The following is a 57,671-nucleotide window of genomic DNA, read 5'->3' as shown; positions in this document are numbered from 1 at the left end:
GACCGCGTCGTCGTCGGCGCTCGAGGTCGGCGCCTACCGCTGTTCGCTCGAATTCGCCCTGGATATGCGGACCCACGGCGTCGCCTACACCGACGGCTTCCGGCTCATCGGCACCCACACCTGGGCCTACTGGGAGCAGGACCTGCCAGCCGCCTGGAACACGGTGTCGCGCGGGCTGTACTACTGAGTCCAGCCCTCACGCGGCGGCTGTCACCAAGGGTGACTCGGCTGCGATCGCGCGTCCGGCCTGATGCCGACGACGTCGACGCCCCCGATGTCGTCAGCGGCCCTTGCGGATCCAGCCCTCGGCGAAGGTCAGGAAACGGTCGTTCTCCTCGACATGGGTGACCGTCACCCGCACTCCGTCGCCGGCGAAGGGGCGCACGACCACACCGCCACCGACGGCGTCGGTCGCGAAGTCGATGGCGCGTTCGCCGAGGTCGAGCCAGACGAAATTCGCCTGCGAATCCGGCACCCGATAGCCCGCGGCGCGAAGCCGGCCGGTCACCCGGGCCCGTTCGGCGACGACGTCGTCGGTGCGGGCGAGCAGTTCGTCACCGGCCTGTAGACACGCGATCGCGGCCGCCTGGGCGACGCTGTTCACCGAGAACGGGACATGTGCCTTGCCCAGCGCGGTGATCACCGCGGGGTCGGCCACGGCGTAGCCGACGCGCAGGCCGGCCAGGCCGTAAGCCTTCGAAAAGGTGCGCAGCACAACCAGATTGGTGAACTCGCGACGCAACTCAAGGGCGTCGTACCGGTGCTCGGCGTCCAGGCGCATGTATTCGAAGTAGGCCTCGTCGAGGGCGACGATCACGTCGTCGGGCACCGAGCGCAGGAACGTGCGCAGGTCGTCGGCGGTGACGACGGTGCCCGTCGGGTTGTTGGGATTGCACACGAAGATCAGCCGGGTGCGGTCGGTGATCGCGCGGGACATCGCGGCCAGGTCGTAGACGTCGTCGCCGGTCAGTGGCACCTGCACCGGTGTGGCGCCGACGAGGCGGGTGGCCAGCGGATAGGTCTCGAAGGACCGCCACCCGAACACCACCTCGTCACCCGGCCGGCACGTCACCAGGATGAGGTTCTGGCACAGGATGACCGACCCGCAGCCGACCTGGATCTCCTCGGGGCTCACGTCGAGCTTCTTCGACAGGGCCTCGGTGAGATCGACCATCGCGTTGTCGGGATAGCGGTTCGCATTCGACGCGGCGGTGGTGATCGCGTCGAGGACCGATGGGAGCGGTCCCTGGGTGACCTCGTTGCTGGCGAGTTTGACCGCGTCCGGAAACGTCTTGCCGGGAACGTAGACCGGCAGGTCGTCGAGGTCTTCTCGGATGCGCAGGCTCACCGCTCCACTGTAGGTGTCCGACGGTGCGTGACCGCGTTCGGGGCGCGCGGGCCCCTCGGGCCGGAAACGGTGCCCGCAGCCCGCTGACCGCGCGGTTTGCTTCTGTGGGCAACCGGTGTGTAATCTTTCGATCCGGCAGTTCGAAAGGACTCCGTCAGGAGGCGTGCCAGAGCGGCCGAATGGGACTCACTGCTAATGAGTTGTCTCGCTAAAACGGGACCGGAGGTTCAAATCCTCTCGCCTCCGCCGACCGCAGTCGCGCCGACCGCGGTGACAGTCTCTCGTAGACTGTGACAACTGAATAGCTACGCGCCCGTAGCTCAACGGATAGAGCATCTGACTACGGATCAGAAGGTTTGGGGTTCGAATCCCTACGGGCGCACCACGGAAACACCCCGCTACCTGCGTGAACAGGTGCGGGGTGTTTCTACTTCACGGAGTTGAGCGGGCTCAAGTCGCCGAATAGGCGCCGTTTGGTCACGGTGTCGACCTCTGCCGCAGCTTGCGGACGTCAACCCGCCTGCGCCCCGCCGACTTGCCGATCAACTCAGTGGCGATGCTCGGTTCGTCGGTACTCGTCCGCCAGGTGTGTCATCCATTCGGTCCGAGGAGGCATTGCGGGTTGTCGCAGTCGCCGTCACCGACGGGTGCGTCGGTATCGATGAGTCCGTTGCCGTCGCGGTCCCACTCGGACGGGATGCCACTGTTTAGGTCAGCGCCTTCGCCTGGCACCGTCCCAGTGGGGTAGGTGGTTTCGGAGGCGGTTGTGGTAGCAGGCTGTTCCTGGGTGGTGGTTTCCGATTCTGCAGTCTCAGCCGCGGTTGACTGGACGGCTGCCGAGAGACCACCTGGCAGTTTCCACTCGACGCGTTGGTCGACTCCTCCGGCCTCAAGGTGGTAGCCGATCGTGGTGCTGTTATTGGGGATCGCGAGGGTTGGTGACCCGTCGGCAATCGAGTTCGGGGGTGTTTTGATGAGCAGGACCGACTCGGTGCACGGGAACCACAGATCCGCTTTCTGGGTGACGTCGATGTTCTCGACGACTTTCCCCGTTGGGTCGACGTAGTAGAAGTCCGATTCCCACAGCCATTGGTCGGTCTCCACGTTGCCGGTCTTGATAGTGGCGACGAACTTCGCCTGCGTCACTTCGCCGGTTGCCGGGGCGCAGCCGCTGGTGTCGAGCCGGGTGCCGGTGACGTTGAGCACGAGGTTTCCGGCGCTGTCGGTGACAGTCACGGGCTGGCCGAGGTCGACCTCGATCGCACCGCGCGAGTTGGTTCCCGCCGTCGTGGCCGCGGTACTCGAAGTCGCGGAGGTTGTGTCGCTGGCCGAGCAAGCCGCAAGCATCGGTACGACGGTGAGCAGGACGGCTGCGGTTGTGCGGATCTTCATGGCTGGGCTGAGCCTTTCCATGCATGGGGCCGAAACGACGGAATCGTATCGCGGTCCTCCGACAATCCGGTGTCTTTCCTGCGAGTTCGTCTCAAAGCGGCCACGACTTGCTACTAGTGACTTTGTTTACGTTGTGCTGCAATTCGATTCGCGATCTGCATCCATTGCAGTCGCGCGACACAGATGGCTGCCGTTTGGCCTGCTGCACGCAGGCACCGACACCGTTATGGATCGTCGGGATGCTGCGGATGGTCAATCGTGTGACCGGCCGCATGAATTTCGTCGACGAGGTCTCCGCCGGGTCTCGTGACGGTCACCGTTCGGCCGCAAAGGTAGACCTTACTCGGTGAGTGCTGTCCACTTGTGGTGCTACTGATGCTGATGTTTCTGATGTGACCACCACCATTCTCGTCCGCCTGCACTGAGAGGTCGCCCATGATTCCCGCTCCCATCACCAAATACCTCGCCGAACTATTCGGCACGTTCTGGCTCGTCTTCGGCGGTTGCGGCACCGCGATCTACGCCGCCAAACAGGTCGCCGAGGGCGACGACAAGGGCACGCTCATCCAGGTCGGCGTCGGCTACCTCGGTGTCGCCACAGCCTTCGGTTTGACGGTCGTGACCATGGCGTATGCGCTCGCCCACATTTCCGGAGCGCACTTCAACCCGGCCATCTCCCTCGGCGCGGCGGTCAGCGGCCGGCTGGCCTGGAAGGATCTGCCGGGCTACTGGATCGCGCAGGTCGCCGGTGGTCTGCTCGCCGGGCTCATGCTGTTCGTCATCGCCTCGGGTCAACCGGGCTGGACGGCGACCGGGAGCATGGCGGCGAACGGGTACGGCGACCACAGTCCCGGCCATTACACCCTCGCCTCGGTCATCATCGCCGAGATCCTGCTGACCGCCTTCTTCCTGATCGTGGTGCTCGGTGCCACCGATGGTCGCGCACCCGGCGGGTTCGGACCCCTGGCCATCGGTTTCACTCTGATCCTGATCCACCTGATCTCGATCCCGATCAGCAACACCTCGGTGAATCCGGCACGCTCGACCGGTGTCGCCTTCTTCAACGGCGACGGAGCCCCGGGTCAGCTGTGGGTGTTCTGGCTGGCACCACTGATCGGTGGGGCGATCGGCGGCCTGATCTATCCGCTGCTCTTCGAGGACGGAAAGTTCAAGTACGGATCGTCGTCTGCCGCCGACGAGACCGCTGCGGCCTGACTCCTGCGTCCCTGAACCGACCGGTCGCCCGGACCCCGCGTGGTCGCCGGCGGCCGGTCGTCGCGTCACCACAACCGGCGGAATCGGACATCTACCGGCAGAATCTCTGCCCATGGAACTGCTGATCCTGGTGCTCGTCGGTGCCGTCATCATCACCGCGGTCGCCGACCGTCGCGGAATGCAGCCGGCGCTGATTATCGTCGTGGTCGCGCTGGCCGTGTCGTTCATCCCGGGCATGCCGCACGTCGAACTCGAATCCGAGGTCCTGCTCACCGTCGTGCTGCCGCCGCTGCTGTACTCCGCGGCGCTGGGCTTCTCGGTGCCGAGCTTCGTCCGCAACATCAAGCCGATCCTCGGCCTCGGCGTCGCGATGGTCGTCGTCACCGCCTTTGCGGTGGGAGCCGTTGCCTCTCTGCTCATTCCCGAGTTCACGTTCATCCTCGCGTTGCTCCTCGGTGCCATCGTCGCCCCGCCGGACGCGGTGACGGCGGTTGCCATCGGCCGTAAACTCGGACTGCCCAAACGGCTGATGGCGATCCTGACGGGCGAGAGCCTCGTCAACGACGCGGCCGCGCTGTCGCTCTTCGCGATCGCCATCTCCCAGATCGCGAGCACCCACGCATTCATCGAGAATCCGTTGCTGCTCTTCGGATACAACGCGGTCCTCGGCCCCATCGTCGGCGCCGTCCTCGGATATGTGACGCTCTGGATTCGCCGGCACCTGCGCAACCCGGCGCTGGAGACCGTGCAGGGGTTCGTGGTGCCGTTCGCCGCCTTCCTGGCCGCCGAACACCTGCACGCCTCCGGTGTTCTCGCCGTGGTGATCGCCGGATTCGTGGTGGGCTCCGGGTCGGTGCATGCCGGCTACCAGACACGGCTGCAGGAACGCTACGTGTGGAACTCGGTCGACGTGCTCCTCGAGGCGTTCGTCTTCGCCTACATCGGTCTGCAGATGCGCTGGATCGTCGAAGACCTGCGGGAGGCGCGGGAATCGCTGCTGCAGATCGCCATCGCCTCGATCCTGGTGCTGGCGGTCGTCCTGGTGATCCGCCCGCTGTGCGTGTTCGCCATGTTCGGTCGCGGTGTCGTCTCGCGGAGACTCGAGAGCGCGGCCGACGTCCAGGTGCCGTCCAATCCGCGTCGTGCAGCAGCGGGAAAGGTGAAGCGGGACAACGACTCCGCCCTGCAACGATTCCGCCGCCGCATCGACAACCGCCCGCTCACCTGGCAGGAGTCGACGGTGGTGGCCTGGACCGGGATGCGCGGGGTGGTCACCCTGGCGGCGGCCTCCGGTATCCCGCTGACCATTGCCGACGGTGGGGAGTTCCCGGAGCGCTCGGCGATCCAGGCGATCGCCTTCGTCGTCGCGGTCGGCACCATCCTCATCCAGGGGCCGACGCTGCCATGGCTGATCAACCGTGTGCACCTGCGCAACGACGACGAGGAACGCTACGACATCGAGCAGACCGCACGCGCCGAGGCGATCGTGCACGCCGCCGCCGACGGGGTCATCGCGGACTTCGTCACCAATCCGCCGCCCGGCCTCGACGCCGCGACGGTGGCCTTCATCGAGGAGACCGTCGCCCGCCAGTCCCGCGACGCCGAGGAGATGCCCGACCCCGAGGCCCACACCGCGCGCACCGACGCCTTCGCCGCGCTCTACCGCACGGTGCTGGCCGCCCAGCGCGATGCCCTGGTCGCCGATCGCGATCGCGGTCTGGTGGAGGACGAGGCCGTGCGCGCCATGCTCGAGCGCCTCGACCTGCAGGAGGCCGGTCTCACCGCACGTCTGGAGAGCCGCCTCTGACGCGGAAGGTGATGGCACCGTCGGCCACCTGTCCGTGGGGCGCCGTAAGGTCGAGGGCATAGGTCACGGCGCAGCGACGCCGGGCGCGACGACACACCGGGTGGAGAAACACCGGGCGGACACTTCGGGCGGAGGAGTCATGGGATCACCGGGCGGACCACGAGCCGACGGTGACGCCGCGGTCCCGGAGGCGCCCCGCCCCGATGGACCCCGAGACGACTACCGCACCCCCTTGCTGCCCGGCAATTACCCGCCGCTGGGCTATTCGGCGAACGGGATGCCCCGCTACACCCCCGCCGACCTGCACCCGACCGCGGCCGATGCCCGTCGATCCGGCATCGGCGGTGTCGGGCTGGCCACGGCACCGCAGACCGCATCGTCGACCACCGCATCGTCGACCACCGCGCCGATGGGCACGACGGCGGCCGGCTACGGCGGCCGGGCTTCGGTCGGGGCGCCCGACGCCGCGTCGGCACCCCCCGCGGGTGGCACGCCGGGCAGGCCCCGACGAATCCTGGGAATGGAACCCGGCGTGGGCATCACCGTCGGAGCCGTGGTGGTCGTCGGCATCGTGATCATCGGCCTGGTCATCGTGGGTATCGGATCGTTGCGTCAGCCCACACCCACGGTCACGCTCCCGCCGGCGACCATCACCGACGACCAGACCATCCCCACCCTGCCCACCGAACCGTCGCTTCCGGGGACCGCCGAGCCGAGCGTTCCGCGGGGCGGCGGGACCGTACCCGTCGGTGCTGCGGTCACCTACACCGTGACCATCGACGGCTCGGGAACGATCCTCTACGTCGACGACGTCGGTGTGCGGACCGAGTTCGCGCCGCCGCCGACGTGGACCGTGAGCTTCGAGGCAGGCCGTAATCCGCTGCGGCTGCTGGTGGTGGCCGTGCGTGGGTCGTCGGCACAATGCTCGATCACCGTCGACGGTGAGCAGGTGGTGACCGACAGCGTCGACGCCCAGTCGACGAGACGAACAGCGTCCTGTCTCGCCTGACCGGCGGGTCAGTTTCCGGTACTCGACGTGTGGGCGCGTCCGCGGGTCGCTACCGTAGACCTGTGAGTTCTTCGCAAGCAGCCCCTGGCCAGGCACCCTCGGACACCGAGGTCGCCGAGTTCAAGACGATGATCACGTGGCGCGGTGTCGACACGAATCGTCTGGAGCAGGTCCGCGTCAACGTCCACGGTTCGCGCATCAAGGCCTACGGCAGGATCATTGCCGCGGCGACCGACGAGCACGACGCGTTCTCCGCGTCGTACGAGCTGGTCACCAACGATGCGGGTGTCACCAAACGCCTGTCGATCCACCTCGTCCAGGTGGGTGGCGAAACCCAGATCGGTATCTCCCGCGACGAGGAGAACAAGTGGCTGATCCACTCCGGCGGCGACACCGTCCGCGGTGACTTCGACGGTGCCCAGGATGTCGATCTGGCCCTGTCACCGATGTTCAACGCCCTGCCGATCCGCCGACTGGGTCTGACGTCGACCACGGGTGTGGTCGATGTGCCGGTGGTGTACGTGTATCTGCCGACCGGGGTGGTGGAAGCCGCGACCCTGCAGTATTCGTCCACCTCGGACGGTATCGCCGTGGTGTCGCCGGTCGCCCAGTCGACGCTCAGCGTCGACGACAACGGGTTCGTCATCGACTATCCGGGCCTCGCGACCCGGGTCTGAGGGCGGCCCGCTCAGTGCGTCAGACCTGCTCAGCGGCCCAACGGTAGCCACGACGGCCACCACAGGGGCACCCCACCCGGGCAGTGGGCATTGTCGATCGGATCGTGGGTCCACACGACCGCGACGTAGGCGACCACCACTGCGACGATCAGACTCACGGCGACCGCAAGCACCACACCCCGGCTGCCGACGAGGGCCGAGATCGCCCCGTAGGTGGTGGTGACCACCACGAATGCGGCCACCGTGATGACCGGGCCCAAGAACAGCAGGACGTAGGCGCCCTCGAACGGCGCGCCGCTGTCCCCGGGATCGCAGGCCACGATGAGTTTTCGCCGCCACACCAGCGCGGCGAACGCCGTGGTGACCGCCAGCAGTGGACACCACACCAGGCCGAACATCACCGACCCGAACCTGATCAGTCGCCCCGCGGTGTGCCGAGGCGTTTCCGTCGAGATGGTCAGCCCAACCAGACGTGACCACGGTGGGCCGCGCCACGCATCGCCTTCTGCCAGCCCGGCGCACCCACCTCGACATCGGTGATGGCGACGCGCGGTCGATCGTTCATCGCTTCGTACGCCATCCGTGCGCGGTGTCCGTCGTCGACGAGGACGGCGGTGGTGCCGTGGTCGCGCAGTTCGTCGCGGGCGGCGATGAGCCGGTCGATGGTCTCGCTGAGCACGTTGAGCACGGCCACCGCATTCGCCTCGATCATCGCCCGCTGCAATTGCGGGGCGGACCCGGCCACCCGCGTCCCGTCGCGGAAACTCCCGGCCGCCAGGCGCAGCGCGAGGTCGCTCTCACCCGCACCCACGGCCGCCGTGGCCGCCGCGGTGAGATGCGGCAGATGCGAGATGGCGGCGACCGCGCGATCGTGAGCGTCGGCGGCCGCCGGGACCACCGCGGCGCCGAGGGACAGGGCGAGGTCGGCGACGACGGTCCAGTCGGCGGCGTCGGTGTCGTCCTCGGTGGTCACCATCCACATCGCGTCACCGAACAGGTCCGGGTCGGCCGCCTCCCAGCCGGACCGGCTCGTCCCGGCCATCGGGTGTCCGCCAACGTACCGGGCCTGCGGAAACACCCGGCGCAGGATCTCGGCGACGGGCTGTTTGACGCTGATGACGTCGGTCAGCAGACACGCAGGCGCATGCTCGGCGATCGCGGCGACGATGGGTTCGATCGTCGTCACCGGCGTGGCCAGCACGATCACCGCGTCCTCGGTGGCCGCGCGGCGCAGCGTGGCATCCAGATCGGTGGATGCGTCGTGTCCGGACGTGGTGGCGGCGTCGACACCGGTGGCGGATCGGTTGTAGCCGAACGTCGCGCGGCCCGACGCGGCCAGCGCCCGCATCATCGATCCGCCGATCAGTCCGAGTCCGAGAATGCACACCGGTCGATTGCCGCGCTCAGTCACGACTCCAGATTTGCACATCGCCGGTGGGCGAGGACACGGAGATCGACGAGGAGAACAGAATCTGCGATGTGGGTCATTCGGGACTTGGGGTGGGCGGCACCTTCGGGCTACCGTGACCTGCATGGCAGGTGCCGGAGCGGACGTATCGGGTTCCAACAGCAAGGATGCCGTCGACGGAGTCGAGGGTTTCGCGGTCGCGGTCGTACGCGAGGACGCCGCTTGGCGGGTCACACCACTCAAGTCGACGGCCCTGACCGACATCGAGTCCGCCGAACGTCAGCTGCGTGACCTGCGGGTGGCGGGCGCGGTGTTCGGTCTGCTCGACATCGACGAGGAGTTCTTCATCGTGATCCGCCCGGCTCCCGGCGGGGCCCGGTTGCTGCTCTCCGATGCGACCGCGGGCGTCGACTACGACATCGCCGCCGACGTCCTCGACGCGCTGAACATCGATGTCCCCGACATCGACCCCGACGACCTCGACGACGTGGATCCGTGGGAGGAAGGCGATCTCGGAATCCTCGCCGACCTCGGGCTCCCCGACGCGGTGATGGGCGTCATCGTCGGCGACACCGATCTCTACGCCGACGAACAGATCGGCATGATCGCCGCCCGCCTCGGGTTCGCCGACGAACTCTCGCGCGTTCTGGATTCCCTGGGGCATTGACCGTCTCGGGCGCAACGCAACTCGCCGCGTGGGAGGCGATGATGCGGTCCGCGCTGTCGGCGGCCGGCGAGTCCGGTGCCGACGACATCCCGATCGGCGCCGTCGTCTTCGACCCCGACGGGGTGGAGCTCGCCCGCGCCGCCAACCGGCGAGAGGTCGACGCCGATCCGACGGCCCACGCCGAGATCCTGGCACTGCGCGCTGCGGCCGCCGCCTTCGGTGACGGTTGGCGGCTACCCGGGTGCACCATCGCCGTCACCGTCGAACCCTGCACCATGTGCGCGGGCGCCATCACCCTGTCCCGGATCGACGCCCTGGTGTTCGGCGCCTGGGAACCGAAAACCGGTGCGGTGGGCTCACTGTGGGATGTCGTCCGGGACCCACGGTTGACGCATCGCCCGCAGGTCCGCGGCGGGATTCTCGAGGACGAGTGCCGCGATCTGATGGTGGGATTCTTCGCATCGCGACGCGATTCCTGACGCGTCGGTGCGGTTGTCGGCGGACATCCGTGCAGGCCGGGGTGATACCACTCGGACCGGCTCGCGCTGTGGCACATTGGACGAACAGCAGGCCAGCACCACTCACCGTCACCCACCGAGCAGGAGAACTTCCATGTCAGACGCAGCAGACAAGGTCAACGAGGTCATCGGCACCGCCAAGGACAAGATCACCGAGGTCGCGGGCAGCGAGAAGGTCCAGGGCGCGATCGGCACCGCGAAGGAGAAGCTCACCGAGGTCGTCGAGAACGAGAAGGTGCAGGACGCCGTCGGTACCGCGAAGGACAAGATCACCGAGTTCGCCGGCAGCGAGAAGGTGCAGGGTGCGATCGGTACCGCGAAGGGAAAGTTCGACGAGTTGAAGGGCAAGTTCGGCAGCTGAGTATCGGCGCCCGACGTCGTCGGCCTACCGTCGGTACGGTGGAGACGGGGAACATCCCCCGCGTACGCACCACGCGTGACGTACGCGCCATCGATGCGGGGGTCGAGACGCGGCCCACCTGCATCTTCCCGCCGAGGCGGAACGCATCCGCGCGTGACGCCCAGGTACAGGAGGCACCACATGGCACTTTCCGATGATGCGAAGAACAAGGCCGAAGACCTCAAGGGTCGTGGCAAGGAAGCCGCCGGGAGTCTGACCGGCGACGAGGACCTCAAAGCCGAAGGTCAGGGCGATCAGGCCGTCGCCGAGGGCAAGCAGAAGATCAGCGACGTCGCCGATGCCGTCAAGGGCAAGGTGGACGACGTCAAGGACAAGCTGACCGGTCACTGACAGCGCGTTTACGGGCCTGACCAGCAGATTTAAGGTTGGACGGGCTCCTGCGGTACAGTCTTCGGCGGTGGCGTGTCCGAGCGGCCGAAGGTGCAGCACTCGAAATGCTGTGTACGGTAACCCCGTACCGAGGGTTCAAATCCCTCCGCCACCGCCAGAAATGGCCTCCCATCTGTGCAGGTGGGGGGCCATTTTGGGGTTTCGGGCGCGAGTGCGGGGGAGTTTCGTCGGCGAAAAGTGGGGGAAGAACGTTCCTCCCCCAGAAACCGCGTCGTCGGCGAGGAGTTTCCACGGGACGAGGCGATTTCCGGGGGAAGAGTTTTCCTCCCCCACTTTCCGCAGCTCCTGAGGACGCGGGTGTCCACCAATTGAGCGAACTCGGTGGACCGACCACCGGTGATGGCTGATCATCGTAGGGGTGAGCTCTCCACAGAACCCGGACGACGACGCGGCGACCTCGGGCCCGCTCGATGGCCCCACCACGCAGTACCGGGTGCCGACGCCGCCCGGCGCGCCCCCGAGCACCGCTCCGACGTCGCCCCCACCGCCGAGCGCACCGACGCCCGGACCGTCCGCGCAGACCACCCAGTACCTGCGTCCGCCGACGCCGTCGCCGACCGCGGCACCGACGAGGGTGCACACCCGCACATCACCACCGTCCGGACCGCCACCGCAGACCCCCGGGCAGGCCGGCTATCCGCCACCGGGGCAGCGTTCGCGTCAAGCGCCGCCGCCCGTCCAGTCGATTCCCACGGCCACGCCCCGTCATCAGGCACCCGACGCCGGCGGACCGGGGCAGGCGCCGACGATGGGGCAGCAAGGCGGGCAGGCTCCTGCCGGTTACGGACCGCCACCTCAGGCCGCCCCGTTTACTCCGCCCGGTGCACCATCGGGATCGGTCCCGGGCGCCCCGGCGCCGTTCGGTCCTCCACCGGGGCAGGTCAATCCTGCTGCCGCGCAATCACAGTCGGCTCCATCGCCGGCGATGACGGGGTCCTCGGCGCTCGGCCAGCCCGGTACGGCGCCGGTGGCCGACGGTCAACAGATGAAGCGGCGCAACACGATTGCGGTGTGGCTCGGACTGCCGATCATCACCCTCGGTATCTACACATTCGTCTGGTACTACAAGATCCACAAGGAGATGGCCGCCTTCGACCGCCGCAAGGAGATCCCGGTCGCCAGCCCGATGCTGGTCATCCTGTTCCTCGGCTGGACCGTCATCGCACCGATCATCAGCTTCAACAACGCGGGCAAGCGGATTCGCGACGCGCAACGCAGCGCCGGCCTGGCCGAGACATGTAATCCATTGCTGTGCTGGTTGTTGATGTTCGCCTTCGGACTGCACACCTGGTACATGCAGAGCGAACTCAACAAGGTGATCGACCGTTACGGCGCCGAACCCGGCACCACTGTGCCGCTGTTCGCCTAGAGAAAGTTACCCGCCGCCCCCACCAGATCCAGCAGGGGCTGCGGGAAGAATCCCAGCAGGATCGTGACGGCGGTGCACAACGCGATCGGCACCGTCGTCAAGGGACTGGGCCGCACCACATGTGGCGCGTCGACGGGGACGTCGGCGAAGAACATGGCGACGATGATCCGGATGTAGAAGTACGCGGCGATGGCGCTGCTGATCACGCCGATCACCACCAGGACCGCGCCGCCACTGCCCGCGACCGCGGCGAACACATCGAACTTGGCGATGAAACCACTCGTCAGCGGGATCCCGGCGAACGTCAGCAGGAACATCGAAAACATCGCTCCGACAAGCGGATAGCGGCGTCCCAGGCCCGCCCACTGATCCAGTCCGGTGGCCTCCCGGCCGGACAGATGGGGACCGGATGCATCGGCGCGTGATGAACCGAAGGTGGCCGGTTCGCGCACCACCGCCACCGTGGCGAAGGCTCCGAACGTCGAGAATGCATAGGCCGCAAGGTAGAACAATGTCGCACTGAGGCCCGCCTCGTCGTAGGCGATCAGGCCGAGCAGGATGAAACCGGTGTGCGTCACCGCCGAATATGCCAGCAGCCGTTTGACATCGGACTGTGTCACCGCCATCACCGCGCCGCTGAGCATGGTGAGGATGGCGATCACCCACAGCACCGGTTTCCAGTCGTCGGCAACCCCGCCGAAGCCGACATAGAACACGCGCAGCAGCGCACCGAACGCGGCGATCTTGGTGGCCGCGGCCATGAATGCGGTGACCGGCGTGGGCGCACCCTGATAGACGTCGGGCACCCAGGAGTGAAATGGCATGGCCCCCACCTTGAACAGCAGCCCCACCGAGAGCAGTGCCAGCCCGATCAGAGGCAGGCCGGCGGCGCCGTTGTTCGCGGCATCGGTGACGGCCAACCCGATGGCATCGAGGTGCAGGGAGCCGGTGCCGCCGTAGACGAAGGCCGCGCCGAACAGGAAGAACGCCGACGAGAATGCCCCCAGCAGAAAATATTTCAGCGACGCCTCCTGCGAGAGCAGGCGTCTTCGGCGAGCCAGCGCACACAGCAGATACAGCGGCAGGGAGAACACCTCGAGCGCGATGAACATGGTCAGCAGGTCACCGCAGGCGACGAAGAGCATCATCCCGCCGACCGCGAGCAAGGTCAGCGGGAACACCTCGGTGGTGACCCCGCCCGCGCGGGTGGCGTCGGACTCGTCGTCGGAGTTGGGTTCGCTCGCCCCCGACGGGGTGAACATGTCGGCGTTGGCACCGTCGAGGGTCGCCTGCGCGGCCGCCCCCGGTCCGTCACTGAATCGTGCTCGTATCGAGGAACTTCGACCCGCCGGCGTCGCTCGACGTGTCGACGGTGTGACGACCCGTTCGAGTCCGCGTTCGGCCATGAACGCCACCGCCAGGATCGACACCACCACCAGCAGGCCCTGCAGGAACAGTGCCGGGCGATCGATGATCACCGCACCCGACATCGCCGACCGGCCGATACCGCCGTCACGGGTGACCCCGATCGCCACCGCGATCACCGCGATCAGGGCGGCGCCCAAGGCCGTCAACGACAGCACGAGCTGCAGCCGCCACCGCCCCGACCGCGGTGCGAAGGCCTCCACGATGACCCCGATCACGCCGAAGCCGAACACGATGAGCATCGGTGACAGCAGCGAGTATTCGACGTCGGGTGGGGTGATCGCCGCCAGCGTTGCGGTGGTCATCGGGCACCTCCCGGGGGGATCGCGGGTGCGGGGTTCTCGGTACCGGAGGTCGACACGGTGTGCGCCACCGTCGGATTGATCAGGGTCAGCAGTGGTTGCGGGAAGAAGCCGAAGACCAGGAGCAGGGCGAGCAGCGGGGCGACGACGAGGCGTTCCCGCCCGCCGAGGTCGGGCATCGTCCGGCGCGCCGCACCCGGACCCTCGATGGGTTTCGGCGGCCCACCCATCATCCGTTGATAGGTCCAGAGTATGTAGATCGCCGACAGCACCAGCGCGCCGGTCGCGGCGACCGCGGCCACCGGATAACGGGTGAAAGTGCCGATGAGGACCAGGAACTCACTGATGAACGGTGACAACCCGGGTAGCGACAGGGTGGCCAGGCCGGCGACGAGGAAGGTGCCGGCGAGCACCGGGGCGATCTTCGCGACGCCACCGTAATCGGCGATCAGCCGACTGCCGCGCCGCGACACCAGGAAACCGGCGATGAGAAACAGTGCCGCCGTCGATATTCCGTGATTGACCATGTACAGCGTTGCGCCGCTCTGTGATTGGGTGGTCAACGCGAACACGCCCAGGATGATGAAGCCGAAGTGGGAGATCGACGTGTAGGAGATCAGCCGCATCACGTCGGTCTGGGCGATCGCCAGGATCGCGCCGTAGACGATACCGATCACGGCGAGTGCCGCGATCAGCGGCGCGAAGGTCCGCGACGCCTCCGGGAACAGTTGCAGACAGAACCGCAGCATCGCGAAGGTGCCGACCTTGTCGACCACCGCCATCATGAGCACCGCCGACGCGGGTGTCGCGGCGACCGCGGAATCGGGCAGCCAGGAATGGAAGGGCCACAGGGGTGCCTTGATCGCGAACGCGATCATGAAGCCGCCGAACAGCAATGACATCACGCCCGTGCTCGCACCGAGGTCGCCCCGAGCGACCGCCTCGGTGATGGCGGGTAGGCTGAACGTACCGCCGCCGCCCACGCCGAGATCGGCCCGGGCGGTCACCACATACAGCCCGATCACCGCGGCGAGCATCAGCAGCCCACCGAAGAGGTTGTACAGCAGGAACTTCACTGCCGCCGCCGCCCGATGATCGCCGGTGCCGAATCCGCCGATCAGGAAGTACATCGGGATGAGCATGGCCTCGAACACGATGTAGAACAGCAGCACGTCGGTCGCGACGAAACTCATCAACACCATCGCCTGCACCGACAGCATCAACGCGACGTAGGTGTGCGGGCCCTTCTGTCGTCGTCCGCCCGAATCGTCCAGGGAGCCGGAATGATCGGCGTCGTGCCAGCCCGCGGCGATCAGCAGCGGCATGAGCACGGCGGTCAACAGGATCAGCACCAGCCCGATGCCGTCGAGCCCGAGTTCGTAGCGGGCACCGAACGACGGAATCCAGCTCACGTCGGAAACGAACTGGTAGCGTGCCCCATTCGGGTCGTAGCCGACCGCGAGGCCGATCGCGCAGGCCAGCACCACCAGGGTCGCACCCAGACCCAGCCACTTCGCGATGTCCGGCCGCCCGGCCGGCACGGTGAGGACGGCGACCGCGGCGACGGCGGGCACCAGCCACAGGATCGTCAACCAGCTCATGGTCACCACGCCCTCATCATCATCACCGCGGCGACGATGATCGTCGCACCGGCCAACATCGACAGGGCGTAGGAGCGGACAAAACCGCTCTGCCAGTGCCGGATTCGCGTCGACGACGCGGTGACCACGGTGCCGATGCCCACCCCGGCGCCGTCGATGCCGTCGGATTCGACGGCATCCAATGCGCGGGTGAGGGTTTGTCCCGGTCGCATCAGGACCCGCTCGTTGAAAGCGTCGCCGTAGAGGTCACGTCGCGCCGCGACGGTGAGTGCGGTGACATCGTCGGGTGCGGTGAGCGGAATGGGGGTGCGTGCGTACCCGCGCCACCCGAGTGCCACCCCGATTCCGACGACCGCGAGAATCCCGACCGTCAACACCCATGTCGGAACGGCCAATTCGCTGTGCTGTTCCCCGACCACCGGTTCCAGCCAGTCGACGAGCGCATGCCCGGCGACGAGCAGCGCCCCGGAGGCCGCGGACCCGATCGCGATCAGGATCATCGGTGCGGTCATCACCGGCGGCGATTCATGGGGATGCGCCTCCGGGGCCCAACGGCGCTCCCCGAAGAACGTCATCACCATCATGCGCGTCATGTAAAACGCGGTGATCCCGGCACCGAGGACGGCCACGCTGCCCAGGATCGCGCCGCGGGCGCCGCCCGCCCCGAAGGCCGCCTCGATGATGAGGTCCTTGGAGAAGAAACCGGCGAACGGCGGGATGCCGATCAGGGCCAGGTATCCGATCCCGAAGGTGACGAAGGTGATCGGCATGACGCTGCGCAACCCGCCGTAGCGACGCATGTCGGTCTCGTCGTTCATCGCGTGCATCACCGACCCGGCGCCGAGAAACAGGCCGGCCTTGAAGAATCCGTGCGTCAGCAGATGCATGATGGCGAACGCGTAACCGGCGGGTCCGAGTCCGGCGGCCAGCACCATGTACCCGATCTGACTCATCGTCGACGCGGCCAGGGCCTTCTTGATGTCGTCCTTGGCGCAACCGATGATCGCCCCGAACAGCAGGGTGACCGCACCGACCACCGCGACGGCCAGGCGTGCGTCGGGGGCCAGATCGAAGATCGGGTTGGACCGCGCGATGAGATACACGCCGGCGGTCACCATCGTCGCGGCATGGATCAGCGCCGACACCGGCGTCGGACCCTCCATCGCATCACCGAGCCACGACTGCAACGGCACCTGCGCCGATTTCCCGCACGCGGCCAGCAGAAGCAGCAGACCCATCGCGGTGAGCACGCCCTGACCGGCCTGCTCGGCGCCGGCGAACACCGTGGAGAACGACACCGATCCGAAGGTCGCGAACATCACCATCAGCGCCACCGCCAGACCGATGTCACCGACGCGATTGACGACGAACGCCTTCTTCGCGGCGGTGGCCGCCGACGGCCGGTCCTGCCAGAAGCCGATCAGCAGGTAGGACGCGAGACCGACACCCTCCCACCCGAGATAGAGCCCCAGGTACGTGTCGGCGAGCACCAGGATCAGCATCGCGGCGAGAAACAGGTTGAGGTAGGCGAAGAATCGGCGTCGGTCCGGATCGTCGGCCATGTAGCCGATCGAGTAGATGTGGATCAGGCTGCCCACCCCGGTGATCAGCAGCAGGAAACACATGGACAACTGATCGAGGTAGAGTCCCATGCTCACCGACAGGCCACCGCTGCCGGAGTCGGCGGGCCCGACGTCGAGCCAGGTGTAGAGGACCTGATGCACCGGCCGGTCCGCGGCCGGACGGCCGACCATGCCGAGCATGAGAGCGGCACTGACGCAGAATGATCCGACCGCCAGGACGCACGCCAGCAGATGTCCCCAGCGATCGGTGCGGCGGCCGGCGAGCAGCAGGAACGCCGCACCCGCCGCCGGTAACGCCGGGACCAGCCAGAGCAGGTGCGCAGAGGCGTCGGTACTCACGTCATCTCCTCAGCAGTGCCGCATCGTCGACCGAGGCACTACGCCGCGACCGGAAGATCATCATGATGATGGCCAGTCCCACAACCACTTCCGCTGCGGCCACCACCATGGTGAAGAAGGCGATGACCTGACCGTCGAGATTGTTCTGGATGCGGGCGAAACTGACGAAGGCGAGGTTCGCGGCATTGAGCATCAACTCGACGCACATGAAGACGACGATCGCGTTGCGCCGCAACAACACCCCGGCCGCGCCGATCGCGAACAGCAGTGCCGCGAGGTACAGGTAGTTCTCCGGGTTCATCGTCGACCCCGATCCGTCTCGGCGGCCTCGCCGGCCGGGGAGTCGCCGGGTGACCGGGGCGTCAGGGTCGCACTCACCGACAACGCCGACGCGCTGCCGTCGGGAAGGCGGGCGGGGATGTCGACGGCGTTGTGCCGGGCATAGACCCCGGGACTGGGTAGCGGGGTCTGGTCGATGCCCTTCTTGAACCGGTCGATCGACATCTGCCGCTGGGATCGCTTGGGGCCGAAACGCTCCCGATGCGCCAGGACCATCGCGCCCAGGGTCGCGGTGATCAGCAGCGCCCCGGTGAGTTCGAACGCCCAGAGATAGCGGATGAAGATCAGCTCGCCGATCGCGGCCACCGCATTGTTGCCGGTGGGCAGCGGCGTCGGGGAGGTCGCCGCGACGGTGGCGGTGCCGATGCCGCCACACAGCAACGCGCCGAAACCGATTCCGAGGAGGACCGCCGCGATGCGTTGCCCGCGCAGCGTTTCCACCAGCGAGTCCGACGAGTCCACCCCGATCAGCATCAGCACGAAGAGGAACAGCATCATCACCGCGCCGGTGTAGACCACCACCTGCACAACACCGAGAAACAGTGCGCCCTGGGCGATGTAGAAGACGGCGAGCACGATCATCGTGGTCGCGAGGAACAGGGCCGAGTACACCGCCTTGGTGGCGAAGACGACGCCGAGCGCACCGGCCACCGCGACGACGGCCAGCACCCAGAACTGCACCGCCTCACCGGTGGAGGTGCGCGACGCGTCGGCGAGGACGGTGGCGAGCACCACACCGGACGGAGTCACCGGGTGGCCTCGGCGTCGGCGGGGATCACGTGCCCGGCGCGATCCACGCGTCCCTGGTAGTAGTCGGCCTCGGTGGGTGCCGTTCCGTCCGCCACTGCGGCGGTCGTATCGTGCGGCGCCGGTTCGGTTCCCGGCGCCAGCGGCGCGAGCAGCTGATGCTTCTCGTAGATGAGGTCGGCCCGGTTGTCGTCGGCGAGTTCGTACTCGTTGGTCATGGTGAGTGCGCGGGTGGGGCAGGCCTCGATGCACAGTCCGCAGCCGATGCAGCGCAGATAGTTGATCTGATAGACCCGGCCGTAGCGTTCGCCGGGCGAGAATCGTTGCGCGTCGGTGTTGTCGGCACCTTCGACGAAGATCGCATCGGCCGGACACGCCCACGCGCACAGTTCACATCCGACGCACTTCTCCAGGCCGTCGGGATGCCGATTGAGTTGGTGGCGACCGTGATAGCGCGGCGCGGTGGGCCGTCTCTCCTCGGGATACTGTTCGGTGACCGTCGGCGCGAACATCCCGGAGAACGTCACACCCATGCCGCTCAGCGGCTTCAGGAGGTCGGGGGGCTTCCGCGAGTCAGGCATCGGTGGTCTCCTTGGCGGTCGTCCCGGTGGCGGGGGTTTCAGTGGCGGTGGCTGTGCGGACTTGCCCGGGCAGCGGCGGGACGGGGAATCCGCCGGCCATGGCGTCGAACGGTGGCGGTTTCGAGGTGGCCGCGGCGCGTTCCGGTACCGCTGGTCCGGCCGCGGTGGTGCGGGGCCGGATCACCTGGCGCACCGCCCAGAACAACGCGACGGTCAGGACGAACCCGACGGCCGCCGAGGTCAGTGCGCGTGGGACCGTTGCGTTGACGGGGAACGACGCGCGGATCAGCGCCACCACCATCACCCAGGTCAGCGACACCGGGATCAGGACCTTCCAGCCCAGGTTCATGAACTGGTCGTAACGCAGGCGCGGCAGGCTGGTGCGCAGCCAGATGAACACGAACATGAACACCCAGACCTTGAGGGTGAACCAGAGGATCGGCCACCAGCCGGAATTGGCGCCGTCCCAGAGGCTCAGCGGCCACGGCGCCTGCCAGCCGCCGAGGAACAGGGTGGTGGCCAACGCCGACACGGTGACCATGTTGATGTACTCGGCGAGCATGAACATCGCGAACTTCAGCGACGAGTACTCGGTGTGGAAGCCGCCGACGAGTTCACCCTCGGCCTCGGGCAGATCGAAAGGGGCGCGGTTGGTTTCGCCGACCATCGACACCGCATAGATCACGAAGGACGGCAACAGGACCAGTCCGTACCAGTAGTTGTGCTGTCCGGCAACGATTCCCGACGTCGACATGGTGCCGGAGTCGAGGAACACCGCGGCAAACGTCAGGCCCATCGCGATCTCGTAGGAGATGACCTGCGCCGTCGACCGGAGCCCACCGAGCAGCGGGTAGGTGGAGCCGGAGGACCAGCCGGCCAACACGATCCCGTACACCCCGATCGACGCCATCGCCAGGATGAACAGCACCGCGACCGGGAGATCGGTGAGCTGCAGTGGCGTCTGATGCCCGGCGACCGACACCATCGGGCCGAAGGGGATCACCGCGAAGGCCAGGATCGCCGGGACGACGGCGATGATCGGCGCGAGGAAGTAGATGACCTTGTCGACGCCGAACGGGGTGATGCCCTCCTTCAGGGCCAGTTTGACGCCGTCGGCGGCGCTTTGCAGCAGGCCGCGTGGCCCCACCCGGTTCGGGCCGATGCGGGCCTGCATGCGGGCCATGATCTTGCGTTCGGCGAGGATCGCGACGAGCGGATTGGCCACCAGAAAGCCGAACACCGCGACGGCTTTGATGAGCACCAACCACCACGGGTCGTGCCCGAAGTCGGCGAGGGTCGGGTAGTCGGTGGCTGCGGTGATCATGCGTCACCTCCGGTGGCGATACCGATGTGAACGACCGCTCCCGCGCTCACCCCGAGTGTCGAGGGCACCTGCGAGCCCTCCGAGTTGGTCGGAACCCACACCACGTCGTCGACCATCTCGACGATGTGCAGCGGGAGGATGATGACGCCGCGGTCGGTGCCGATCGTGACCCGGTCACCGTCGCGGGCGTTGATGGATGCCGCGGTGGCCGCCGACATCCGGGCCAGTGGCGGATGCGCGGTCCCGGCGAGATGGGGTTCGCCGTCCTGCAGTCGGCCGCGGTCGAGGAGCTGATGCCAGGTGGCGAGTACGGCCTCGCCGGTGGTGGTGGCCGGGCGTGACGGAGCCGACACCGGTGAGGGCTCCGGTCGTGGTCCGGTCCACGGTCCCAACCGCGCCAATTGTGCTCGGATGTCGGCGATCTCGCGGCATCCGAGGTCGACGCCGGCGGACTGGGCCAGGGCGTCGAGAACGCGATGATCGGGGAGGCGGCCGGTGTCGGCGAGTGCGGCGGGGAAGGCACGGGCCCGTCCCTCCCAGTCGAGGAACATCCCGGCCTTCTCCGGGGCCGCCGCGACGGGCAGCACGACGTCGGCGCGTTCGGTGATCGTCGAGTGCGCGATCTCCAGGCTCACCACGAATCCTGCTGCGTCGATGGCACTTTCGGCCGAGTGAGGGTCGGGGAGATCGGCGGGGTCGACGCCGCCGATCAGGAGGGCATCGATGTCGCCGGAGGTGGCGGACGCGAGGATCTCACCGACGTCGCGCCCGGGTGTCTCGGGGACCGGATGCTCCCACAGATCGCAGAGATGCCGGCGAGCAATGGGATCGGTCACCGGGCGGCCACCCGGCAGCAGGGTGGGCAGTGCACCGACCTCGACGGCGCCGCGGTCACCGGCGCGCCGCGGAATCCACGCCAGGCGGGCGCCGGTGCGTTCGGCCAACCGCACGGCCGCCGACAGGGCCCCCGGCGACTGCGCCGTGCGCTCACCGACCAGGATCACCGACGCCGGATCACTCAGCAACGCAGCGGTATCGGGGGAGTCGAGCACCTCGGTCTCGCCGCCCGGCAGGGTGGGGATCAGCGTCCCGCCGAGCTTGGCGACACCGGGGGAACGCCACGCCGCCACGGCATACACCCGTTGCCGCGACTCACGGACCGCGCGTCGCAACCGCAGGAAGACGATGGGGGACTCCTCCTCCGGTTCGAATCCGACGAGCAACACCGCGGGGGCGGCGTCGAGGTCGCGATAGGTGACGTCGCCGGCTCGTGAGGCGATGTGGGTGGTGAGGAAGGCGGTCTCCTCGGCGCTGTGCGGACGGGAGCGGAAGTCGATGTCGTTGGTGTCCAGCACGGTTCGGGCGAACCGTGAATAGGCGTACGCGTCCTCGGCCGTCAGGCGTCCGCCGGTCAGGACACCGGCCCGGCCGCGGGCGGCACGCAGACCGTCGGCGGCGATGCGCAGGGCCTGCGCCCATGGCACCTCGCGGAGGTCACCGTGCCGGTCGCGGGCCAGCGGCGCCGTCAACCGGTCCCGGGTGGCGGTGTAGGCGAATGCCCAGCGGCCCTTGTCGCAGTTCCACTCCTCGTTGACCTCGGGATCGTCGGCGGCCAGGCGCCGCAACACCTTTCCGCGACGATGATCGACGCGCTGCGCGCATCCGCTCGCGCAGTGTTCACACGCGCTCGGCGTCGACACGAGATCGAAGGGGCGGGCCCGGAACCGGTAGGCGGTGCCGGTCAACGCGCCGACCGGGCAGATCTGCACGGTGTTGCCGGAGAAGTACGAATCGAAGGCGACGCCGGAACCGGCATCCTCACCGTCTGTGTTGACGACGCTGACCTGTTGCAGCGCACCACGATCGGCCAGTGCGATCAGCGGGTCCCCGGCGATCTGATCGGCGAAGCGGGTGCAGCGCGCGCACAGGACGCAGCGTTCCCGGTCCAGCAGGATGGCCGACGACAGCGGGAGCGGTTTGACGTAGGTGCGTTTGGTCCCGGTGAAACGGGACTGCGCCCGACCGGCGGTCATCGCCTGGTTCTGCAGCGGGCATTCGCCGCCCTTGTCACAGATCGGGCAGTCCAGGGGATGATTGATGAGCAGCAGTTCCATCACACCGCGTTGGGCGCGGGCGGCGTCGTCGGACCCGTACTGGGTGCGGATCTCCATACCGTCGGTGACGGTGGTGGTACACGACGCGAGGGGTTTGCGTTGGCCTTCGACCTCGACGAGGCATTGGCGGCAGGCGCCGACCGGGGCGAGCAGCGGATGGTCACAGAACCGGGGGATCTGGATGCCGGCCTGCTCGGCGGCGCGGATCACCAGGGTGCCCGGCGCCACCCGGATCTCGGTGCCGTCGATGGTGGCGCTCACCAGATCCGGGGGTTCGGTGACGGTCGGTCGATCGGAGAGCGCGGTCATCGGTTCACTCCCGGGATGTGAGGGATGCGGTGATCGGTGAACACCGTTGCGGCACCGGGGTCGAAGGGGCATCCGCCCTCGGTGCCAGTGCGGGCATGCGCGATGTATTCGTCGCGGAAGTACTTCAGGGAGGAGACGATCGGACTGCCGGCACCGTCGCCGAGGGCGCAGAACGACTTTCCGACGATGCTGTTGGTGACGTCGGCGAGGACGTCGAGGGCATCGGTGACCCCGTCGAGGTCCAGATCACCGGACTCGATGGCGTGCAGTTGTTGCACCAGCCAGTAGGTGCCTTCGCGGCAGGGGGTGCACTTACCGCACGACTCGTGTGCGTAGAACTCGGTCCACCGCAGCACGGCACGGACCACGCAGGTGGTCTCGTCGAAGATCTGTAATGCCTTGGTGCCCAGCATCGATCCGGCGGCGCCGACCCCCTCGTAGTCGAGGGGGACATCCAGGTGCTCGTCGGTGAGCATCGGCGTCGACGATCCGCCCGGCGTCCAGAACTTGAGCCGATGACCGTCGCGCACCCCGCCGGCCTGGTCGAGCAACTGCCGCAACGTGATTCCCAGTGGGGCCTCGTACTGGCCGGGACGGTTCACATGCCCGGACAGTGAGTACAGGGTGAATCCCGGTGATTTCTCGGTACCCATCTCGCGGAACCAGTCCACCCCGTTGCGCAGGACCGCGGGGACGCTGGCGATGGACTCGACGTTGTTGACGACCGTCGGGCTGGCATACAGGCCGGCAACGGCCGGGAACGGAGGCCGCAGGCGGGGTTGTCCGCGCCGGCCCTCGAGGGAGTCGAGCAGCGCCGTCTCCTCACCACAGATGTACGCGCCGGCACCGGCATGCACGATGAGGTCGACGTCCAGACCGGAACCGAGGACATTGCCCCCGAGATACCCTGCGGCGTAGGCCTCGTCGACTGCGGCACGCAGGCGGCGCAACACTCCGACTACCTCACCACGCAGATAGATGAAGGCGTGCCGGGCGCGGATCGCGTACGCCGCGATGATCGCACCCTCGATCAACGCGTGAGGTGTGGCGAGCATCAGCGGTATGTCCTTGCAGGTGCCGGGCTCGGACTCGTCGGCGTTGACCACCAGATAGTGTGGTGGCGCATCGGAATCGGGCGTGCGGTCGGTGGAGGTCTGCGGAATGAACGACCACTTCATGCCCACCGGGAATCCGGCACCGCCGCGACCCCGCAGGCCGGACGCCTTGACCAGTGCGATGACGTCGTCGGGCGCCATCTCCAACGCCGCCCGCAGGCCGCGATAACCGTTGTGCCGCTCATAGTTTCGCAGTGTCCACGATTCCGTCTCGGACCAGTGCCGCGACAGCACCGGCGGGATGGACGGTTCGTCCTCGCGTGGTTGATCGCCGGAATCGGCAGTGGATGAGCGAGTCTCGTCGCCTTCGAATGAGGCCGCATCACCGACCCCGGCCAATGTCCGTGCCGTCCCGCGGAATCCGTCGACCGCACGGTCTCCCCGACTCGGCATCACCTCGACGCCGGCGCGCAGGTCCTCGACCAGCTCGATCGCCGACTCCGGGGTCTGCCGGTCGAAGAACTCCCAGTTGGCCATGACCACCGGCGCGAGGTCGCACGCCGCGTTGCATTCGATGTGCTCGACGGTGATCCGCGAATCCGCGGTGGTCTCACCGGGTTCGATGCCGAGGTGTTCGCACAGACGCGCCAGGATCTCGTCGCCGCCGAGGACGCCGCACAGGGTGTTGGTGCACACCCCGATCAGGTACTCGCCGGTCGGCGTGCGGCGGAACATCGAGTAGAACGTCGCCACCGCCGCGACCTCGGCCTCGGTGAGGTCGAGGACGTCGGCGCAGAATCCGATGCCCGCGAGCGAGATCCGGCCGTCCTCGGATTGCACGAGGTGCAGCAGCGGGAGCAACGCCGAGCGCGCTCGCGGATACCGGGCGACGATCTCGGTGGCCTGCGTGCGCAGGCGGTCGGTGACCTCGGACGAATATTCCGCCGGCGCACCGAATTCGATGGCCGGAGCGGGGGTCGACGGGCAGTGCGCGGCCGGTTCCCGGGCGGGTTCACCCGGGCCCACACCGAGTTCGACGAAGACGGGTTCACTCATCGGTCCACCCCTCCCATCACGGGATCGATACTCGCCACGGCGGTGATCACGTCGGCCACCATGCCTCCCTCACACATCGCGGCCACCGCCTGCAGATTGGTGAACGACGGATCGCGGAAATGCGCTCGGTACGGCCGGGTTCCGCCGTCGGAGACCATGTGCACCCCGAGCTCCCCGCGCGGCGACTCGACCGCGACGTAGCACTGGCCGGGCGGCACCCGCATCCCCTCGGTGACGAGTTTGAAGTGATGGATCAACGACTCCATCGAGGTGCCCATGATCTCGGCGATGTGGTCTGCGGAGTTGCCCAGACCGTCGGGCCCGAGGGCGAGATCGGCGGGCCAGGCGATGTCCGCCTCGGACACCATCACCGGACCGGGCCGTAACCGGTCCAGGCACTGCCGCACGATCCGCACCGACTCGCTCATCTCCCGGACCCGGATCACGTAGCGGCCGTACGAATCACAGGTGTCGGTGGTGATGACGTCGAAGTCGTAGTCCTCATATCCGCAGTAGGGTTGCGACTTACGGACGTCATGGGGCAGACCGGTCGACCGCAGCACCGGACCGGTGATGCCGAGCGCCATACATCCGGTGAGGTCGAGGTATCCGACGTCGCAGGTGCGAGCCTTCCAGATGTAGTTGTCGGTCAACAGGTCCGAGAGCGACTCGAGTTGCGGGGGCATGGCGTCGACGGTCTCGGTGATCTGCTCGACCGCCCCGTCGGGGAGGTCGGCGGCCAGACCGCCCGGTCGGATGTAGGCGTGATTCATCCGCAGGCCGGTGATCAGTTCGAACAGGTCCAGGATCTGTTCGCGGATACCGAATCCGGAGAACATCGCGGTGACCGCACCGAGTTCCATGCCGCCGGTGGCCAGGGCCACCAGGTGCGAGGAGATGCGGTTGAGTTCCATCAGCATCACCCGGATCACCGACGCCCGCTCGGGAATGTCGTCGGTGATGCCGAGGAGCTTCTCCACGGCCAGGCAGTAGGCGGTCTCGTTGAAGAACGGTGACAGGTAATCCATCCGGGTCACGAAGGTGACGCCCTGAATCCAGTTGCGGTACTCCAGATTCTTCTCGATACCGGTGTGCAGGTAGCCGATTCCGCAGCGCGCCTCGGTGACGGTCTCACCCTCGATCTCGAGGATCAGACGCAGCACACCGTGTGTCGACGGATGCTGGGGTCCCATGTTGACGACGATGCGTTCCTGGGAGGGTTGGGCCGCGGCACGCGCGGCGACCTCGGAGACGATCTCCTCCCAGTCCTGACCGGACACGGTGTAGGAGCGTTCGGGATGGGTGGTGCGTCCCGGGCGGGGATCCAGATCGGTCATGAGTACGACCTCCGTCGGTCGGGCGGTGCGACCTGTGTGCCCTTGTACTCCACCGGAACTCCGCCCAGGGGGTAGTCCTTGCGCTGCGGATGTCCGTCCCAGTCGTCGGGCATCGCGATGCGGGTCAGCGCGCGGTGGCCGTCGAAGACGATGCCGAAGAAGTCGTAGGTTTCGCGTTCGTGCCAGTCGTTGGTGGGGTAGATGTCGGTGAGGGACGGGATGTGCGGGTCGGCGTCGGGTACCGCGACCTCCAGACGCAGCCGGCGGTTGTGGGTGATGGAGGCGAGCGGATACACCGCGTGCAGTTCCCGGCCATGGTCTTGCGGATAGTGAACCCCGTTGACGCCCAAGCACAATTCGAAGCGCAGGGATTCGTGATTGCGCAGCGTCAGCGCGACCGCGGGGAGGTGCCGTGCCACCACGTAGAGGGTCATCTCGCCGGCATGGATCTCGACCTTCTCGATGGCCGCGTCGTAACCCGGTCCGGTGGAGTTCTCGAGTGCGGCCGCCAGCTCGTCGACGACCTCGTCGAAGTATCCGCCGTACGGACGCTGCGCCGCCGGCAGCGTGACCGTCTGCACCAATCCGCCGTAGCCGGACGTGTCGCCGCTGCCGTGCACCCCGAACAGGCCGTGACGCACACCGATGACCTCGTCGGCCGGGCCCGCGACCGAGGACGGACAGGACGCCGGCGGCGGCGACGACGGGGGCTTCTCGCTCATCGCAGCAGTCCCTTCAAGTCGATTGTCGGCGTTGACTGCAGCGCTGCCTGCTCGGCCGCCCAGATGGCCTCCTCACGGTTGACGCCCAGAGGCATCTCGCCGATCTTGGCGTGCAGCGCGAGAATGGCGTTGAGCAGCATCTCCGGTCGTGGCGGGCAACCCGGGAGGTAGATGTCGACGGGTACCACGTGGTCGACGCCCTGCACGATCGCGTAGTTGTTGAACATGCCGCCCGACGATGCGCAAACACCCATCGCCAGAACCCATTTGGGTTCGGTCATCTGGTCGTAGATCTGGCGTAGCACCGGGGCCATCTTCTGGCTGACCCGACCGGCGACGATCATCAGATCGGCCTGGCGCGGCGAGGCGCGGAAGGCCTCCATGCCGAAGCGGGCGAGGTCGTATCGGCCCGAGGTGGTGGCCATCATCTCGATGGCGCAGCACGCCAGACCGAAGGTGGCGGGCCACAGCGACCCCTTGCGCATGAATCCGGCGAGATCCTCGACCGTGCTCAGTAGAAAACCACTGGGCAGTCTCTCCTCGAGGCCCATCGTTTCACCTCCTCGTCGCATCGGACGGGTCGGCACGGGGTGTGCCAGGCTCGCTACCGATACCTCCCGTGGATCTGGCACCGCAGTGCCATCCCTGTGTGCTTCACGCCGATGTGGAACGCACGCGTCTGTGCGATGTCCCTGTCCGTCAGGTGGATTCGGGTCATCAATCCCAGCCCAGCCCGCCGCGGCGCCACTCGTAGGCGTAGGCCACCGACACGTTCACGACGAACAGCGCCATCGCCGCCAACCCGAACCAGCCGAGCGCGTCGAAGGCGACGGCCCACGGATACAGGAAGACGATCTCAATGTCGAAGATGATGAAGAGCATGGCGGTGAGGTAGTACTTCACCGGAATACGTTGCACAACAGACTGTCTCACCCCGGTGAGGACCGATTGCCCGCCGCCGATCGGCTCGATGCCGCATTCGTAGGCATCAAGTTTGGCGCGGTTGGCCCGGCGTGGGCCGACCACCGAGGCGATCACCACCGAGAACACCGCGAAACCCACAGCGATGGCCCCGAGAACCAGAATCGGGACGTACGCGTTCATGGGCAGGTGGACCCTCCGTGTGCTCAGCGCTGGGGCTGATGTGAGCTACACCACAACCTTACCGGCGGTGGCGCCGATGTCGAGAAGGTTTGACGGAGTTTTGCGAGCCGACCCGACCGTGCGTGGGCAATGCCCAGGTCAGGGGCGAATCAGCGGTTGTCGGAGGCGCGCAACAGTTGCGTGAGGGTGGCCGGCAGTTCGATCGGATCCACCGGCAACGACGCGGTGGCGTCGGCGCGTGACCAGTCGGCGAGCCAGCGGTCGGCGGTGCGCCCGATCAGCAGCAGCGTCGGTGGGCGCGGATCGTATTCGTCGCTCATCTGCTTGGCGATGCCCATCCCGCCCTCCGGCGTCGCCTCGCCGTCGAGGATGGCGACGTCGACATTGCCGGCATCGAGTTGCGCCAACACCATCGGCCCGGTGGCGACCTCGAGGAAACTCAACTCGGGCAGGTCCGGATCGGGGCGGGTGCCGAGCGCGTTGATCACCTGACGGCGGGTGTCGGCATCGTCGGAATAGACCAGTACACGCAGCACCGACGGTGGCTGGGCTGTCGCGTCGGTGCCGGTCACGTCGTCGATGCTACGTCACCGACCGGGCGAATCGCCGAGGTGCCAGGGTGTTTCGGGCGAGGGCGCTCGGCGAGAGCATGTCGTGATGGCCGGGGATCAGTGTTCGGTGGAGAAACCCGAACGCCGCCGGTGTAGATCGATCGCCAGGGTGACCAGGCGGTCGATCAGGTCGGGATAGGCCAGGCCGGTGGCGTCCCACAGCTTCGGATACATCGAGCCCGGAGTGAAACCCGGAATCGTGTTGACCTCGTTGAGGAGCCAGCCCCGACCGGATTCCTCGTAGAAGAAATCCACCCGGGCCATCCCGGCGCAGCGCATCGCGCTGAACACCCGGGCGGCCAACTCGCGTACCTCCGCGGCCGCCTCCTCCGGCAGTGGCGCGGGGATCACCAGCTGGGCCGCACCGGTGACGTATTTGTCCTCGTAGTCATAGAATTCGCTGCCCGGCAGGATCTCGCCCGGCACCGACGTCTCGGGCGTCGCGTTGCCCAGCACCGCGACCTCCACCTCACGTCCGGTCACCGCCTCCTCGATGATCACCACATCGTCGTAGCGCAGCGCCAGATTGATCGCCGTGTCCAGTTCGGCGGCGTCGTGGGCCTTGGTGATGCCCACAGACGACCCGAGGTTGGCCGGTTTGACGAACACCGGCAGTCCGAGTTCCTCGATGGCGCGGAAGGTGATGGTCCGTGAATCGTCCACCCCGTCCCGGAATTCGATCCACCGGCACTGCGGGATGCCGGCCTGCGCGGCGACGACCTTGGCCATCGCCTTGTCCATGCATACCGCCGAACCCAGCACACCCGCCCCGACATACGGCATACCGAACAATTCGAGCATGCCCTGGATGGTGCCGTCCTCGCCGTGCGGGCCGTGCAGCAGCGGCAGCACGACGGTGACGGCGGCGTCGGAATGGCTCCGCAGCTCGGTGAGCGGCTCGACGGTCGTGCCCTCGATCTGCAGTTCACCCGGCAGCGGCGTGCCATCGCTCAGCGACGCGATCACCTTGTCGTTGCGGACCCACGTGCCGTCCTTGGCGATTCCGATCGGCACGACCTCGTACTTCACCGGATCGGCCGCACCGATCACATGGGCCGCGGTGACCCGGGAGACGTCATGCTCCGCGGACGCACCACCGTAGAGCACCACCAGACGCAGCAGGGGAGAGGACATGGGTGTCACGATACGGGGCCCGATGTCCTAGCGTTGAGGGGTGCACATGCAGGTGAGTGAGATCGCCGACGCTGTCGGCGGCCAGATGGTCGGGCCCGCGATCACCGTCGACGGCGCAGCAATCGATTCCCGGGCGCTGTCGCCGGGGCAACTGTTCGTCCCGATCGTCGCCGAGCGCAATGGCCACGACTACATCGAGTCGGCCGTCGCGGCCGGTGCCACCGCCTACCTGACCTCCGAACCGCCCCGCGCAGGCGTCGACGCCACCGCCGTCACCTGCGATGACACCGCCGCAGCGCTGGCCTCGGTGGGTCGACTGGTCCGCCGCACCCTGCCCGAACGGGTCGTCGGCGTCACCGGTTCTGTGGGTAAGACCTCCACCAAGGACCTGCTCGCCGGATTGCTGGCGACCACCTTCGTCACCGCGGCCAGCGAGAAGTCGTTCAACAACGAACTCGGTCTGCCGCTGACCCTGGCCAACGCGCCCGACGACACCGAGGCGGTGGTCGCGGAGATGGGCGCGCGCGGTATCGGTCACATCGCCTACCTGTGCTCGATCGCGCAGCCGACCGTCGGCATCGTCACCCGGGTGGAGGGCGTGCACTTGGAGTTGTTCGGCAACATCGAGGCGGTCGCGCGCGCCAAGGGCGAACTCGTCGAATCCCTGCCCGCCGACGGACTCGCCGTCCTCAACGCCGACCACAAGAGCGTCATCGCCATGGCGGCGCGGACCTCGGCGAAGGTCCTCAGTTATGGCATGACCCCGTCGGCGGACGTGTCGGCCACCGACATCAGCGTCGACGCGCAGTTGCGCGCCTCGTTCCGGCTGCACACGCCGTGGGGGTCGACCGACGTGCACCTTGGAGCGCGGGGTGAGCATCAGGTATCCAACGCCCTTGCGGCGGCGGCCGCGGCCGGCGGGCTCGGTGTGCCGGTGGACGCGATGGCCGACGGTCTCGCCGGCGCGGCGCTGTCGGGGTTGCGGATGGAGTTGATCACCACCGACTCGGGTCTCGTCGTGCTCAACGATTCCTACAACGCCAATCCGACGTCGATGTCGGCGGCGCTGCGGTCGCTCGCCGCGCTCGACGCGCGTCGACGGTTCGCCGTGCTCGGCACGATGGCCGAACTCGGTGATGATTCGGCCGGCGAACACGAGGCCATCGCGCTGGAGGCGCAGTCGCTCGGTGTCGAGGTGATCGCCGTCGACGAACCGCTGTACGGAACCACCGCGCAGCACGTCTCCGGGATCGACGCGGCCGTCGCCGCCCTCGACGGCGTCGGCGACGGTGACGCCGTGCTCGTCAAGGGCAGCCGGGTCGCCGCGCTCGAGCGGGTGGCCGACGCGCTGAGTTAGCGGCGGCGAGCACCCAGCGCCGGTCGAGCCGACCGAAGCGCCAGCCGCCGCGTTGAGCTCCGTCGAAACGGAGGTCGCGTCCGCCGGGCTGAGCTTGTCGAGATCGAGGTCGAGGTCCCGTCCCGGTGGTCGAGCCGGGCGGAGCGCTAGCGAAGCCCGTGTCGAGGCCTCGTTAGACGAGGCTGGAACTCCTCACGGCACAACAGTTTCTGTGGTCGTGAGGCCAGGCCAGTACCGGTGGGCGAGGCTGGCTCAGGAGGTATCGAGCCGGTGGTGGAGCCGGGCGGCCAGGACACGTTCGATCCGGCTGTTGCGGGGGTTCATGCCGATGGCGGCCAGTTCATCAAGCTCACGCTCGAGGTTGACGCGGCTGATACGGAATCCGCCACTACGGATGCGGTGCTCGCGTGCTTGTTCTTCGGTGGTCGTGTCGCGGACGTTGATCCGCGTACGTGAGGCACGATCCAGCCCGACGGAGGTGTGTGGATCGTCGGGATTCTCGGTGATCGGAACACCGTCCCCGTCGAAGATGACCGGGCCTATCTTCCCGGTGTCGGTGACACCGGGTTCGGCGGAGTGCTCATCGGCTGCGGCGTCGGGCCCGTCCGGCTGGTCGGGTGGTCGGGGTTCGGCAGGGTCGGATTGGGCTGCGCCCGAGTCGTATTCGCCGACGGCTGGTTCGGGCTGATCGCGGATGTCGGCATCGTGGTCGTCGTCCTGGTCGACGCTGTCTGCGATGTCGATGCGCGAGGTGTCGGCGGCCGGGGCGTCACTGTCGCTCTGGACATCGACCACGTCGGCATCAACCGCGTCGGTGTCTGCGGGTTCGGTTGCGCCGACACCACAATCGGTATCGCTGACGCTGTGGTCACCGTGGATCTCATCCCGGATCTGGTCGAGTTTCTGCTCGTACAGGGCGGTGATGTCGGGATGGTCGTTGACGACCTTCGGGTTCGCCGGCATGCCGGGTGCGGCGTTGAGTTGCCACCAGCACCGTCCGGCCAGTGGGCCGTCGGTATAGATGCCGGTGGTGTACTGCCCGGGGTTGGGTCCGACGATCCGGTTGTGCGGCCCACACGCGGGAGCGAGGTCGGTGATGTCGGTTTTCCCACCATCAGCCCAGTCCTTGTTGGCGTGATGCATCTCCGAACGGGACGCGGGTTGCCCGCAGCCAGGGAAGGTGCACACCTCACCACCGGTACGGGAGAACGACGCGATCCGCTGCTCGGTGGATGCCAGGCGGCGGGACCGCCCCAAATACAGGGGCAGGTCGATGGCGTCGGAGAACACCGCCAGATACTGCTGCAGATCATTGGGATCGTCGATGTCACCCAACGCGGTCAGCAGGTCGGGAATGGGAATGGTGGATCCTGAGGCGGTGGTGGCATAGCCGGCGCCCGCGAGCAGATCCGTCACGAACGCTTTGGCGATCAATGCGACCGGAAGACCTCGATGCGTTGTGCCGAGCACTCCTTCTTTCATCGCCGACACCAACAACACGTGCATCGCATCGTGGTTGCGTTGGGCTTGGGACCGGTCATCACGTTTCACCGCGGCGGCCAACATGTCGGGGTCGGCGTCTCCGATCGCGCCGGTCGGGGATTCTGCATCGGACAAGTTGTTCATCCCGGGTTTCGCCCAGGCGTCGAGCATGGTGTCCCACAGGGCGCGGGTGACCGGGGTCAGGTGCCCGTTGAGTTTCGCCATCCCATCGACCCGGGACTGATTGATCCACAGGTTACGACGCTGTTGGCGTTCTTTCTCCTCCACCAACTGCCCGTCCGGGTCGAGGTGCGCCAAGATCCGGGCACCCATCTTGGTGATATCCGCCGGGATGTGTTCGGTGGCTTTCTCACCGAGGGTGGCTTCGGCGGCGACTTTCTTATCGTGCGGCACCGCATTCGGGATGTTGTCCAGGGCTTCCAACGCCGCCGACAGGTGAGGGTGACCGATCAGACCTTGCTCATACGCCTTCGACAGCGTCGGAAACTTGGGTTCCTCCGGTTGCCCGGTCAACCCGTGGAATCGGGCGGTGGCCTTCATATGCGCGATGCGCATGCTGGGGTGCGCGATCCGCAGATCCCAATTCAAAAAGTTCGACAGACTGCGTTTGCCGACCTTGCGGTGCACACCACGATCCGAGATTTCCACGATCGCCCGATCACCTTGGAAGTGGGTCCGCATGGCGATCTGCTCGGACAGTTTCGCCACCTCGACCACCTCGGTGTCCGAGCAGGAGGTCATCGGAGTCTCAGCCAGCTCGTCGAGCAATGCGGTGATCTGGTGCATCAGTGCCAGTGGTCGCGACACAGGAGGAGTGTCGGTGGTGTCTGTCATGCTGATGTCACCTCCCCCGAGAAGTGCCGTCGTGGCGTATGCGTTCTATTATAGCCCCTCTCTACGAGACTCGCAAATATTTTCTATTCACGGGGTATGGATGAGTGAATGTGGTTGGGGTGGTGGGGTTTTCAGCCTTGTGTCACTGGGTCTCGACGCGGTTCGTCGCTTGCGCTCCTCACCGGCTCGACCGGCGGATAGAGGGCTCTCGAGCCGGTTCCTCGCTTGCGCTCCGGTCGGCTCGACCAACAAATCGAGGGCTCTCGAGCCGGTTCCTCGCTTGCGCTCCGGTCGGCTCGACCAACAAAAAAATCGAGGGCCCTCGAGCGGTTCGACCAGCGAGTTGAAGGGACGCCACGGTGGGAAGGATGCGCGGACGGCGGGATGAGAGTGCTCGGCGGCGGGTCGGGGGCGCTTGACCGGCGGGTCAACCTCCGCCCCGCCGGTCAGCTCCGCCCCGCCGGTCAGCTCTGCTGCTCGGCGTTGGCCCGGATGACATCCCGTAGATAGGCGGCCAATCCCGGCTCGACGGCGTCGTAGTGCTCGGTGAAGCGCGGGTCGGCGACGTACATGTCGGCCAGGCACACCTGCATCTCGTATCCGCAGTCGTAGAAATTCTCGATGGAAGCGCGATGCTCCTCGGCGAGGGCGTTCGCCTCGGACGATCCGGGTGCCACCCCGGCGCGCATCGCCCCGGCCAGTCGCGCCTCGAAGGCGTCGGTCTCGGCCTTGATGCGCTGCCAGTCGGCCTTGGTGAACTTCGCGGTGCGCTTGCGGCTCTGCTCCCATTGCGGGGTGTCGCCCCAACGCTCCTGCGCCTCGTCGGCATATTCCTCGCCGCGCCACTCGTCGCCGAAGATCTCCGCCTGCTCCGCCGCCGACAGCGAGATTCCGCTCTTCTTCGCGTTCATCATGTCCTCCACAGCCGCGACCATTCGGTGTAGTGCAGCGATACGGTCGTTCAGCAGATCGCGCTGGGCACGCAGATGCGTCAGCGCGTCGGCGGTCGGATCGTCGAGCAGGGTCGCTATCTGCTCGAGTGGAAACCCCAGTTCACGGTAGGTGAGGACGCGGTGCAGACGTTCGATGTCGGCGTCGGTGTAGATGCGGTACCCCGCGCTCGTGCGGCCCGACGGAACCACCAGGGTGATCTCGTCGTAGTGATGCAGGGTGCGCACACTCACGCCGACGAGTCGGGCCGTCGCGCCGACGGTCAGCTCACCGTGGCCTACCGGGGTGTGTCCTTCGCTCACATCATCACCTTCGGACCTCACGTCGCGTGAGGGTCAAGTGTGGCGGCTGGTCCTACGGCATGAAACCGATCACCTTGTCGCCGTTCTGGCACGCCGCGAGAACACCGCGGACCTCCGACGGTCCGCACGTCCACGCTGAGATCCGCTGTTGTCGACCCGTCGCGATCTTCGGGCTGTACTCGTTCGCGATCTCCTTGGCGGTGTCGCAGTCGACGTCGCCGGCGAGGACCACCACGTCCAGCGAACCGTCGGGGCCGGCCACCGAACCGCACGGGGTGCCGCCGACGGCCGCCGATGTTTCGGCCGAACTCGATTGGCTCTGCGACCGGGGGCTCGGGCCGGCGACCACCGGCACGCTGGTGCTCGGCGTCGTCACGTCGGGCTCGGACGCGACGGTGCTCGTCGTGGTGGACTGCTCGTCGCTGCCACACGCGGCGAGTGAGAGGGCGGCGATCCCGGCCAATCCGGTGACGACAATTCGGGCGGTGATGAATCGGGGGGACCGGCGAGGAATGGGATGCGACATGGTTTTCACCGTAGCGAATCGGTGGCGTGGCCCGGGGCACCGACGGCGTCCGGTTTGGGCACCCGGCCGTCCTCTTGGGAAGATGCTGGGCGTGAGCTCGCATTCCTACCGGGTCGGCACCCGACTGCCCGGGACGCTCGGCCGGACCGGGGTCATCTCGACCCCGCACGGCGAGATCCACACGCCCGCGTTCGTGCCGGTCGGCACCAAGGCGACCGTCAAGACGGTGCTGCCCGAGTCGGTCGAGGCGCTCGGCGCGCAGGCCGTGCTGGCCAACGCCTACCACCTGTACCTGCAACCGGGGCCGGACATCGTCGACGCGGCCGGTGGACTCGGCGCCTTCATGAACTGGCGTGGTCCGACCTACACCGACAGCGGCGGATTCCAGGTGATGTCCCTGGGTGCCGGGTTCAAGAAGGTCATCTCGATGGACGTGACCGGAGAACAGGACGACCACAAGATCGCCGAGGGCAAGGAACGCCTGTCGCGTGTCGACGACGACGGGGTGACGTTCAAGTCGCACCTCGACGGCTCGTTCCACCGGTTCACTCCCGAGGTGTCGATGCAGATCCAGCATCAGCTCGGCGCCGACATCATCTTCGCCTTCGACGAACTCACCACCCTGATGAACACCCGTGGCTATCAGGAGAATTCGCTGGAACGCACCCGATTGTGGGCCATTCGCTGTCTGGCCGAACACAATCGGCTGTCCACCGAACGCAGTCACCGGCCGCAACAGGCGCTGTGGGGTGTCATCCAAGGTGCTCAATACGAGGATCTGCGACGCAAGGCCGCGCGCGACCTCACCGAGCTGTCCCGCATCGACCGCGAATTGGGTGGAAAAGGCTTCGGCGGCTTCGGGATCGGCGGCGCCCTGGAGAAGGACAACCTCGGCACCATCGTCGGCTGGGTCAACGAGGAACTGCCCGAGGACACGCCCAAGCACCTGCTCGGGATCAGCGAACCCGATGACATCTTCACCGCCATCGAGAACGGTGCCGACACCTTCGACTGTGTCTCGCCGACCCGTGTCGCGCGCAATGGTGCGGTGTACACCCGTGACGGTCGGGTGAACATCACCAACTCACGGTTCCGTAAGGACTTCGGCCAGATCGACCCCGAGATCACCAACTACACCACGCAGTACAGTCGCGCGTACCTGCATCATCTCTTCAAGGCCAAGGAGGGACTGGCCGCAACCCTGGCGACCCTGCACAATGTCGCGTTCATCGTCGAGATGGTCGACGGTGCCCGCCGCGCCATCGAGTCCGGCGATTACGCGGCGTACCGCGACGACTTCCTCGGCCGCTACTACGCGGGCTCGCCCCGCAACCACTGACAGCGCTCGCCACCGCACTGACAGCGCTCTCCACCGCACTGACAGCGCTCTCAACCGCACCGACAGCGCTCGCCATCGCGCTGACGGCGCTCTCCACCGCACCGACAGCGCTCGACGGGAACTCCGAGCCCTGACGATCCGTTCGGTTTGCGTATCCTGAGACAGGTGCCGGACGACTCAACCCGGTGGCGTCCACTCTCGACCGAAAGAAGCGATGACCCGCGCGCAGCGCAAACGCAAGAAACCCCGACGATCCGGCCCCCAATCGGGGGCATACTCTTCTGACCGAGCCATGGTCGCCGGCCCCGAGAGCGGGGCGTCATGCTGCTGACCTTGCTCGGAATCCTCATCGGCATCGTGGTGGTCTTCTTGATCACCGCTCTGACCGGCTACTTCGTCGCCCAGGAATTCGCATACATGGCCGTCGACCGGTCACGCCTGAAGGCGCGGGCGGAGGCCGGCGATGCCGCCGCAAAACGTGCCCTGAAGGTGACTCGCCGCACGTCGTTCATGTTGTCCGGAGCGCAACTGGGCATCACGGTGACCGGCCTTCTCGTCGGCTACGTTGCCGAACCTCTCATCGGTTCGGGCTTCGGCGACCTCCTGGACGAGGTCGGCGTCCCGGTCACCGTCGGCGTGGCCATCGGCACGGTGCTGGCGGTGCTGTTCTCCACGGTGATCCAGATGGTCTTCGGTGAGCTGTTCCCGAAGAACCTCGCGATCGCTCGTCCGGAACCGGTGGCACGTCGCCTGGCCTGGTCCACGAGTACCTACCTCAAGATCTTCGGACCCGTCATCACGCTGTTCGACGCCGCGTCGAATCTGTTGCTGAAGGCCCTGCGCATCGAGCCCGTGCACGACGTCGAGCACTCGGCCACACCGCGCGACCTCGAACACATCGTCGCCGAATCCGCCGAGTCGGGTGAGATACCCGAGGAACTGTCACAGTTGCTCGATCGGGTGCTGGAATTCCCCGAACGCACCGCCGAACACGCCATGGTCCCGCGACCGCGTGTCGACTCTGTGCCGGCGGATCTCGATCTCGGCGAGGTGCGCACCAAGATGGCCACCGGACACACCCGATATCCGGTGCTCGACAACGAGTCCGGTGACGTCGTGGGCGTCGTGCATCTGCGTGACGTCCTGGAATGGTCGGCCACGCCGACGCCGACGGCACGTATCGCCGCTGATCTGGTGCGCGACGCCGTGATCGTGCCCGCCACGCTGCCGTTGCCTCGTGTCCTCGATCAGATCACCGAGGCCCGCGACGAAATGGCGGTCGTCATCGACGAATACGGCGGCTTCGCCGGCATCGTCACCGCCGAGGACATGGCCGAGGAACTGGTCGGCGAGATCGACGACGAACACGACCCGCTTGCCCCCGGACCCATCGAGAAGACCGACGACGGTTGGCTGATCCGTGGCGACGCCCACCTCGACGAGGTCTCCCGAGCGCTCGGACACGAACTGCCGGAAGGTGATTACGAAACCCTCAGTGGTCTGATCATCGCGTCGGCGGGCGAGCTTCCCGCCGAAGGGGACACGATCGAGCTGCCCGTGGAGCCCGACCCCTTTGTCCTGGCCGACGACGCCACCGCGTCGGAGTCGCTCGTCACCGCGACGGTGGTGTCCGTCGCCAATCGGGTGCCGTCGTCGGTGCTCGTCACGGTGGAGATGAGCGAGAAGGTGGACGAGCGGTGAGCAATCCGTGGGTTGTCGTCGCCGTCACACTGGCGTTGATCGCCGCGAGCGCGTTCTTCGTCGCCGTCGAGTTCGCGCTGATCGCGGCGCGCCGACACAGGCTGGAGGACGCTGCGTCGAAAAGTCGTTCCGCCCGGGCGGCACTGCGCAGCGCTTCGGAACTGTCTGTGCTGCTTGCCGGTTCGCAGTTGGGCATCACCGTCTGCACCCTGGCACTGGGTGCGGTGACCAAACCGGCCGTGCATCACTGGCTGACCCCGGCGATCGAGCAACTCGGCGCGCCCCTGTGGATCGCCGACGTCGCCGGCTTCGTCCTGGCGCTCATCATCGTCACCTTCTTGCATCTGGTGGTCGGTGAGATGGCGCCGAAGTCGTGGGCGATCGCACATCCGGAGAAATCTGCTGTGCTGTTGGCCATTCCGATGCGTGTGTTCATGTGGTTCACCCGACCGGTGATCGTCGTGCTCAACCGGTTGGCCAACCGTGTGCTGAAGATGGTGGGCGTTGACGCCGTCGACCAGGTGGCCGGTGGCGGAGACCCGGAGACCCTACGGCAGCTCGTCGAGCATTCGGCGATGGTCGGAACCCTCGAGGAGCGCTACCGCGAACACCTCACCAGTGCTTTGGATCTCGCATCGCTCACGGTCGGTGACATGGCGACGTTCGTCGAACCCAGTGGTGTCGGCGCCGGCGCCGACACCCGGCAGATCCAGGACCGTGGTCGTGAGACCGGACATCTGCGCCTGCTGGTGCGCGAGGGAGATCGCGTGTGTGGCGTGGTGCATGTGCGTGACAGCCTCGACGCGCCGGCCGGAGCCACCGCCGGCGACCTCATGCGTGATGTGCTCGAACTCGATCCGGGCCTGCCGGTGTACGACGCGTTGAGTCGTATGCGTCAGTACCGCAATCACATTGCGGTGGTCGTCGACGAGGGCCGGGTCACAGGTGTGCTCTCCATCGATGATGTGCTGACGAGGTTGCTCGCAACGGCCGACTGACCCCGGCTGACCCGGCTGACCCCGCAGGAGATGAGCGTCGCACGGGGCGGCTCAGTCCCACTCGTCCGCGGTCAGGATCCACGGCTCCCGTGGTAGCACTGCAGGGTCGAATCGCTCTGCGAGTGTGGCGATGTCGATGTGCTCACCCGCCTCGGCCAGACCCGCGGACGCCGCGATGTGGTCGAGAACCGTTGCGGCGTCGACGCCGCGTGCGGCGAGATCCGCGAGTGTCACCGCGCCGTCACGCTTACTCAACCGCACACCGTCGCGGTTGAGCACCATCGGGACGTGCGCGTAGGTGGGTGGCGCATGCCCGAGAAGGGTTGCCAAATACGCCTGTCGGGGTGCCGACGACAACAGGTCGTCACCCCGGCAGACCTGATCGATGGCCTGCTCGGCGTCATCGACGACCACCGCCAGGTTGTAGGCGGGTGCGCCGTCGCCCCGCTGGATCACGAAGTCGTCGACCGCACCCGTGTAGTTGCCGTGCAGGACATCGGTCACCGTGAACTCGCGGACATCGGCGATGATCCGGATGGCAGGCGGGCGACCGGAGGCCCGCTTGCGGTCACGCTCGATCGGTGTGAGGTGTCGGCACGTGCCCGGGTAGGCGCCGGGCGGGGTGTGCGGTGCCGACGGGGCCTCGAGGATCTCCCGCCGCGTGCAGAAGCACTCGAAGGTGCGACCGGCCGCGCGTAACCCGTCGATGATCTCCCGATACCGCCCCAGCCGATCGGTCTGATACACCACCGGTGGCTCCCAGTCGACCCCCAGCGATCGCAGATCGGCGATCTGCCTTGCGTCCGCGCCGACGGCCGTCCGGTCCAGATTCTCCATCCGCAACAGGAATCGTCGCCCGGTGGTCCGCGCGAACAGATAGGCCAGCACTGCGGTGCGCAGGTTGCCGACGTGCAGTTCGCCGGACGGGGACGGCGCGAAGCGTCCCGCCGGTGTCACCGAGGCCGGCGCAGGGGGACCGGAATCGCCGGGATTGTTGATCATTGCCCCCGAGGCTACAAGTGGGCGACGATGGACCCGTGGACCTTCCCGTGAACCCGCCCATCGCGCCGATGCTCGCCAAGGCCACCACCGGCATCCCCCCGCAACCCGCCGACCAACCCGAATGGTCCTACGAGCCCAAGTGGGATGGTTTCCGCGCGTTGCTCTTTCGGGACGGCGACGAGGTGGTCATCGGGTCCCGTGGCGGCAAGGATCTGGCGCGGTACTTTCCGGAGATCGTCGATGCCGCCCGCGACGAACTGCCCGACAAGGTGGTCCTCGACGGCGAGATCGGGGTGCCATCCCTGATCGAGGGCACCCATCGCCTCGACTGGGACTCACTGGCTCAACGCATCCACCCGGCCGCGTCACGGGTCACCATGCTGTCCGAGACCACCCCGGCCATCTTCATCGGCTTCGACGCGCTGGCACTGGGCACCACCAGCGTGCTCGCCGAACCCTTCACCACCCGCCGCGACACACTGCTCGAGGCGATCGGCCCGGGTGGGCGTGATCGCCGGTTCCACGTCAGCCGCGTCACCGAAAGCCCGGTCCGGGCGCAGGAGTGGTTTTCGGCGTTCGAGGGGGCCGGACTCGACGGCGTCGTCGCCAAACGTCTGGCCGGGCGCTACGTCGAGAACAAACGCGAGATGATCAAGGTCAAACACAAGCGCACCGCCGACTGCGTGGTCATCGGATATCGAATCCACAAGAGCGGCACCGGACTCGGTTCGATGCTATTGGGCCTCTACCACGATGGACAACCCAGGATGATCGGCGGCGCAAGCGCTTTCACCGACGCCAAGCGCATCGAACTGCAGGAGATGTTCGAGCCGATGCGGCTGGACCCGGACAAACCCGCCGCCGGCGAACCCACCCGCTGGCGGTCGGAGAAGTCGGGGCAGTGGATTCCGATCCGGCCCGAACTCGTCGCCGAGGTCGCCTACGATCAGATGGAGAACGGGCGCTTCCGGCACACGGTGAAGTTCCTGCGCTGGCGCCCCGACCGCGACCCTGAGAGCTGCGGCTATGACCAACTCGAGGTCCCGTTGACCTACGACCTGCACGACGTGCTCGAAGGGGAGGACTGAGGTGGCTTCGCGATCGCCTGCTGAGGAACTCGACGTCGACGGCATCGCCGTCCGAATGAGCAACCCGGACAAGATCTACTTCCCGGAACTCGGCGAGAACGGTGGCCGCAAGCGCGATCTCGTCGGCTACTACCGCACGATGGCACTGCCGCGTGACGATGCCGACGGCCCCATCATGACCGCACTCCGCGACCGCCCGACCTTCCTGCAACGGTTCCCCGACGGTGTGGAGGGCGACGAGATCTACCAGAAGCACATCGCCAAGAAACGTCCCGAGCACGTACTCTCGACGCACATCACCTTCCCCTCCGGCCGCACCGGAGATGCCCTGCGCCCCACCGTCCCCGCCGACATCGTCTGGGGCGCCAACCTGGGCACCGTCACCTTCCACAGCTGGCCCACCCACGACGAAGACAACGACCATCCCGACCAACTGCGCATCGATCTCGATCCGCAGCCCGGAACCGACTTCGACGATGTGCGACGCGTCGCCATCGAGATCCTCGCCCCGCTTCTCGACGAGCTCGGCTACACCGGATTCCCGAAAACCTCAGGGGGACGAGGTATTCACGTGTTCGTCCCGATCGAACCGCAGTGGGATTTCATCGCGACCCGCCGTGCCGTGATCGCCATCGCCCGCGAGATGGAACGTCGAGATCCGGACGGGGTGACCACCTCGTGGTGGAAAGAGGAACGCGGCCAACGGATCTTCATCGACTTCAACCAGAACGCCCGCGACCGCACCATGGCCTCGCCCTATTCGGTCCGGCGCAGCGCCGCTGCCCGGGTGTCGACACCGGTCACCTGGGCCGAGCTCGCCGAGGTTCACCCCGACGACTGCACCATGTCCACGGTTCCGGATCTCGTTGCGCGGCGCGGTGATCCGATGGCCGACATCGCCGACCACCGACGAGGTCTCGAGTCGCTGTTGGAGATGGTGCACCGTGACGACGCGGACGGTCTCGGTGACATGCCCTACCCGCCGAGCTATCCGAAGATGCCGGGTGAACCCCCACGAGTCCAGCCGAGCAAGAAGGTCGCCGCGCACTGGGACGAGAAGGGCAACCGCATCGAATGACCGATCAGCCGAAAGCGCCTGCCGCCCACTCGGCGAATGACTGCCACCCGACCGCCGGGAACTCGCGGTGTAGTGCCGGGATGTCGACGGAGTAGCCGGTTGTTCCGAGGAAGGTGAACATCGCCCGCATGTCCGGTGATGAGATCCGTTCCGGATCATAGGCTTCCGCGCGGATCTCGGTGCCGAGGACCGATGAGAGGACCGCCGCCATCTGTCCCGGTGTCACCGAGTCCGATGCGATGTCGATGCGCCGCCCCACGTGCGCCTGCGGATCGGCGAACAGGGCCGCGACGAAGTCCCCGAGATCCGCGCGCGACACCTGTTGCAGTGGTTGATCGGCCGGCATCCCCATCAGCAACAGTCCCGCGTCGATCGCATCCTTGCTGCCGAAGATGTTGTCGTAGAAGTAGGTCGGCCCGACGACGGTGTGGGGAATGCTGGTGGCGGCCAGGCGCTGTTCGACCCGGAACTTCGAATCAAAATGCGGCACACCCGTGTTCAGGTTCGCGCTGGCCACCGAGCTGAACACCAGGTACGGAAGGGCCGACGCGGTGGCCGCGGCGATGATGGCGTCGCCCTGGACCAGTTCGGCGTCGACGCCGGTCTCGAACGGAGTGGTCAACGCGAACGCGCCTGCCGCACCGGTGAACGCCTCGGTGAGGCCGTCGCCGCTGACGATGTCCCCGACGACGAGCTCGACGCCGCGATCGGCCAGCGCCCGGGCGCGCTCGGAGCCGGGGGAGCGCACCACCGCGCGCACCGGCACCCCAGCGGTGAGCAGCGAATCGACGACGGCTCCGCCCTGGCCGCCGGTGGCCCCGAGGACGGCGATCGGTACGGATGGGCTCGACGGACCAGACATGGTTTCCTCTCCACTGCGCCATCGGTGCGGGTCGGCATCGGTGCGGGTCGGTGACCGGCGCGGGTTGCAGACCCGACGACATCGAGCGTACGTGCGTTGTCAGGGCTCGAGTGGGTGGTCTCGGCCATCCCGATGGCGCCGGTGCGCCGCTGGGCTACCCTTCACATGTTCTGCCGGAGGCATACCCGGCGGGACACCTGACGCGACTTCGGTGGAAGCCGGTGCGAATCCGGCGCTGTCGGCGCAATTGTGAGCCCGAAGGGTGAGCCAGATCAGCCGATGCGTCGGGTAGTCAACTGATCCTCGGACGAAGGACGGTGCCGTGTCGCGACGCCAATCATCGCTGCTCGCTTCGCTCGTCGCAGTTCTCGCGCTGCTCGCGGCGTGTGCGGACACCGACACCACCCCGGCGGACCGGAGCGGGGCGGCGCACCCGGACGCCATCGTCTCGCTGAGCCCAACCGCCACCGAGATGCTCTTCGCCGTGGGCGCCGGGGATCAGGTGAAGGCCGTCGACGACCAGTCGAATTATCCATCCGATGCACCCAAGACCAGGCTCTCGGGCTACACGCCGAACTTGGAGGCGATCCTGGGTTACGACCCTGACCTGGTGGTCCTCTCCGACGACAGCGACGGCATCATCGCCAAGCTCAAGCGAGCCGGCGTTGAGGTCCTGCAACTGCCTGCGGCCAAGACCCTCGACGATACGTACACGCAAATAGAGCAGGTGGGTGCGGCAACCGGGCACGTGGGCGATGCTGCCGAACTGGTGTCGTCCATGCGCACCGAGATCGACAAGACGGTGCAGTCGGTGCCCACCCGCGAGACGCCGCTGACCTACTACTACGAGCTGGACAACACCTTCTACTCGGTCACCGACAACACCTACATCGGGCAGATCATGACGATGCTCGGGCTGAAGTCGATCGCGACCGGTGGCAACGGGTATCCGCAGTTGTCGGCGGAGTACATCCTCGACGCCGACCCGCAGGTCATCTTCCTCGCCGACGCGCAATGCTGCGGGGTGACGCCACAGGCGGTCGCGGCACGGGCGGGTTGGGGCCAGATCGCCGCGGTCAAGGACGACCAGATGCACGTCCTCGACGGCGACATCGCCAGCAGGTGGGGACCCCGCATCGTCGACCTCGTCAATCAGGTCGCCGGGATCGTGAAGGATATCCCCGTCACCGCACCGGCACCATGACCGGAGTGGGCAGGCGCGGCGTTCTCGCGTTGGGTGTCGCCGCGCTCGCGCTGATCGTCTCGATGCTGGTCGGCATCCTGGTGGGGCCCGCGGGTCTGACGCCCGGTGGCATACTCGCCGACATCGTCGACCGGCTGCCCCTGGTGAACATCGACTCCGGACTCACACCCCGCCAACAGACCATTCTCTGGGACGTGCGGATACCCCGGGTGGTGTTGGGCGCCATCGTGGGTGCGATGCTCGCGATCGCGGGCGCCGCCTACCAGGGTGTGTTTCGGAACCCGCTCGCCGATCCCTACCTGCTGGGCGTCTCCAGCGGGGCGGGCCTCGGCGCGACACTGGCGATCGTCGCCGGCGGGGTGATGGGGTCGACGGGAGTTCCCGTGGCCGCCTTCGCCGGTGGCATGATCGCGGTGTTCGCCACTTATGCCCTCGGGCAGACGGTGGGCGGTGGGCGCAGTGAGGTGGTCATCATCCTCGCCGGCGTCGCCGTGGCCGCCTTCACCAACGCGATCCAGACGTTCTTCATGCAGTTCCACGACGACACGTTGCGCCAGGTCTACTCCTGGATGCTGGGGCGGTTGTCCACCGACGGCTGGACCGAGGTGACCCGGGTGCTGCCGTATGTGGTGGTGTCGGTGGCGGTCATCGCCCTGTACCGGCGGACGCTGGACGTGATGGCGGTGGGCGACGTCGAGGCGTCGAGCCTGGGCATCGCGCCGGAACGGGTGCGGCTCTTGCTGATTGGCGTGGCGACTCTGGGTACCGCCGCAGTGGTGTCGGCGAGCGGGCTCATCGGTTTCGTGGGCATCGTGATACCGCATGCCGTCCGGCTGGTGATGGGACCGGGGCATCGTCTGCTGTTGCCGCTGTCTCTCCTGGTGGGTGGTGCGTTTCTGGTGCTGGCCGACGTGATCGCCCGGACCGTGACCGCGCCCGGCGAACTTCCCATCGGCGTGGTGACCGCGGCCATCGGAGCGCCGTTCTTCCTGCTGGTCCTGCGTCGCAGCCGGAGTGCGGCATGACCGGTACGGTGAGGTGCGCGGGGCTCGCGGTGCAGCGCGGCGGCCGTCCGGTACTTCACGAGGTGAATCTGACGGTTACCCCCGGCGAATGGGTTTCGCTGGTGGGGCCCAACGGTTGTGGCAAGACCACCCTGCTGCACGCGATGGTGGGCCTGGTGCCCTTCGACGGTGAGGTCGAGGTCGCCGGGCTGACGCCGGCCCGCTCACCTCGGCGCGCGGTGGCCCGGGCGGTGGCCCTGATGCCGCAGCGACCGGTGGTACCCGACGGCGTCACGGTGCGCGAACTCATCCGGCTGGGACGTACGCCGCACATTCCACGCTTCGGCACGGAGACGGCGCACGACGACGACGTCGTCGACGCGGTGATCGCCCGTCTCGGTCTCGGTGGCCTGGCCGACCGCCTCGCGACGGCGCTCTCCGGCGGAGAACTGCAGCGGGTGGTGTTGGGGCGCTCGCTGGCGCAGGAGCCGCGGGTCCTGCTGTTGGATGAGCCGACCAGTGCACTCGACATCGGTCATCAGCAGCAGGTGCTCGACCTCGTCGATTCCATGCGCCGGGACGCGGGCATCACGGTGATCGCCGCGATGCACGATCTCACCGCGGCCGCGCACTACGGGGAGCGACTCGTGATGATGGCGCAGGGGCAGATCGTCGCCGATGGGTCTGCGGCAGAAGTGCTGACCGCACAACGTGTTTCGGATGTATACGGTGCTCGGGTGGAGGTGCTGGGCCGGCCCGACGGTCCGGCGGTGGTGCCGCTGCGTGGGCCGGGTGATGTCATGGAGGAGACCATGAAGGATTGCGCCCGTCGGGGTGCGCGGACGGTGGTGCTCGGCGGGGTGCGGTCGGGTAAGTCTCGGTACGCGGAGTCGTTGCTGGACAGAGCCGATGTGACGGTGGTGGCGGCTGGCGCTGCGGCCGACGGCGACGCCGAGTGGGCATCACGGGTCGCCGAGCATCGTCGTCGACGCCCGCCGGCCTGGGTGACCGTCGAGACCACCGATGTAACCTCGGCGCTGCGCGAGGCCAGCGGCCCGGTGCTCATCGAATGCCTCGGAACGTGGTTGACGGCGCGGATGGATTTGCACGGAGTGTGGGACAGCGGTGACCTGACGGCGGTGGAGGCTGATGTCGCCGACCTGGTATCGGCATGGGCGGCGTGTGAGCAGCCGGTGGTCGCGGTGAGCAACGAGGTGGGCAGCGGCGTGGTGCCGGCCTCGGTATCGGGCCGGTTGTTCCGGGACTCGCTGGGGCGGCTGAACACAGTGATCTCCGATGCCTCGGAGACGGTGGTGCTGATGGTCGCCGGGCAGCCGCTGACGGTGAAGGGCGCAAGGACTACCGGCGTAGCCCGGTGACGGCGGCTTCGTCACTGGCGGCGATCGGTGAGGACGGCACCGGGCGGTTTGGGTTGCGACGGCCCGACCAGTATGATCGACCGTCGTTGGAGGATTCGCCTAGTGGCCTATGGCGCTCGCCTGGAACGCGGGTTGGGTTAACAGCCCTCAGGAGTTCGAATCTCCTATCCTCCGCCGAAGCCCCGGCCTCGCTGTGATCCAGCGGGACCGGGCCTTTTTCCTCGGCGGTCTCGTCCGTGATCGCCCAGTATCAGTCCTCCGCCGGCGCCACCGGATGTGGATCGGTGCTGCGTTTCTGCACGACGACGCCGGCACCGACGATGATCGCCGCGGAGATCGCGGAGAAGATGATGGCCTGGCGTTGACCATCGTCGAAGATCATCAGGATCAGGATCGCGACGATGAACACCATGACGGCGCCGGTCAGGTAGGGGAACAACCACATCTTGACCGGCGGCCGATGCCCTTCCAGCCGCAGATTGCGTCCGAGTTTCAGCTGGCTCGCGGCGATGGTCAGGTAGACGAACAGGGCGATCGCACCGCTGGTGGCCAGTAGCCACGCGAAGATCTTGTCCGGCAGCACGTAGTTGCCGATCACCGCGACGAACCCGATCACCATCGACAGCAGCACCGCCACCCACGGCACCCCGTTGCGGGTCAACCGCCGCACGGCCCACGGGGCGTCGTGGCGGGTGCCGAGGGAGAACAGCATGCGGGAGGCGGTGTAGAGCGCCGAGTTCAGGCACGACGCGACGGCGGTCAGGATGACGATGTCCATGATCACCGCGGCGCCCGGGATGCCGATTGCCTGCAGAACCGACTGATATGACCCGTCGGGGAGCTGGTTGTAGGGCAGCAGGGCGACGACCACGAAGATCGAGCCCAGGTAGAACAATGAGATACGCCAGATCACCGAGTTGACGGCCTTGGTGATGCCCTTCTCCGGGTTCGGCGATTCGGCCGCGGCGATGGTGACGATCTCGGTGCCCATGAACGAGAACATCGTGATGAGCATGCCGGCGATCACCGCGCCGAAACCGTTGGGCATGAAGCCGTCCGGCTCCCAGAGATGGTGGATCCCGCTCACATGGGAACCGGGAATCCAGCCGAGCATGGCGGCGACACCGATCACGATGAACGCGACGATGGCGACGACCTTGATGAGGGCGAACCAGAACTCGAACTCGCCGTAGTTGCCGACGCTGACCAGGTTGGTGACGGTCAGCAGCACCGTCACGGCCAGGGCCCACATCCATTGCGCCCCACCGATCAGGTCGGTGAGGATCGCCGCGGCCGCGGTGGCCTCGACAGGGATGACCAGCACCCAGAACCACCAGTACAGCCAGCCGACGGAGAATCCTGCCCAACGGCCCAGGGCGCGGTCGGCGTAGACGGAGAACGATCCGGTGTCGGGGTTGGACGTGGCCATCTCGCCGAGCATCCGCATCACCAGGACGACGAGCGTGCCGGCCATCGCATAGGAGATGAGGACGGCGGGTCCGGCCTTGGCGATGGCATTGGCCGAGCCGACGAACAGGCCGGCGCCGATGACCCCGGCGATGGAGATCATCGTGATGTGACGTGGTTTGAGGCTCGATCCGAGCGAGCCGTGCCCGGTGGACGCGGGCGCCTTCTGGTCGACAGAGGCCATGGGTTCTCAATCTCCTGGGGTGGTGAGACGTCGTGCGGTGGACGATCCCTTGTGGGGATCTGCCCGACGCTACGGCGGCGTCACCCACCTCGCAGCGGATGCCGCAATGGTCGGATTCGACCGTTTTCCGGTGCCGTTTCGGGGGTGGTGATCCGGGTCCGATCCGACTCGCTACACTTGACGACGGATCCCGCGCGGCGTGCATCCTGTGAACTCCCCCAGGGCCGGAAGGCAGCAAGGGTCAACGGGCTCTCTCGGGTGCGCGGGGTCCCCTACAGATCTCACATCCCCGATCACTTTCGCCGGCGCCCACCCGCTCGCGTCGGCTTCGCGAGAGGTCCCGCGTTGAACTTTCACTCGAAGAGTGCCGACGAACTCCGCGCCACCCAGGACGACCTCCGAAAGCTGTACGACGCGCTCTGCACGGCCGGCCTGAAACTCGATCTGACCCGCGGCAAGCCCGCGCCCGAGCAGCTCGACCTGTCCAACGAACTTCTCGCGCTGCCCGGTGACGAGTACCGGGCCGCCGACGGCACCGACACCCGCAATTACGGGGGCCTGACCGGACTTCCGGAACTCCGCGCGATCTTCGGTGAACTCCTTGCCGTCGACCCTGCCAATCTGATCGCCATCGGCAACGCCAGTCTCGACCTGATGCATCACCTGGTGACCTTCGGCCTGCTCAAGGGCACCCCGGATTCGGCGCAGCCGTGGGGCTCGGGACCGGTCAAGTTCCTGTGCCCCGCGCCCGGTTACGACCGCCACTTCGCGATCACCGAGCAGTACGGCATCGAGATGATCACCGTGCCGATGAACCCCGACGGCCCGGACGTCGCGGTGTGTGCCGAACTCCTCGCCGCCGACCCGAGCATCAAGGGCATGTGGGCGGTCCCCACCTACTCCAACCCGACCGGCGTGACCTTCAGCGAGGAGGTCACCCGCGCGTTGCTGTCGATGCCCGCGGCCGACGATTTCCGTATCTTCTGGGACAACGCGTATGCGGTGCACACCCTCGTCGACGCCCCGCCGCCACCGTTCCCGGTGCTCGACTGGGCCGCCGAGGCCGGGCACCCGAACCGCGTGTACGTGCTCGGCTCGACGTCGAAGATCACCTTCGCCGGTGCCGGCGTCGCCTTCTTCGGGTCGTCGAAGGCCAATGTCGACTGGTTCGTCAAGAACGTCGGCTTCGCCACCATCGGCCCGGACAAGGTCAATCAGCTGCGGCACGCGAAGTTCTTCGGCGACGCCGACGGCGTGCGCGCCCACATGGCCCGGCACCGCGAGATCCTCGCGCCGAAGTTCACGATGGTCCTCGACATCCTCTCCGACCGGCTCGCCGAATCCAAGGTCGCATCCTGGTCGGAACCCGAGGGTGGCTACTTCATCAACCTCGACGTCATCGACGGTGCCGCCAAACGGACCATCGCCCTGGCGAAGGAGGCCGGTATCGCGTTGACCGGCGCGGGCTCGGCCTTCCCGTACAAGAACGATCCGCACGACCGCAACATCCGGCTCGCACCGACCTTCCCCAGCACCGATGACCTCCAGGTCGCGATGGACGGCGTCGCCACCTGCGTACTGCTCGCCGCCACGGAGACGTTGATCTCCGCGATCGACGCCTGAGGAGTGGGCGTGCCGGTAGGCCGATGCTGACCGACGGTGGGCCGACCACCGACCGGGTGAGCCGCACCCCGACGCACGTCGCCCGGCCGGTGGGACTGGTTGCGCTCGGACTGATCCTCGCCGCGATCGCACTGTGGTGTCAGCACGCGATCATGCCGTTCACCACGCCGTTCTGGGGATTGTTCGACTACCAGCTTGATCTCGACGTCTACCGCGAGGGTGCCCGGACGGTGTGGGAGGGCGGCAGCCTCTACGACGCGAAACTGCTCGGGCAGATGGACTACACGTATGCGCCGGTCTCGGTCGTGGTGTTGATGCCGTTCGCGTGGATGTCCTTCGAGGCCGCGCGGATCGTGTGGAGTATCGGCATCATCGTCGCGCTCTACGTCGTCATCATGTTGTGCTTCGCGGCGTTGGGGCGGCGCGCGACGTGGCCACTGCGGAGCCTGGCCGTCGGGCTGGTCGCGGTGTCGATGCTGCTCGAACCGGTGCGCACGACGATCTGGTACGGCCAGATCAACGTCTTTCTGCTGCTGGTGATCCTCGCCGATCTGCTCCGGCCCGACGGGTCACGGCTCAAGGGCATCGGTGCCGGCATCGCCGCCGGGATCAAACTCACCCCGCTGATCTTCCTGCTGTATTACGCGTTGCTGCGTCGATGGCGGACGATGGCCGGGGTCGTGGGTGGTTTCTTGCTGACCATGGTCGTCGGTTTCGTCTTCCTGCCGAGCGCCTCGTGGTCGTACTGGACCGACAAACTCTTCGACTCCAACCGGGTCGGGGCACCCCAGACCCTCGGGAATCAGTCGCTGCGCGGCATGATCGCCAACCTCGCACATTCCGACGCCCCCAATCAGTTGCTGTGGCTGACGGTGGTCCTCATCGCCCTCGGGCTGGGCATGACCGCGGCCGTCCTCGCCCACCGCAACGGGCATGAGCTCTTGGCGTTGTCGGTGGTCGGCATGACCTCCTGCGCGATCTCCCCGATGTCGTGGGGACATCATTGGGTGTGGTTCGTCCCGGTGCTGGTGATCTGCGTGGACCTGGTGCTGCGAACCGATCTCTCGCCGATCCGACGGATGCTTGCGGGAGCCGGCGGCGTGTTGCTCGTGCTGGTGGCGTTCGCGTGGCGCACCCACTTCGCGTATCCGATGTGGTTCGTCAACCGCGTGATGCCCGACGCGTACCTGATGGGTTTGTTCTTCAAGGCCGAGACCGGCCCGGCCTGGGCGCAGTTCTTCCTGGTGTACCCCTACAACGCGATCTTCCTCGGTACGGTGCTGGCCACCATCGTGGTGCTGGGGCGACGGTCCGCGGTGCCTGATCCGGCCGACGTGACATCGGTGTCGCCACGTCCCGGGAAATTGAGTTAGTCAAAGTTCACTGAAACTGTTCCTGTGATGCGGGTTACGTTCTACGCTGTCAGCGTCGGCGGCCCCGAGTGGCCGTCCCATCAGCGCATCCCTCGCCATAGGAGAATCGTCATGACCCGCGTGAGCACCCCGGAAACCATGGACCTCGGCTCCTGGATCGCGCGGCGCGCCGCGATCGGTCCGCATCGACCCGCCATCACCTTCGGTGACCACACGCTCACCTTCGGTGACTTCTCCGATCGGATCGACCGCCTGGCCGCCGCCCTCGTCGACGGTGGCGTGGGTGCCGGCGACCGCGTCGCCTACCTCGGGCTCAACAACCCGATGTTCCTCACCGCCATGTTCGCCGCCGCCCGGGCCGGTGCTACGTTCGTGCCGTTGAACTTCCGGCTCACCGGAACCGAATTGGCCTACATCATCAACGACTCCGGGGCGCACACCCTGATCGCCGACCCGGATCTCGCCGCGGTCGTCGACGCCGGGGACGAACCGCTGCCCCTGCAGCGTCGCATCGCCGTCGGCGCGCGAGACGGCTGGGCCTCGGTGGAGGAACTCATCGCCGGTAGCGAGCCGATTTCGGCTCCGGCGCAACCTGATTCCGATGCGGTGGCCGTGATCATGTACACCTCGGGAACCACCGGTCGCCCCAAGGGGGCCATGCTCACGCACGGGAATCTGTTCTGGAACAACGTCAATGCGCTGTTCTGTCTCGACGTCGACTCCTCGGACATCAGTTACTGCGCCGCACCGCTGTTCCACATCGGTGGCCTCAATGTCACCACGCTGATCACCCTGCAGAAGGGCGGACACATCGTCCTGGCCCAGTCCTTCGATCCGGTGGTGGCCCTCGCCGACATCGAAAAGCACCGTGTCACCACGATGTTCGGCGTTCCGGCGATGTACCTCTTCATGAGTCAGGTGCCCCAGTTCGAGACCGCGGACCTCTCCTCGCTGCGCTACCTGGTGTGCGGTGGTGCGCCGGTTCCCGAACCGCTGATGCGACGCTACGCCGAGCGTGGCCTGGCCTTCGCGCAGGGCTATGGGCTCACCGAGACGGCACCCCTGGCGTTGGTGATGAGCGTCGACGAGTCGGCCGCCAAGATCGGCGCGGCCGGCAACAAGGTGCTGCCGCTGTCCGATGTGCGGCTCGTCGACGCGACGAATTCTCCTGTCCCGGTGGGACAACCGGGCGAGATCTGTGTGCGCGGACCGCAGGTGATGGTCGGTTACTGGAACAATCCGGGTGCCACCGCGGCGGCGATCGACGACGGCGGATGGTTCCACACCGGCGATGTCGGCCGCGAGGACGAGGACGGCTACATCTACGTCGTCGACCGCGTCAAGGACATGGTGATCACCGGCGGTGAGAACGTCTACCCGGCCGAGGTGGAAAGCGTCCTCTACAGCCATCCGGCGATCGCCGAGATCGCGATTCTCGGTCTGCCGGACGCCAAGTGGGGTGAGGCCGTCACCGCGGTGATCGCCACCGCCCCCGGACACGAGGTGTCGCTGGAGGAGTTGCGCGAGTTCGCGGCGGATCAGTTGGCGCGGTACAAGCTGCCGCTGCGCCTGGAGTTCGTCGACGCGCTGCCCCGCAATCCGTCCGGGAAGGTGCTGAAATACCAACTGCGGGAACAGTTCACCAGCGTGACGGCCGTGTGAGCACGTAGCTCACACGGCCGATGGCGGCGGTTTCACCGGCGGCCGGTCAGGCCGCCGGCACGCCCGTCGCCGGGAACCCGCCGGTGTTCGGTTCGACGATCTCCTCGCGGATCGCGCCCGGACGCAGTCCGGCGAAGCTCAGGATGGCCGCGGCCACCGCGGCGACACCGACCACCACATAGGCGTGGGCGAAGCCGCTCCCCAGTGATTCCAGCGCGATCGGATGCGCCACCGATCCGGGCGCGCCGGCCGGGATCGAGTTCAGTGCGATCGGGCCGCCGGCCTGTGCGATGCCCATCGCCGGGCCCATGTCGGCCGGCGCCAACCCGGAGCTCTGCAGGCCGTTCATCAGCTGTGTGCCCGCGGTGCTCAGGGCGATCGCACCGACCAGCACCGGACCGAGGGCGAAGCCCAGGTCGCGCAGCAGATTGGTGACCGCGCTCGCGGTGCCGGTCTGCTCGCGGGGAACGGAGTTCACCGCCACCGCGGACATCGGCGACAGGGTGAAGGCGAAACCGATGCCGACCAGCAGGCACGGCAGGACGAACTGTGAAACCGACTGGGACATAACATCATTGGTCGACGCGAGGAAGGCCCCGGCGGCCATCGAGACGAAACCGACGGTCAGCAGCAGGTGCGACGGAATCCGCATCTGCAGGCGGCTGATGACGGGGATCAACACGAACGCGGGTCCCTGCAACAGCAGGAACATCAGGCCGGTGTACAGCGGGCTCTGATGCTGCACCGGGCCGAGCCACATGCTGGTCGAGTAGCACGCGCCCAGGAACGCGAACATGCCGACGACCGCGACGAGCGAGGACACGCTGAAGTGGCGGTTGCGGAACAGGGTGAGATCCAGCAGTGGGTTACGCACCCGGGACTCGATCACGACGAAGGCGACCAGCAGGACCGAACCGACGGCCAGTGTGGTGACGACCGGCCTGGCCTCCCATCCGACCTCGGGTCCCTGCACGAGCCCGTACAGCACGGCGATCAACCCGACGGCGAAGGTGATCTGCCCCCACATGTCGCCGCGACGGTCCGGGTGTCTGGGCGAATCCGCGGCGAGAACCACGGTCAGCCCGGCGGCGAGGATCGACACGACGACGACCACCAGGTACGACCCCTGCCACCAGCCGAGGTCGGCGAGTACGCCGCCGAGAAGTGGCGAGACGGCCGAACCGGCGGACAGAAAGCCCGCCCAGACGGCGATGCCGCGAACCCGTTCGGGCACCGTCGTCGCGACCGACGCGACGAGGGCGAGTGAGGCCGGGAAGATCGCACCGGCGCCGAGTCCGTTGATGGCCGAGGCCACCCACATCATCTGGATCGTCGAGGCGAACATGGCGACGAGTGAGCCCGCCGCCACCAGGACCGTGCCGCCGACGACCATGCGGCGATGGCCGAAACGGTCGCCGAGCACGCCGAAGGTGAGCTCGAAAACGACCACCGGGATCATGAATGCCGCTGTGATCCAAGTCAATTGGGAGCCCACGGTGCTGAAGGTCTCCTGGAAGACACCGTTCAGGGCGCCGGGCAGGGCATTGGCGATCTGGGCCACCATCACCGCCGCCGACGCCGCAACCAGCGTCCCGGTGGCCCGGCGACGTCGAGGCGTCGAGCCCGTTTCCCGCGGCGGCGCCGACGCCGGACGGTCGCGACCGACGGCCGTCGGTGGGGTGTCGGTCCTCGGGAGTTCGGTCAGCGGGTTTCTCGGGTTATTGGTCAGCGGGTTATTGGTCAGCGGGTTACTGGTCAGCGGGTTACTGGTCATTGGGCAACCTCCGGCGCACAACGCCTGGTTCGGTGGTGGGGATCTCGTCCGGTGCCGAACTGTGATCTGCACAACTCGGATGGCAAGTAACCTAGAATTCACTTAACGCCGTGTCAAGTAGAAGAATTGCCCGTAAGTGTTAAATGCGAATAGTCAAACTTCACCGACGAGGACCCTGTGGGGGAGAGGATCGGACTGTCGGTGATCGCCGGTACTCTCGACGCGTGGCTCTGTATCGCACCTATCGCCCGGCGACATTCGCCCAAGTCGTGGGGCAGGAGCATGTCACCGATCCCCTCAGCCGCGCGCTCGACAGTGGCCGGATCAACCACGCCTACCTGTTCTCGGGGCCGCGCGGATGCGGCAAGACGTCCTCGGCCCGCATCCTGGCGCGGTCGCTGAACTGTGCACAGGGTCCGACGTCGACACCGTGCGGTGAGTGCGCGTCGTGTGTCGCCCTGGCACCCGGCGGTCCGGGCAATCTGGACGTCATCGAACTCGACGCGGCCAGCCACGGCGGCGTCGACGACACCCGTGAGCTGCGGGATCGCGCGTTCTACGCTCCCTCGGAGTCGCGGTACCGGGTGTTCATCGTCGACGAGGCCCACATGGTCACCAACGCGGGCTTCAACGCGTTGCTCAAGATCGTCGAGGAGCCGCCGGAGCACCTCATCTTCGTCTTCGCGACCACCGAGCCGGAGAAGGTGCTGCCGACCATCCGGTCGCGTACCCACCACTATCCGTTCCGACTGCTGGCGCCGCCGGTGATGCGTGGACTGCTGGAGAACATCTGCGCGCAGGAAGGCGTGCAGGTCGGCGCCGACGTCTACCCTCTGGTGATCCGTGCCGGTGGCGGTTCGCCCCGTGATTCGCTGTCGATTCTGGATCAGTTGCTGGCCGGTGCCGGTGAACAGGGCGTCACCTACGACAGGGCGCTCGCGCTGCTCGGCGTCACCGACATCGCGCTCATCGACGATGCCGTGGACGCCCTGGCCACCGCCGACGGTGCCGCGCTGTTCGCCGTCGTCGAAAAGGTCGTCGACGCCGGACACGATCCACGCCGCTTTGCCGTGGATCTCCTGGAACGACTTCGCGATCTCATTCTGCTGCAAGCGGTTCCGGATGCGGCCGAGCGGGGCCTGGTGGAGGCGCCCGGTGATCAGCTCGCGCGCATGACCGCGCAGATCGAACGACTCGGACCGGGTGGACTCACCCGCTTCGCCGAGATCGTGCACAACGCGCTCGGCGAGATGCGCGGCACCACCTCGCCGCGACTACTGCTCGAGGTGATGTGCGCACGCATGTTGCTGCCGACCACCTCCGCCGACGACGCGGCGTTGCTGCAGCGTCTGGAACGGCTCGAATCCGGGGTGGTCGTGGCCGCGCCCGCAGCGTCGGGTGCCGCGGCGGCATCCGCGCCGACGGTGCCGCCGACGTCTGTGTCGTCCTCGCCTGTGCCGCAGGCGCCGGTGTCCGCCCCGCCGGCCGACGAGCCGCCGCCGAAGTACGTGCGTCCGTCGCAACGCAAGGCTGCGCAGGAGCGCCCGGCCGCACCGGAACCTGCGGCTCGGCCGGAACCTGCGGCTCGGCCGGAACCTGCGGCCCGGCCGGAATCCGAAGTCCCACCGGCACAGCCGGACCCGGCTCCGGCGGAGTCGACCCCCGTGGAGTCGGCCCCTGTGGACTCAACCCCCGTGGAGGTGCCGCCGGAGCCCGAGCCGTCGCGACCGGACGAATCCCTGGCCGCCGCACCTGCTCCCGCACCGGAAGCCGCGCCGCGCCGTCCGGAGGCCGGTACCACCATGCCGGGCCCACGCGGAGGCGGGAATCCGACTGCGCCGCAACCGCCGTCACGCCCACGACCGGCACCGGCGCCGGTCGCCGACGAAGACGACATCCCGCTGCCCGACGAACCCGTCGACGAGTACGAGGTGCCGCCGGACGAGCCGGGTGTGGCCACACCGCGGCCCGCACCGACACCGGCGCCCGAGCCGGAACCGGCACCGTCGGCCGGTCTCGACCTCGACACCGTGCGCAAGCGATTTCAAGAGGTGCGCACCGCGGTGCGATCGCGGTCGAAGAGTCTCGAGCCGATGCTATCGGCGGCCGTCGTCGACGACTTCGACGGCACCACGGTCACTCTCGGGCATCCCATCGAGGTGCTGGTCGGTCGATTGTCGTCGCAGCACGCGGTGGGGATCATCCGTGAGGCATTGAACGAGACCTTCGGTGGCGATCTCGAGGTGCGCATCGTCCTTCGTGACGCCACCGCCGCGGTACCGGGCACCTCGACCGCACCGCAGCAGGGCACGAGCGCGGCCAAGCGGCAGACCTACGCGCGGCCGAGTCGTGCCCGCCAACCCGAGGCGGGCTCTGAGGCGGTCGCTGCGGAACCGGAACCCGAGCCCGAACCCGAACCGGAGCCGCCACGACCGGACGAGGAGATCCCCGACGCGGAACGCGCCGAGATGGTCGCCGACGCCCACAACGCGACACCCGACGCCCGAATCGACCCCGACAAGCTCGCCCTCGACCTGCTCCAGACGGAATTGGGTG

The 57,671-nt window shown here is 67.2% G+C and carries 49 protein-coding genes, 4 tRNA genes and 1 other RNA gene (2 of these 54 running past the window's edge); 28 read left to right on the top strand and 26 right to left on the bottom strand.

Going from position 1 to position 57,671, the window contains the following annotated elements:
• Positions 1–187: the 3' end of an alpha/beta hydrolase gene (locus ABLE94_RS12630; protein ID WP_348808926.1), read on the top strand. It extends 812 nt beyond the left edge of the window; only the last 187 of its 999 coding nucleotides appear in the window; its start codon lies beyond the left edge, outside the window; its stop codon occupies positions 185–187.
• A gap of 93 nt (positions 188–280) precedes the next feature.
• Here the strand turns inward: ABLE94_RS12630 and hisC are convergent, their stop codons facing one another.
• Positions 281–1,348: a histidinol-phosphate transaminase gene (gene hisC / locus ABLE94_RS12625; protein WP_348806265.1), complete on the bottom strand. Its 1,068-nt coding sequence runs from the start codon at positions 1,346–1,348 to the stop codon at positions 281–283.
• A 157-nt stretch (positions 1,349–1,505) separates the two neighbouring features.
• On the opposite strand from hisC, the gene ABLE94_RS12620 reads away from it, so the two are divergent.
• Together ABLE94_RS12620 and ABLE94_RS12615 are read left to right on the top strand one after the other, a co-directional pair.
• A tRNA-Ser gene (locus ABLE94_RS12620) sits at positions 1,506–1,594 on the top strand.
• 63 nt (positions 1,595–1,657) lie between these two features.
• Positions 1,658–1,733: transfer RNA gene (locus tag ABLE94_RS12615), tRNA-Arg, on the top strand.
• A 206-nt stretch (positions 1,734–1,939) separates the two neighbouring features.
• Here ABLE94_RS12615 and ABLE94_RS12610 read toward each other — a convergent pair.
• Complete coding sequence (locus ABLE94_RS12610; protein WP_348808900.1) at positions 1,940–2,554, bottom strand: hypothetical protein; 615 nt, start codon at positions 2,552–2,554, stop codon at positions 1,940–1,942.
• Positions 2,555–3,175: 621 nt separating this feature from the next.
• Between ABLE94_RS12610 and aqpZ the strand changes: the two genes are divergently transcribed.
• The 4 genes from aqpZ to ABLE94_RS12590 all read left to right on the top strand — a co-directional run bounded on the left by aqpZ (position 3,176) and on the right by ABLE94_RS12590 (position 7,448).
• Positions 3,176–3,955 carry an aquaporin Z gene (aqpZ, locus tag ABLE94_RS12605; protein WP_348806267.1) on the top strand — a complete coding sequence of 260 codons (780 nt, stop codon included), beginning with the start codon at positions 3,176–3,178 and terminating at the stop codon, positions 3,953–3,955.
• Positions 3,956–4,067: 112 nt separating this feature from the next.
• Positions 4,068–5,762: a cation:proton antiporter gene (locus ABLE94_RS12600; RefSeq protein ID WP_348806268.1), complete on the top strand. Its 1,695-nt coding sequence runs from the start codon at positions 4,068–4,070 to the stop codon at positions 5,760–5,762.
• 139 nt (positions 5,763–5,901) lie between these two features.
• Positions 5,902–6,771, top strand: a complete 870-nt coding sequence (locus ABLE94_RS12595) for a hypothetical protein (RefSeq protein WP_348806269.1) — start codon at positions 5,902–5,904, stop codon at positions 6,769–6,771.
• Between the two features lie 62 nt (positions 6,772–6,833).
• Positions 6,834–7,448 (top strand): putative glycolipid-binding domain-containing protein, encoded by a 615-nt coding sequence (locus ABLE94_RS12590; protein ID WP_425476191.1) that lies wholly within the window; start codon positions 6,834–6,836, stop codon positions 7,446–7,448.
• 29 nt (positions 7,449–7,477) lie between these two features.
• Here ABLE94_RS12590 and ABLE94_RS12585 read toward each other — a convergent pair whose 3' ends face one another.
• Both ABLE94_RS12585 and ABLE94_RS12580 read right to left on the bottom strand, forming a co-directional pair.
• The gene (locus tag ABLE94_RS12585; RefSeq protein ID WP_348806270.1) at positions 7,478–7,849 is read right to left on the bottom strand and encodes a hypothetical protein; all 372 of its coding nucleotides are present in this window, start codon (positions 7,847–7,849) and stop codon (positions 7,478–7,480) included.
• 56 nt (positions 7,850–7,905) lie between these two features.
• Positions 7,906–8,877, bottom strand: a complete 972-nt coding sequence (locus ABLE94_RS12580) for a prephenate dehydrogenase (RefSeq protein WP_348808899.1) — start codon at positions 8,875–8,877, stop codon at positions 7,906–7,908.
• Between the two features lie 103 nt (positions 8,878–8,980).
• Between ABLE94_RS12580 and ABLE94_RS12575 the strand changes: the two genes are divergently transcribed.
• The 6 genes from ABLE94_RS12575 to ABLE94_RS12550 all read left to right on the top strand — a co-directional run bounded on the left by ABLE94_RS12575 (position 8,981) and on the right by ABLE94_RS12550 (position 12,221).
• Positions 8,981–9,523 carry a tRNA adenosine deaminase-associated protein gene (locus tag ABLE94_RS12575; RefSeq protein ID WP_348806272.1) on the top strand — a complete coding sequence of 181 codons (543 nt, stop codon included), beginning with the start codon at positions 8,981–8,983 and terminating at the stop codon, positions 9,521–9,523.
• A 41-nt stretch (positions 9,524–9,564) separates the two neighbouring features.
• The gene (locus tag ABLE94_RS12570; RefSeq protein WP_348806338.1) at positions 9,565–10,002 is read left to right on the top strand and encodes a nucleoside deaminase; all 438 of its coding nucleotides are present in this window, start codon (positions 9,565–9,567) and stop codon (positions 10,000–10,002) included.
• A gap of 133 nt (positions 10,003–10,135) precedes the next feature.
• On the top strand, positions 10,136–10,402 hold the full coding sequence (locus tag ABLE94_RS12565) for a hypothetical protein (RefSeq protein ID WP_348808898.1): 267 nt from the start codon (positions 10,136–10,138) through the stop codon (positions 10,400–10,402).
• Positions 10,403–10,582: 180 nt separating this feature from the next.
• Positions 10,583–10,792: a CsbD family protein gene (locus ABLE94_RS12560; RefSeq protein WP_348808897.1), complete on the top strand. Its 210-nt coding sequence runs from the start codon at positions 10,583–10,585 to the stop codon at positions 10,790–10,792.
• 66 nt (positions 10,793–10,858) lie between these two features.
• Positions 10,859–10,949, top strand: a tRNA-Ser gene (locus tag ABLE94_RS12555).
• 261 nt (positions 10,950–11,210) lie between these two features.
• Complete coding sequence (locus tag ABLE94_RS12550; protein WP_348808896.1) at positions 11,211–12,221, top strand: DUF4234 domain-containing protein; 1,011 nt, start codon at positions 11,211–11,213, stop codon at positions 12,219–12,221.
• On the opposite strand, the gene nuoN is transcribed toward ABLE94_RS12550, so the two are convergent.
• The 15 genes from nuoN to ABLE94_RS12475 all read right to left on the bottom strand — a co-directional run bounded on the left by nuoN (position 12,218) and on the right by ABLE94_RS12475 (position 29,904).
• Complete coding sequence (nuoN, locus tag ABLE94_RS12545; protein ID WP_348808895.1) at positions 12,218–13,951, bottom strand: NADH-quinone oxidoreductase subunit NuoN; 1,734 nt, start codon at positions 13,949–13,951, stop codon at positions 12,218–12,220. The two genes, ABLE94_RS12550 and nuoN, sit on opposite strands and share 4 nt — an antisense overlap.
• Positions 13,948–15,549, bottom strand: a complete 1,602-nt coding sequence (locus ABLE94_RS12540) for an NADH-quinone oxidoreductase subunit M (RefSeq protein ID WP_348808894.1) — start codon at positions 15,547–15,549, stop codon at positions 13,948–13,950. The genes nuoN and ABLE94_RS12540 overlap by 4 nt, the downstream gene beginning before the upstream one ends.
• A 2-nt stretch (positions 15,550–15,551) precedes the next feature.
• Positions 15,552–17,471: an NADH-quinone oxidoreductase subunit L gene (gene nuoL, locus ABLE94_RS12535; protein ID WP_348806278.1), complete on the bottom strand. Its 1,920-nt coding sequence runs from the start codon at positions 17,469–17,471 to the stop codon at positions 15,552–15,554.
• A gap of 1 nt (position 17,472) precedes the next feature.
• Positions 17,473–17,772, bottom strand: coding sequence for an NADH-quinone oxidoreductase subunit NuoK (gene nuoK / locus ABLE94_RS12530; protein ID WP_348806279.1), 300 nt, complete (start codon positions 17,770–17,772; stop codon positions 17,473–17,475).
• Positions 17,769–18,560: an NADH-quinone oxidoreductase subunit J gene (locus ABLE94_RS12525; RefSeq protein WP_348806280.1), complete on the bottom strand. Its 792-nt coding sequence runs from the start codon at positions 18,558–18,560 to the stop codon at positions 17,769–17,771. Before ABLE94_RS12525 ends, nuoK begins: the two co-directional genes overlap by 4 nt.
• Positions 18,557–19,138 (bottom strand): NADH-quinone oxidoreductase subunit NuoI, encoded by a 582-nt coding sequence (gene nuoI / locus ABLE94_RS12520; RefSeq protein ID WP_348806281.1) that lies wholly within the window; start codon positions 19,136–19,138, stop codon positions 18,557–18,559. The genes ABLE94_RS12525 and nuoI overlap by 4 nt, the downstream gene beginning before the upstream one ends.
• On the bottom strand, positions 19,131–20,462 hold the full coding sequence (gene nuoH / locus ABLE94_RS12515) for an NADH-quinone oxidoreductase subunit NuoH (RefSeq protein ID WP_348806283.1): 1,332 nt from the start codon (positions 20,460–20,462) through the stop codon (positions 19,131–19,133). The genes nuoI and nuoH overlap by 8 nt, the downstream gene beginning before the upstream one ends.
• The gene (locus tag ABLE94_RS12510; protein WP_348808893.1) at positions 20,459–22,885 is read right to left on the bottom strand and encodes an NADH-quinone oxidoreductase subunit G; all 2,427 of its coding nucleotides are present in this window, start codon (positions 22,883–22,885) and stop codon (positions 20,459–20,461) included. The genes nuoH and ABLE94_RS12510 overlap by 4 nt, the downstream gene beginning before the upstream one ends.
• Entirely contained in the window at positions 22,882–24,996 is a 2,115-nt protein-coding gene (nuoF, locus tag ABLE94_RS12505; protein WP_348808892.1) for an NADH-quinone oxidoreductase subunit NuoF, read from the bottom strand. The genes ABLE94_RS12510 and nuoF overlap by 4 nt, the downstream gene beginning before the upstream one ends.
• Positions 24,993–26,333 carry an NADH dehydrogenase (quinone) subunit D gene (gene nuoD, locus ABLE94_RS12500; protein ID WP_348806286.1) on the bottom strand — a complete coding sequence of 447 codons (1,341 nt, stop codon included), beginning with the start codon at positions 26,331–26,333 and terminating at the stop codon, positions 24,993–24,995. Before nuoD ends, nuoF begins: the two co-directional genes overlap by 4 nt.
• The gene (locus ABLE94_RS12495; protein ID WP_348806287.1) at positions 26,330–27,055 is read right to left on the bottom strand and encodes an NADH-quinone oxidoreductase subunit C; all 726 of its coding nucleotides are present in this window, start codon (positions 27,053–27,055) and stop codon (positions 26,330–26,332) included. Before ABLE94_RS12495 ends, nuoD begins: the two co-directional genes overlap by 4 nt.
• Positions 27,052–27,606 (bottom strand): NuoB/complex I 20 kDa subunit family protein, encoded by a 555-nt coding sequence (locus ABLE94_RS12490; RefSeq protein WP_348806288.1) that lies wholly within the window; start codon positions 27,604–27,606, stop codon positions 27,052–27,054. The genes ABLE94_RS12495 and ABLE94_RS12490 overlap by 4 nt, the downstream gene beginning before the upstream one ends.
• 166 nt (positions 27,607–27,772) lie before the next feature.
• The gene (locus ABLE94_RS12485; RefSeq protein ID WP_348806289.1) at positions 27,773–28,159 is read right to left on the bottom strand and encodes an NADH-quinone oxidoreductase subunit A; all 387 of its coding nucleotides are present in this window, start codon (positions 28,157–28,159) and stop codon (positions 27,773–27,775) included.
• Positions 28,160–28,308: 149 nt separating this feature from the next.
• The gene (locus ABLE94_RS12480) at positions 28,309–28,731 is read right to left on the bottom strand and encodes a DNA-binding transcriptional response regulator (RefSeq protein WP_348806291.1); all 423 of its coding nucleotides are present in this window, start codon (positions 28,729–28,731) and stop codon (positions 28,309–28,311) included.
• 96 nt (positions 28,732–28,827) lie between these two features.
• A complete protein-coding gene (locus tag ABLE94_RS12475; protein ID WP_348806292.1) occupies positions 28,828–29,904 on the bottom strand; it encodes a D-alanine--D-alanine ligase family protein in 1,077 nt (358 codons plus the stop codon).
• 40 nt (positions 29,905–29,944) lie between these two features.
• On the opposite strand from ABLE94_RS12475, the gene ABLE94_RS12470 reads away from it, so the two are divergent.
• Positions 29,945–31,261, top strand: coding sequence for a UDP-N-acetylmuramoyl-tripeptide--D-alanyl-D-alanine ligase (locus tag ABLE94_RS12470; protein WP_348808891.1), 1,317 nt, complete (start codon positions 29,945–29,947; stop codon positions 31,259–31,261).
• A gap of 252 nt (positions 31,262–31,513) precedes the next feature.
• Here the strand turns inward: ABLE94_RS12470 and ABLE94_RS12465 are convergent, their stop codons facing one another.
• From ABLE94_RS12465 to ABLE94_RS12455, 3 genes are all read right to left on the bottom strand, one after another.
• Positions 31,514–33,598, bottom strand: a complete 2,085-nt coding sequence (locus ABLE94_RS12465) for an HNH endonuclease signature motif containing protein (protein WP_348808890.1) — start codon at positions 33,596–33,598, stop codon at positions 31,514–31,516.
• A gap of 464 nt (positions 33,599–34,062) precedes the next feature.
• A complete protein-coding gene (locus tag ABLE94_RS12460; protein WP_348808889.1) occupies positions 34,063–34,851 on the bottom strand; it encodes a MerR family transcriptional regulator in 789 nt (262 codons plus the stop codon).
• A 52-nt stretch (positions 34,852–34,903) separates the two neighbouring features.
• The gene (locus tag ABLE94_RS12455; RefSeq protein ID WP_348808888.1) at positions 34,904–35,377 is read right to left on the bottom strand and encodes a hypothetical protein; all 474 of its coding nucleotides are present in this window, start codon (positions 35,375–35,377) and stop codon (positions 34,904–34,906) included.
• 91 nt (positions 35,378–35,468) lie between these two features.
• On the opposite strand from ABLE94_RS12455, the gene tgt reads away from it, so the two are divergent.
• The 3 genes from tgt to ABLE94_RS12440 all read left to right on the top strand — a co-directional run bounded on the left by tgt (position 35,469) and on the right by ABLE94_RS12440 (position 39,415).
• Entirely contained in the window at positions 35,469–36,716 is a 1,248-nt protein-coding gene (gene tgt / locus ABLE94_RS12450; RefSeq protein WP_348808887.1) for a tRNA guanosine(34) transglycosylase Tgt, read from the top strand.
• A gap of 321 nt (positions 36,717–37,037) precedes the next feature.
• On the top strand, positions 37,038–38,417 hold the full coding sequence (locus ABLE94_RS12445) for a hemolysin family protein (RefSeq protein WP_348808886.1): 1,380 nt from the start codon (positions 37,038–37,040) through the stop codon (positions 38,415–38,417).
• Positions 38,414–39,415, top strand: a complete 1,002-nt coding sequence (locus tag ABLE94_RS12440; protein ID WP_348808885.1) for a hemolysin family protein — start codon at positions 38,414–38,416, stop codon at positions 39,413–39,415. Before ABLE94_RS12445 ends, ABLE94_RS12440 begins: the two co-directional genes overlap by 4 nt.
• Before the next feature lie 51 nt (positions 39,416–39,466).
• On the opposite strand, the gene gluQRS is transcribed toward ABLE94_RS12440, so the two are convergent.
• Positions 39,467–40,417: a tRNA glutamyl-Q(34) synthetase GluQRS gene (gene gluQRS, locus ABLE94_RS12435; RefSeq protein ID WP_348808884.1), complete on the bottom strand. Its 951-nt coding sequence runs from the start codon at positions 40,415–40,417 to the stop codon at positions 39,467–39,469.
• Between the two features lie 35 nt (positions 40,418–40,452).
• Here gluQRS and ABLE94_RS12430 point away from each other — a divergent pair, with 35 nt between their 5' ends.
• Positions 40,453–41,505: an ATP-dependent DNA ligase gene (locus ABLE94_RS12430; RefSeq protein ID WP_348808883.1), complete on the top strand. Its 1,053-nt coding sequence runs from the start codon at positions 40,453–40,455 to the stop codon at positions 41,503–41,505.
• Position 41,506: 1 nt separating this feature from the next.
• Positions 41,507–42,583, top strand: coding sequence for a DNA polymerase domain-containing protein (locus ABLE94_RS12425; protein ID WP_348808882.1), 1,077 nt, complete (start codon positions 41,507–41,509; stop codon positions 42,581–42,583).
• Positions 42,584–42,587: 4 nt separating this feature from the next.
• On the opposite strand, the gene ABLE94_RS12420 is transcribed toward ABLE94_RS12425, so the two are convergent.
• Positions 42,588–43,445 (bottom strand): NmrA family NAD(P)-binding protein, encoded by an 858-nt coding sequence (locus ABLE94_RS12420; RefSeq protein ID WP_348808881.1) that lies wholly within the window; start codon positions 43,443–43,445, stop codon positions 42,588–42,590.
• Positions 43,446–43,767: 322 nt separating this feature from the next.
• On the opposite strand from ABLE94_RS12420, the gene ABLE94_RS12415 reads away from it, so the two are divergent.
• The 4 genes from ABLE94_RS12415 (at position 43,768) to ABLE94_RS12400 (ending at position 47,206) form a co-directional block, all read left to right on the top strand.
• Positions 43,768–44,649 (top strand): ABC transporter substrate-binding protein, encoded by an 882-nt coding sequence (locus tag ABLE94_RS12415; protein WP_348808880.1) that lies wholly within the window; start codon positions 43,768–43,770, stop codon positions 44,647–44,649.
• Positions 44,646–45,674 carry a FecCD family ABC transporter permease gene (locus ABLE94_RS12410; RefSeq protein WP_425476190.1) on the top strand — a complete coding sequence of 343 codons (1,029 nt, stop codon included), beginning with the start codon at positions 44,646–44,648 and terminating at the stop codon, positions 45,672–45,674. The genes ABLE94_RS12415 and ABLE94_RS12410 overlap by 4 nt, the downstream gene beginning before the upstream one ends.
• Positions 45,671–47,032 (top strand): bifunctional adenosylcobinamide kinase/adenosylcobinamide-phosphate guanylyltransferase, encoded by a 1,362-nt coding sequence (locus ABLE94_RS12405; RefSeq protein WP_348808879.1) that lies wholly within the window; start codon positions 45,671–45,673, stop codon positions 47,030–47,032. The genes ABLE94_RS12410 and ABLE94_RS12405 overlap by 4 nt, the downstream gene beginning before the upstream one ends.
• Positions 47,033–47,120: 88 nt before the next feature.
• Positions 47,121–47,206, top strand: a tRNA-Ser gene (locus ABLE94_RS12400).
• Between the two features lie 76 nt (positions 47,207–47,282).
• On the opposite strand, the gene ABLE94_RS12395 is transcribed toward ABLE94_RS12400, so the two are convergent.
• A complete protein-coding gene (locus ABLE94_RS12395; protein WP_348808878.1) occupies positions 47,283–48,683 on the bottom strand; it encodes an amino acid permease in 1,401 nt (466 codons plus the stop codon).
• Positions 48,684–48,865: 182 nt separating this feature from the next.
• On the opposite strand from ABLE94_RS12395, the gene ffs reads away from it, so the two are divergent.
• The 4 genes from ffs (at position 48,866) to ABLE94_RS12375 (ending at position 53,341) form a co-directional block, all read left to right on the top strand.
• Positions 48,866–48,960, top strand: an RNA gene (gene ffs, locus ABLE94_RS12390) — signal recognition particle sRNA small type.
• Between the two features lie 68 nt (positions 48,961–49,028).
• Positions 49,029–50,306 carry an aspartate aminotransferase type Ic gene (locus ABLE94_RS12385; protein ID WP_348808877.1) on the top strand — a complete coding sequence of 426 codons (1,278 nt, stop codon included), beginning with the start codon at positions 49,029–49,031 and terminating at the stop codon, positions 50,304–50,306.
• Between the two features lie 152 nt (positions 50,307–50,458).
• A complete protein-coding gene (locus tag ABLE94_RS12380; protein ID WP_348808924.1) occupies positions 50,459–51,679 on the top strand; it encodes a glycosyltransferase 87 family protein in 1,221 nt (406 codons plus the stop codon).
• A gap of 111 nt (positions 51,680–51,790) precedes the next feature.
• Complete coding sequence (locus ABLE94_RS12375) at positions 51,791–53,341, top strand: acyl-CoA synthetase (RefSeq protein ID WP_348808876.1); 1,551 nt, start codon at positions 51,791–51,793, stop codon at positions 53,339–53,341.
• A gap of 46 nt (positions 53,342–53,387) precedes the next feature.
• Here the strand turns inward: ABLE94_RS12375 and ABLE94_RS12370 are convergent, their stop codons facing one another.
• On the bottom strand, positions 53,388–55,115 hold the full coding sequence (locus ABLE94_RS12370; RefSeq protein ID WP_348808875.1) for an MFS transporter: 1,728 nt from the start codon (positions 55,113–55,115) through the stop codon (positions 53,388–53,390).
• A gap of 224 nt (positions 55,116–55,339) precedes the next feature.
• Between ABLE94_RS12370 and ABLE94_RS12365 the strand changes: the two genes are divergently transcribed.
• Positions 55,340–57,671 carry the 5' portion of a DNA polymerase III subunit gamma and tau gene (locus ABLE94_RS12365; RefSeq protein WP_348808874.1) on the top strand. Its footprint extends 35 nt past the window's final position, so 2,332 of the gene's 2,367 nt are visible here — the first part of the coding sequence; it begins with the start codon at positions 55,340–55,342; its stop codon lies beyond the right edge, outside the window.

This window comes from Gordonia sp. VNK1, from assembly GCF_040049135.1.
In the GTDB taxonomy this organism is placed as follows: domain Bacteria; phylum Actinomycetota; class Actinomycetes; order Mycobacteriales; family Mycobacteriaceae; genus Gordonia; species Gordonia oleivorans.
This window is presented reverse-complemented; position numbering and strand designations above follow the sequence as displayed.

Coding starts and splice junctions, on each gene's coding strand:
- aqpZ (WP_348806267.1), top strand. CDS start 3,176: ATGATTCCCGCTCCCATCACCAAATACCTCGCCGAACTATTCGGCACG.
- ABLE94_RS12600 (WP_348806268.1), top strand. CDS start 4,068: ATGGAACTGCTGATCCTGGTGCTCGTCGGTGCCGTCATCATCACCGCG.
- ABLE94_RS12595 (WP_348806269.1), top strand. CDS start 5,902: ATGGGATCACCGGGCGGACCACGAGCCGACGGTGACGCCGCGGTCCCG.
- ABLE94_RS12580 (WP_348808899.1), bottom strand. CDS start 8,877: ATGTGCAAATCTGGAGTCGTGACTGAGCGCGGCAATCGACCGGTGTGC.
- ABLE94_RS12575 (WP_348806272.1), top strand. CDS start 8,981: ATGGCAGGTGCCGGAGCGGACGTATCGGGTTCCAACAGCAAGGATGCC.
- ABLE94_RS12570 (WP_348806338.1), top strand. CDS start 9,565: ATGCGGTCCGCGCTGTCGGCGGCCGGCGAGTCCGGTGCCGACGACATC.
- ABLE94_RS12565 (WP_348808898.1), top strand. CDS start 10,136: ATGTCAGACGCAGCAGACAAGGTCAACGAGGTCATCGGCACCGCCAAG.
- ABLE94_RS12560 (WP_348808897.1), top strand. CDS start 10,583: ATGGCACTTTCCGATGATGCGAAGAACAAGGCCGAAGACCTCAAGGGT.
- nuoN (WP_348808895.1), bottom strand. CDS start 13,951: ATGACCACCGCAACGCTGGCGGCGATCACCCCACCCGACGTCGAATAC.
- ABLE94_RS12540 (WP_348808894.1), bottom strand. CDS start 15,549: ATGAGCTGGTTGACGATCCTGTGGCTGGTGCCCGCCGTCGCCGCGGTC.
- nuoK (WP_348806279.1), bottom strand. CDS start 17,772: ATGAACCCGGAGAACTACCTGTACCTCGCGGCACTGCTGTTCGCGATC.
- nuoI (WP_348806281.1), bottom strand. CDS start 19,138: ATGCCTGACTCGCGGAAGCCCCCCGACCTCCTGAAGCCGCTGAGCGGC.
- nuoH (WP_348806283.1), bottom strand. CDS start 20,462: ATGATCACCGCAGCCACCGACTACCCGACCCTCGCCGACTTCGGGCAC.
- ABLE94_RS12510 (WP_348808893.1), bottom strand. CDS start 22,885: ATGACCGCGCTCTCCGATCGACCGACCGTCACCGAACCCCCGGATCTG.
- nuoF (WP_348808892.1), bottom strand. CDS start 24,996: ATGAGTGAACCCGTCTTCGTCGAACTCGGTGTGGGCCCGGGTGAACCC.
- nuoD (WP_348806286.1), bottom strand. CDS start 26,333: ATGACCGATCTGGATCCCCGCCCGGGACGCACCACCCATCCCGAACGC.
- ABLE94_RS12495 (WP_348806287.1), bottom strand. CDS start 27,055: ATGAGCGAGAAGCCCCCGTCGTCGCCGCCGCCGGCGTCCTGTCCGTCC.
- ABLE94_RS12490 (WP_348806288.1), bottom strand. CDS start 27,606: ATGGGCCTCGAGGAGAGACTGCCCAGTGGTTTTCTACTGAGCACGGTC.
- ABLE94_RS12485 (WP_348806289.1), bottom strand. CDS start 28,159: ATGAACGCGTACGTCCCGATTCTGGTTCTCGGGGCCATCGCTGTGGGT.
- ABLE94_RS12475 (WP_348806292.1), bottom strand. CDS start 29,904: ATGTCCTCTCCCCTGCTGCGTCTGGTGGTGCTCTACGGTGGTGCGTCC.
- ABLE94_RS12465 (WP_348808890.1), bottom strand. CDS start 33,598: ATGACAGACACCACCGACACTCCTCCTGTGTCGCGACCACTGGCACTG.
- ABLE94_RS12455 (WP_348808888.1), bottom strand. CDS start 35,377: ATGTCGCATCCCATTCCTCGCCGGTCCCCCCGATTCATCACCGCCCGA.
- ABLE94_RS12445 (WP_348808886.1), top strand. CDS start 37,038: ATGCTGCTGACCTTGCTCGGAATCCTCATCGGCATCGTGGTGGTCTTC.
- gluQRS (WP_348808884.1), bottom strand. CDS start 40,417: ATGATCAACAATCCCGGCGATTCCGGTCCCCCTGCGCCGGCCTCGGTG.
- ABLE94_RS12420 (WP_348808881.1), bottom strand. CDS start 43,445: ATGTCTGGTCCGTCGAGCCCATCCGTACCGATCGCCGTCCTCGGGGCC.
- ABLE94_RS12410 (WP_425476190.1), top strand. CDS start 44,646: ATGACCGGAGTGGGCAGGCGCGGCGTTCTCGCGTTGGGTGTCGCCGCG.
- ABLE94_RS12405 (WP_348808879.1), top strand. CDS start 45,671: ATGACCGGTACGGTGAGGTGCGCGGGGCTCGCGGTGCAGCGCGGCGGC.
- ABLE94_RS12395 (WP_348808878.1), bottom strand. CDS start 48,683: ATGGCCTCTGTCGACCAGAAGGCGCCCGCGTCCACCGGGCACGGCTCG.
- ABLE94_RS12380 (WP_348808924.1), top strand. CDS start 50,459: ATGCCGTTCACCACGCCGTTCTGGGGATTGTTCGACTACCAGCTTGAT.
- ABLE94_RS12375 (WP_348808876.1), top strand. CDS start 51,791: ATGACCCGCGTGAGCACCCCGGAAACCATGGACCTCGGCTCCTGGATC.
- ABLE94_RS12370 (WP_348808875.1), bottom strand. CDS start 55,115: ATGACCAGTAACCCGCTGACCAGTAACCCGCTGACCAATAACCCGCTG.